Genomic DNA, 56750 nt, shown 5'->3' with positions numbered 1-56750 from the left:
CGTCGCCGAAAACGCCCGCTTCAGTTCGCCGGCGCGCCAGTGGGCGAACGCCCCGAAACCGGAGCCGGGGTCGGACGAGAACGCGTACACGTCGGTGGCCGCGATGCCGCGCAGGAAGCGCTGCGGCAGCTCCGAGAGCTTCGTGACGTCGTCGAGCACCGTCTGCACCACGGCCAGCCCGTCGTAGCCGCCGATGTAGAACTCCCCGGCGCCGGCCGGCGCGGATCTGTTCAGCGGGAAATCCCCGATCGGAGTGACGGTCAGGCGCGGGTCCAGCAGCGCCAGGTACTTGCGGCCGAATCCGCGGTCATGCCCGGGTTCGGCGGTGAGCACGGCCAGCGGCTCGGCGGCCGCGACGAACCAGATCGTGGCGACGCCGGCGCGCGGCCCCCGGGGCGATCCCATTTCCGGCCGTCACTTCCGGTCCGTGGGGCGCACCCCGAGCAGGACGTCTTCCCAGGAGGGCATGACGGTTTTGCGCCTGCGCCTGGGCGCCGCGTCCTCGTCGGGGTGGCGCAGGAAGTCATCGTCGTCGTCGCCGTCGCCGAGCCCCTCCGGCGCCCCGTGGTCGACGGGGCCGGGCGCTTCCTCGACCGGCGGCGCCGGGCGCAGGCCCGGGGCCTCGCCCTCGACCGACGCGAGGTTCCTGCGGGGCCGGGCGAAATCGGGGTCGACCAGCTCGGCGGCGATGGTGTTGCGGGCCACCGTGGACGATGTCGCGCCCTCCGCGTGGAACGCCCACTCCGCGGTGGTCGTGGAATGGCCGGCGGACCAGGTCACGCCGATGATCCACTGGCCGGCCGGGTCGCGCCACGCATCCCATTCGGACGTGGCCAGGTCCAGGCCCCGCGCCGCGAAGGCGGTGGCCAGGATCTCCCAGAGCGTCAGCTGCGCCGGACCGTCCGCGCGGCGCGGGCGGGACTGCTTGCCCAGCTCCGCGATCCGCGCGCGCTCGGCGAGCACCGGATGCGCGAAGGGCTCGATCCTGCGGGCCGGCATGCCCGTCAGCTCGATGAGCTCCGCGACCGACGCGCCCGCCCGCACCCGATCCTGGATTTCGCGGGGGCGCAGCACCATCCGCGGTTCGTCCGGCACGGATTCGAGGGGAGCGGGGCGGTCGGGGGAGCCGTCCGCGGCGTCCGCGCCGGTTCCCTTTTCCCCGTCGGCGTCTTCCCCGGCCGGGGCCCCTTCCTTCTCGGTCCCCTGCGCCGCGACTCCCTGCGCGGTGGCTCCTTGCTCTGCGACTCCTTGCGCGGTGGCGGACCGAACCGGGGCGGCGGCATCGTCGTCAAGCGGATCCCCGTCGGGGACGGGCACGGCGGCGACCAACTCGCGCAACTCGTCGGTGACCGGAAGGGCGAACCGCTCCCCGCCACCCTCCCCGGCATCCGCGGCGACGAGGATGATGGTCCCCGGCTCGCGGACGTCCGCGATGGGCTTCAATTCCCGCATTCGAAAACCTCCTGGGGATTACCGCCGTGTGCTTTCCCCCATGCTAAACGACGAAACCCCCGCTCGGCCGCCATTGCGATGGTGCGGCGTGTGCGGGGGCTCGCCCGAAACGGGGCGTCGCGCGGGTTACGCGGACGCGTGGCCGTTGTCCAGGATCCAGTCGATGGCACCGGTCAGCTTCACGACGTCCTCCGGATCGATGGCCGGGAACATGCCGATGCGCAGCTGGTTGCGGCCCAGCTTGCGGTACGGCTCGGTGTCCAGGATGCCGTTGGCGCGCAGGGTCTTGGCGATCTTCGCCGCGTCGACTTCATCGGAGAAATCGATGGTGCCGACGACCAGCGAACGGGTCGCCTCATCCGCCACGAACGGGGACGCCTCGGCGCGGCCGGCCGCCCACTCGTACAGGTGCGACGAGGACTCGGTGGTGCGCGCGACCATGCCGTCCAGGCCGCCGTTGGCGTTCATCCACTTCACCTGATCGGCGAGCATGAGCAGCGTGCCCACGGCCGGGGTGTTGTAGGTCTGGTTCTTCAGCGAGTTGTCCACCGCGGTCTGCAGGTTGAGGAACTCGGGGATGAAACGGTCCGAGGCGTTGATCTTGGCGATGCGCTCCAGGGCGGCCGGGGACATCGCGGCCAGCCACAGGCCGCCGTCCGAGGCGAAGCACTTCTGGGGCGAGAAGTAGTAGGCGTCGGCCTGGGAAATGTCGACGGGCAGGCCACCGGCGCCCGAGGTCGCGTCGATGGCGACGAGCTGGCCCTCGGAACCCTCCGGGCGGGTGACCGGGACCATCGCGCCGGTCGAGGTCTCGTTGTGGGCCCAACCGATCAGGTCGACGCCCTCCTCGCCCGCGACGACCTCGGGGGCCGAACCCGGCTCGGCTTCGATGACCTGCGGGGCATCGAGCCACGGGGCCAGCTTGGCCGCCTTGGCGAACTTGGAGGAGAACTCGCCGTAGGAAAGGTGCGCCGACTTCTTCTCGATCAGACCGAAGGTGGCGGCGTCCCAGAAGGCGGTCGCGCCGCCGAGGGACAGGATGATCTCGTAGCCGTCGGGCAGCGAGAAGAGCTCGGACAGGCCCTCGCGGACCTCGCCGACCACGTTCTTCACGGCCGGCTGGCGGTGCGACGTGCCCATGATGCCGGCGGCGCCGTCGACGACGGCCTGGATCTGGGACTGGCGGACCTTGGACGGGCCGCAACCGAAGCGGCCGTCGCCGGGGAGGAACTCGGCGGGCAGGGAGGGGAACTGATCGCTCATTGGGCGCAACCTTTCGGTGGGATATGGGCCACTTAGACTCTATAGCCCCGGCGGCGGGCGGGGCACGGGAGGGGGATCGCCCCCGAAACCCCCGGGGCGCGCGCAGTCGGCGAGGGGGCCTCCGGGTGTGGCGAAACGGTGTTCGCAAAGTTAGCAATTTGCAAAGAATGCAAAGTGTAAGTTGTGCAACATGGATGGCCGTTCCGGCGTGCGTTTCGGCTGTTCCGGGGCGGTAGAGGTGTTTTCATTCCTAAAGGGGGAGGCGGATGGCGGGAGGGGCGGGAAACTTCGGGACGTGGAAGCGGGTAGGTTGTCCATGAATGGGCGCCGCATATGGTGACCTGCTTAAACGGGGTGTTGCCCCGCGGTTTCGGAAGGGCTAAGCTGGCCGTTCGGCTGCCGCGGGCACGAAACTGCGGGGGTAAGGGTGTTGTCGCCCTCACATTCTTTGCTAGAGTGTGTCGCAATCCACTGCTGGCGGTTGAGTATGGCTCGGCCGGGCCCCGGTGTTAAGCGGGCGAAGAAGTTCAGAGGAAGTTCTTCGGCCGATCTGCACCGGGCACCATCCGCGCGACCCCACGGGGCCGCGCGGATAGTGTGGGCCGTGGCCGGCGAGACAACGCCGGATTGCCTGAACGACACATTTTCAGCGAAAGGGAAGTTGTGGCTACTGAGAACAACAAGGCCGTGCTCCACTACCCCGGTGGCGAGTTCGAGATGGACATCGTCAACGCGACCGAGGGCAACGACGGCATCGCGATCGGCAAGCTCCTCGCCGAGACCGGTCTGACCACCTTCGACCCGGGTTACACGGCCACGGGCTCGACCACCTCCGCGATCACCTACATCGACGGCGGCAACGGCATTCTCCGCCACCGCGGCTACCCCATTGAGCAGCTGGCCGAGCAGGCCACGTTCAACGAGGTCTCCTACATGCTGATCAACGGCGAGCTCCCCACCAAGGAGCAGCTGGAGAAGTTCAACTACGACATCCGCCACCACACGCTGCTGGACGAGGACTTCAAGAAGGCCTTCTCCATCTTCCCGCGCGATGCCCACCCGATGGCCACCCTCGCCTCGTCGGTCAACATCCTCTCCTCCTACTACCAGGATGAGCTCGACCCGTCCGACCCGGAGATGCGCGATCTCGCGACCGCCCGCCTGATGGCCAAGGTCCCGATGCTCGCCGCGTACGCCTACCGCGCCTCCCAGGGCCAGCCGTACCTCTACCCGGACAACTCGCTGAACGCGCGCGAGAACTTCATGCGCATGATGTTCGGCTTCCCGTCCGAGAAGTACGAGGTTGACCCGGTGCTGGTCGACGCCCTGGACAAGCTGCTGATCCTCCACGCCGACCACGAGCAGAACTGCTCCACCTCGACCGTGCGCATGGTCGCCTCCTCCGGCGCCAACATGTTCGTCTCCATCGCCGCGGGCATCAACGCCCTGTCCGGCCCGCTGCACGGCGGCGCCAACCAGGCCGTCCTGGAGATGCTCGAGGACATCAAGAACAACCACGACGGCGACGCGACCGACTTCATGAACCGCGTCAAGAACAAGGAGCCGGGCGTCCGCCTGATGGGCTTCGGTCACCGCGTGTACAAGTCCTACGACCCGCGCGCCGCCATCGCCAAGAAGACCGCGCACGAGGTCCTGGCCCACCTCGGCGGCGACGAGCTGCTGGACCTGGCCATGAAGCTCGAGGAGATCGCGCTCGCCGACGACTACTTCGTCCAGCGCAAGCTCTACCCGAACGTCGACTTCTACACCGGCCTGATCTACCGCGCCATGGGCTTCCCGACGGACTTCTTCACCGTCCTGTTCGCCATCGGCCGCCTGCCGGGCTGGATCGCCCACTTCAACGAGCAGGTCACCGACCCGGCCTCGAAGATCAACCGCCCCCGCCAGATCTACACCGGCGAGAACGAGCGCAACTTCATCCCGCGCGACGAGCGCTAGAAGCCACGGCTCACCGCGGCAACGCCCCGTCCGGCCCCATGGGTCGGGCGGGGCGCGGTCGTTTCGCGGCACGGCAAACGCCGCCGCCATCCGCCGCCCCGGCGGACGCACGTGCACTACACTCCTTTGGAAAGAAACCGAACCGACGCGGCGCGTCGGGTGCGCCGCGCCCGCCGAGCCGCCGATACGAGGAGACTCACCATGACGAAGCCCGAACTCGGCGCCAAGTCCGGCCCGGCCCCCACTGATCTGGTCATCAACGACATCACCGTCGGCGACGGCGCCGAGGCGACCCCGGGTGCCCGCGTCGAGGTCCACTACGTGGGCGTCGAATTCGAGACCGGCGACGAGTTCGACTCCTCGTGGAACCGCGGCCAGTCGATCGAGTTCCCGCTCGACGGTCTCATCGCCGGCTGGCAGGAGGGCATCCCCGGCATGAAGGTCGGCGGCCGCCGCGAGCTGATCTGCCCGCCGGAGAAGGCCTACGGCCCCGCCGGCGCCGGCCACTTCCTGTCGGGCAAGACCCTGGTCTTCGTCATCGACCTGCTCGACGTCAAGTAACGGCGCTCGGCCGGAAACGGCGGCGCGAAGAAGAGGGGCGCGGCAGGCGGATCGATCCGCCCGCCGCGCCCCTTGCGCGTGTCCGGCCACCGGCGTCACGAGCCCAGCGCGAACTCCCGGTAATGGGCGAAGCGCTGCTCGCGGCCGACGCGCTCGGGGGCGGTCTCCAGCGTCCACAGGGCGTGGGCGATCGCGCCCAGGACCCGGTCGACCAGCTCGTCATTGTCCTCCGGCTCGGCGATGATCTCGTCGATGACCCCGGCGGACAGCAGTGCTTCGGCGGCGACGCCCTGGGCCTCCATCATCTCGGGCGCGTGCTCGGTGTCGCGGTGGATGATCGCCGACGCGCCCTCGGGCGGCAGCGGCGACAGCCAGGCGTCGTGCATGGCCAGGGCCCGGTCGGCGGGCAGCATCGCGAGGGCGCCGCCGCCGCAGCCCTGGCCGAGGATCATGGACACGGTGGGCACGCGGACGTCGAGGAGCGCGGTGAGGGTGCGGGCGATCTCGCCGGCCATCGCGTTTTCCTCGGCTTCCTTGGTCAGTTCGGCGCCGGGCGTGTCGATCACCGTGACCAGGGGAATCCGCAGGCTCTCGGCCAGGCGGATGGCCCGCTGGGCGAAGCGCAGCGACCCCGGGCCCATCGGGTCCGGCCCCAGGGGCGGCTGCCGGTGGCGGTCCTGCACGACGATGATGACGGGGCGCCCGGCGATGCGGGCCAGCACGGCTCGCACCGCGTCGTCGTTCTCGCCGTCGCCGGTGCCCGACAGCGGCACGGAACGGTCCTCGAGCGCGGCGAGGATGTCCCCGCCACCCGGGCGCGACGGTTCGCGGGTGCGCAGGATCGACTCCCAGGCGCCGCGGCCGTCGGGCACGGCGTCCGCCGGCGGCGCCGGCTCGGCGGTCTCCACGTCCGGCATGAGCACGTCGACGGTCCGCCGCACCGAACCGCGCAGCCCCTCGGGCGAGATGACGCCGTCGATGATGCCGCGCTCGTACAGGTTTTCCGCGCTCTGCACGCCCTCCGGGATGCCGGTGCCCGTCGTCAGCTCGACCACCCGCGGGCCCAGGAAACCGAGGAGCGCGCCCGGCTCGGCGAACGTGAAGTGGCCGGAGGAGCCCCACGACGCCATGACGCCGCCGGTGGTGGGGTTGCGCAGGTACACGAGGAAGGGCAGGTGCGCGTCCTTGTGCCTGGCGACGGCGGTGGTGATGGACACCATCATCGCGAATGCCGGGGTGCCCTCCTGCATGCGCGTGCCGCCCGAGGTGGGCGACAGCAGCAGCGGCAGGCCCTCGGCCGTGGCGCGCTCGATGCCGCGGATGATCCGCCGAGCCGTCGCCGCGCCGATCGAACCGGCGAGGAACGAGAACTCGGAGCAGATCACCGCCACTCGGCGCCCGCCGACCTCTCCTTCGCCGGTGAGCACGGCCTCGTCGACCCCCGACTTCTCGCGGGCCCGGGCCAGGGTGGCGGCGTAGTCGTCGCCGATGTCCCCGTAGTCCGGGGGAGTGTCCCAGCTGCGGTAAGTGCCGCGGTCGATGACGGAATCGATGAGTTCGCGTGCGCTCGTGCGTGACATGCCCCCAGGTTATGGGAACGGAATGATTTCCGCCCCGCCCGTCCCATCCGTGCCGCCCACCCCTCCCGCGGGCGGCCCCGCCGTCCGGCCCCGCGGTCCGGGCCGCGGGACGGGCGGAAACCTGGATAATGGGGATTGACAGGGCCACGGTCGCGCGTCGAAGGCGCCCGGCGATCGGGCCGCCGCTGGAGACGGGCGCCGAAACGGAGAAAACACCCGGCGATGAAGACCATCCTCGACCTCGACACGGGCATCGACGATGCCCTGGCGCTGGCCTACGCGCTCGGCTCTCCGGAGCTGGAGCTCATCGGCGTCACCGGCACCTACGGCAACGTCCTGATGAAGGACGGCGTCGCCAACGACCTTGCCCTGCTGGACCTCTTCGGCCACCCGGACGTCCCGGTGTTCCGGGGCGAGCCGCACGCCTCGGCCAAGGACGGCTTCGAGGTGCTGGAGATCTCGGCGTTCATCCACGGCAAGAACGGCATCGGCGAGGTGGAGCTGCCCGAGTCGCGGCGGCCCGCCGACGAGCGCGGGGCGGTCGATTTCCTGGTCGATTCGGTCCGCGAGCACGGCGATGACCTGGTCATCGTCGCCACCGGCCCGATGACGAACCTCGCCGCCGCGATCGACCGGGACCCGGAGTTCGCGCGGAACGCCCGCATCGTCATCATGGGCGGCGCCCTGACCGTGCCGGGCAACGTCCGCCCGTGGGCCGAGGCGAACATCAACCAGGACCCGGAGGCCGCCGACAAGCTCTTCCGCTCCGGCGCCGACGTCACCATGATCGGCCTCGACGTGACGCTGCAGACGCTGCTCACCTACGAGGAGACGAAGCGGTGGCGCGACCTGGGCACCGACGCCGGCCGGGTGCTGGCGGACATGACGGACTACTACATCCGCGCCTACGACACCACCGCCCCGCACCTGGGCGGCTGCGGGCTGCACGATCCGCTGGCCGTCGGCGTCGCGGTCGACCCGTCGCTGGTCACCGTCATCGAGCACAACATGAAGGTCGACCTCGAGGGCGAGACCCGCGGGCGCACCATCGGCGACGAGGTCCGGCTCAACGACCCGGAGAAGAACGTGAAGGTGGCCGTCGGGGTGGACGTGGAGCGGTTCCTCTCCGAGTTCATGGCGCGCGTCGGGGCGGTGGCGGCCGATGACTGACGCGGGCCCGCTTTTCGACGCCCTGGCGTCCGCGCCGGGCGCCGTGGCCGTGATGGGCTCGGCGAACGCGGATCTGACCGTCCGCGTGGCCGAGCTGCCGAAGCCGGGGGAGACGATCGCCGGCGGCCCGCTGCAGGTGCTGCCGGGCGGCAAGTCCGCCAATCAGGCGGCGACGGTCGCGCGCCTGGGCGTCCGGGCGACGTTCGTCGGGGCGGTCGGCGCCGACCCGAACGGCGGCATGCTGCGCGATTCGCTGGTCGCCGCGGGAGTCGACGTCTCGCATCTGTCCGAATCGGAGGCGGCCACCGGCACCGCGATGATCCTGGTCGACGATGACGCCGAGAACTGCATCGTCATTTCCCCCGGCGCGAACGGGACCGTCGACGGCGGGTTCGTCGCGAAGCACGCCGACGCCATCCGCGGCGCGGACGTGCTGGGCCTGTGCCTGGAGGTCTGCGACGACGCGGTCGTCGAGGCCGCGCGCATCGCGTCGGAGGCCGGCGTGACCGTGGTGTTCAACCTCTCGCCCGTGCGCGACGTGCGGGCGGAGCTGCTGGACCTGGTCGACGTGCTCATCGTCAACGAGCATGAGCTGGCCGCGCTGGTCGGCTCCGCCGCGGCGGCGGAAGGCGCCGAGACGGGCGATTGGTCCGACGCGGCGACGGCGCTGGCCGCGAAGCACGGGATCCGCACCGCCGTGGTCACCCTCGGTGGCGCGGGATCTGTGGTCGTGGAAACCGGCGACCGGGAGGATCCGGGCGACGCCGCGACCGCCGCGGTCACCGCCACCCGCATCGACCCCCTGCGCGTCGACGTCGTGGACACCACCGGCTGCGGCGATTCCTACATGGGCAGCCTCATGGCCGGCCTGGCCTCGGGTCTGCCGGTGTGCGACGCCGCCCGCCTCGCGGCCGTGGTGTCGGCCTACGCGGCGGGCGGCGAGGGGGCCCAGGCCTCCTACGGCACCGCGGACCAGGTCCGGGCGTTCGCGGAGACCGGGCGGCGGGGCTAGCCCTTCAGGGCCTGCATCCAGGTGACCCGGGAGCCGGTGCGCAGCACGTTGCGCGGGTAGATCTTCGCCGCCACGAAGAGCATGACCACGCAGGCGGCGGCGAGGATCGCGCCCGAGCCCAGCAGCTGCCACCCGGAGAAGCCGCCCATCGCGTACTGCAGCGGCGCGGTGGTCACCGACGCCGGCGGGATCCACGAGGCGACCCGCATGAACGTGGAGTCCAGCGCCGACCAGCCGAAGGCCGGGACGTAGATGGCAACGAAGGACAGGATCAGCACCGGCATCTGCGCCGCGCCGAAGTCCTCCATGCGGCTGACCAGCGAGCCGGCCGTGGCGTACAGGGCGGCGAACAGGGTGTAGCCGAGGATGAAGAACGGCAGCAGCGTCGCCACCGCACTCCACGGGATGGAGAAGTTCTCGGCCAGCCCCGTGATGACGATGGTCACCGAAGCGGATGCGACGATCGCGGCCATCATCAGGGCGCCCGCGAGCCCGGCGCCGATGATCTTGCCCGCGAGCAGGTGCAGCGGGCGGATGGTCGCCAGCATGATCTCGACGACGCGCGAGGACTTCTCCTCGATCACGGAGCTGGCGACGGCGCCGCCGAACATCATGATGCCGGTGATCATCACGATCACGCCGACGCCCACGACCAGCAGCGCGGCGGCGTCGATGTCCTTCACGCTCTGCGCCTTCACCGAGCCCTGACCGGCCGCCTGGGCGACCGCGGCGGGGTCGCCGCCCTGCGCGGCGATGGCCTCGGCCTGCAGATGCTGGGCGAGCGCGGCATTGAGCGTCGTGGCGAGCGAGTCGGGGGCGCGGTCCTGCAGGAGCGCCCACTGGTTCGGACCGGCCGCTTGGCCGCCGTCGCCCGTGGCGGGCAGCAGGACCGCGTCGACGGAACCGTCGTCGAGCATGGACCGCGCCTCGTCCTCAGAGGCGGCCGCGCGGGTTTCGACGGGCTTCTGGCCGGGGACTTCCGGCGCCTGCGCGAGCGCATCGGCGAACGGGGCCTCGCCGACGACGGCGATGACGGTCGGCTCGGTGCCCTGCCCGTCGTCGCGGGTGAAGTACGCCGCGGCCAGCACGCCGCCGACGGCGAGGACGATGCCGAGGACCAGCGTGACCAGGGAACCCTTCTTCAGCAGGTTCTCGCGGAACTCGCGCTTGGCGACGAGCCCGATGGCCGTCGACGCGCGGTAGCCGCCGGAGCGGGTGGTGGGGGAGTCCTTGACTGGGGTGCTCATGACTGCACGACCTCCTGGTACAGCTCGGTCAGCGGAATGTGGACGGGCCCGAAGGAGCGCACCGGGCCATGGGAGCGGGCGAGATCGAGCAACTGCTGGTCGACGTCGGCCGGGGCGCCGTCGGCAAGCGTGACGACGGTCCGGCCGCCCGCCTCGACGCGCGAGGACGCGACGCCGGGGACGCCGTCGGCCCAGCCCTCCGGGGCGGACGGGACGTCGACGCCGATCAGCGACGGGCCGGTCGCGCGGAGTTCCGCGACCGTGCCCTCGGCGAGCATCCTGCCGTCGCGGATGATGCCGACTCGGTCGCACAGGCGCTCCACCAGATCGAGCTGGTGGGACGAGAACACGACCGGGATGCCCCGGTCGGCGCGCTCGCGCAGCACCCGCGACATCACCCGGACCGCGATGGGGTCGAGACCCGAGAAGGGCTCGTCGAGGACGAGGACCTCCGGGTCGTGGACCAGCGCGGCCGCCAGCTGCACGCGCTGCTGGTTGCCCAGCGACAGGGTGTCGACCTTGTCGCCGGCCCGTTCGGTGAGGTTCAGCGTCTCCAGGAGCTCGCCGGCGCGGTCCTTCGCGGTCGCGGCGTCCATGCCGTGGAGCCGCGCGAAGTAGACGAGCTGGTCGAGCACCTTCTCCTTCGGGTACAGGCCGCGTTCCTCCGGCATGTAGCCGATGGTGCGGCGCGAGGTGTCGTCCAGGGGCTCGTCGCCCAGGCGGACCTCGCCCCCGTCGGTGGTCAGCACGCCCAGCGCGATGCGCATGGTCGTGGTCTTGCCCGCGCCGTTCGCACCGACGAATCCGTAGATTTCGCCGGGCCGGACGGTGAGGCTCATGCCGTCGAGGACCTGCAATCGCCCATAGGATTTGCGCAGGCCGTCGATGATGAGGGGTCGTCCCTTCATGGCGGTGTTCCTTTCGGTCGGTCGGTTGTCGGGGTGCGTGTGCGGGTCGGCGGCGGCCATCAGTCGTCCGCCATGGTCCAGGCGATGACGATCGTCGGCAGCGAGAGGATGGCCAGGAAGCAGACGAGGAACGAGATGCCCGCGAAGTAAGGCACGTACCTGGCCCAATCCGGGGCGTCGTTCATCACCCACGTGCCCACGATGATGAGCGCGAGGGCCGTGAACAGCCCCAGCCACGTGAACGCCCGGTAGGCGAGGCTGCGCAGCCCCTCCACGCGCTCCCGCTCGTATTCGTCGAGGCACGACGCCGGGGCTCCGTCGATGTTGTCGGTGACGATGCCCAAAATCGTCCACGTCGGCAGCGCGATGAAGGTCACGACCATCCAGACGAGGCTCCACCAGGTGGCGATGGCGCCGGTCAGCGCGGCCGCGAGCAGCACGCCCGCGACGGCGAACAGAACCAGCATCACCAGTTGCGCCACCACCAGGCGCCGCCGCATGGCGCGGTTGCGCAGCTTCGGGAACCATCCCGCCATCTGCTCGCGGCGCTCGTGGAACTTCCGTTCCCGCCGCGCCTGCCAGCGATCCAGGATCCCGCCGGCCGAATGGCCGCCGGCTGTCGGGTTCGTGGGGTTCATCGCGTCTCCTGTTCCTGGGCGGGGGTTCCGCCGGTGGACGGTCGGTCTGGTCGGGGGGCCGGTTCCCCGGCCCGCGGATAGAGGGTGGCGGACATCGGCGCGAATTCCTCGCGCGAGAACACGGCCTCCACGGGCAGGCCGAAGACCCCGCAGATGCGGAACGCGAGGTCGAGGCTGGGGTAATGGTCCCCGCGCTCGAGCGCCCCGATGGTCTGCGGGTTGACGTCGACCGCCTCCGCCAGTTGCGCGCGGCTGAGCCCGCGTTCCGCGCGCAGCACCGCCATGCGATTGAAGATCGGCCTCTGTGGACCACGTTTCACCGGGCTCATGCAACCGAGTGTTGTGAAAACCCAACGGTTTGTCAATGGGGTCGGCGAGAATTCCCCGTTTGAAATTGAAAATGCCTTGTGACGAGTAACACACGTACCCTGGTAACCGTGATTACTCGGCCAACGATCCTCGGCATCCTCTTCGTCGCCAACGTCATCGCGCTGGCGCTCACCGTCTTCGTCAGCCCCTGGTGGGCCGTGCTCCTGGCGGTGTTCGTGTTCCTCGATCTCGTCGCCGTCTACGACGTGCTCATCCAGAAGAAACACACGCTGCTGCGGATCTACCCGATCCTCGGCCACGCGCGGTACATCCTGGAATCGATCCGGCCCGAGACGCAGCAGTACTTCATCGAGCGCAACTTCGACGGCACGCCCTTCGACCGCGACACGCGGTCCGTCATCTACGAGCGGGCCAAGGGCCTGGGGTCGAAGAAATCCTTCGGCACCGAGCGGAAGATCACCGAACCCGGCTACGAGTACATCCCGCATTCCATGGCGCCGTCGCGCTCCGTCAACGCCAACCCGCGGGTGCGCCTGGGCGGCGAGGAGACGACGCAGCCCTACGACGTGTCCATCTTCAACATCGCCGCGATGAGCTTCGGCGCCCTGTCGCCGAACGCGGTGCTGGCCATGAACAAGGGCGCGGCCATGGGCGGATTCGTCCACGACACCGGCGAGGGCTCCATCTCCCCGTACCACCTGGAGTACGGCGCGGACCTGTTCTGGGAGATCGGTTCGGGCTATTTCGGCTGCCGCACCGAGGACGGAGACTTCGACCCGGAGAAATTCCGCGAACGCGCCGCGCTGCCCGAGGTGAAGGCCACCTACCTGAAGATCAGCCAGGGCGCGAAGCCCGGCCTCGGCGGCATGCTCCCCGGCGACAAGGTCGACGAGGTCATCGCCGAGACCCGCGGTGTGCCGGTGGGCAAGGGCGTCACCAGCCCGCCTTTCCACCGGGTGTACTCCACCCCGCGCGAGCTGGTCCGTTTCATGGGCACCATGCGCGAGCTCAACGGCGGCAAGCCCGTCGGCTTCAAGATCTGCGCCGGCTCCCGCATCGAGTTCCTCGCCGTGTGCAAGGCGATGGTGGAGGAGAACATCACGCCGGACTTCATCGTCGTCGACGGCGCGGAGGGCGGGACCGGCGCCGCGCCGCTGGAGTACTCGGACCGCGTCGGCATGCCGCTGACCGACGGCCTGGTGCTCGTGCACAACGCTCTCGTCGGCGCCGGCCTGCGCGACCGGGTCAAGATCGGCGCGACGGGCAAGATCGTCACCGGCTTCGACATCATCAAGCGCATGTGCCAGGGCGCGGACTTCATGGCCTCGGCCCGCGGCATGATGATGGCCACCGGCTGCATCCAGTCGCAGCTCTGCCACACCAACCAGTGCCCCGTGGGCGTCGCCACGCAGGATCCGAAGCGCTGGAAGGCCATCGACGTCGAGGACAAGGCCAACCGCGTGCGCAACTTCCACGACGCCACCGTCCAGGAGGCCGTGGGCATGCTCGCCTCGATGGGCCTGGAGAGCTTCGACCAACTGTCGCCGTCGATGCTCTTCCGCCGCACCTCCGACGAGTACGCCGAGACCTACGCCGAGCTGTACAACTGGCTCGAGCCCGGCGAACTGCTGTCCGGAACCCGGTTCCACGCCTGGGCCGCGGACTGGGAGATCGCCGACCCGGAGCGGTTCTGGTACCCGGAGCTGCACGGGGGCACGAAGCCGGGGATCGAGGACGACGGCGAGGTGGGCACCGCGGAGCTCGCCGGAATCCGCCCCGGTGCCGCGGCGGAAGCGGGCGCCGACATCCGCTCCACCGGCGGCGCCGCGAACACCGCGCGGGTGGCCGAGGAGATGCAGGACGACGACGCCCGGTAGCCGGGCCCGGCGGCGCGGGAGTACAAAAGGGGCATGGCCAATGACGAATTCGACGGCACCATTCCCTCCCTGACGCTGAACGACGGAAACTCGATTCCCCAGATCGGCCTGGGCACGTGGCGGATGGACGACGACACCGCCCGCCGCTGCGTCCGCCACGCGATCGGCATCGGCTACCGGCACATCGACACCGCCTCGCTGTACGGCAACGAGGTCGGCGTCGGTCAGGGCATCGCCGACGCCATCGCCGCGGGCGACGTCGCGCGCGAGGACCTGTTCGTGACCACGAAGGTGTGGAACGACGCCCAGCGAGCCGCCGACACCCGCCGCTCGGCCGGCGACTCGCTGCGGCGCCTCGGCCTGGACCACGTCGACCTGCTGCTGGTCCACTGGCCGTGCCCGAAGCAGAACCTCTTCGCAGAGAGCTACGGCGAGATCATGGCACTCCGCGACGAAGGCCTGACCAGGTCCGCGGGCGTCGCCAACTTCTACTCCGAGGTCCTCGACGAACTGCCCGAGGCGCCGGCGGTCAACCAGATCGAACTGCATCCCGGCCTGCCCCAGGACGAGCAGGTCGCCGACGACGCGCGCCGGGGCGTCGTCACGCAGTCCTGGGCCCCGCTCGGCCGGGCCAAGCGCTTCGGGTCCGGGCCCATCGCCGACATCGCGGCCGAGCTCGGCCGCACTCCCGCCCAGGTGACCCTGCGGTGGCACCTGCAGCGCGGCCTGGTGGCGATCCCGAAGTCCGCGGACGAGGGCCGCATGGCGGAAAACCTCGGGGTGCTCGGATTCGAGCTGACCGACGCCCACATGTCGGCCATCGCCGGGCTGGCCGACCCGGAGTCGCGCATCGGCGGCGACCCCCGCTTCTTCGGCGACGAGTGAACGGCCGCCGCCGCGCGCCGGTAGGTTTGGACCCATGTCTGAGAACCCCGGGAACTCCGAGATCCGCGTCGAGTGCGATGGGCCGATCACCACGATCACCATCGACCGCGATCACAAGCGCAACTCCCTGAACGCACGAGTGTGTTCGGACATCGCCGACGCGGTGGACGCCGCGCCGGGCCGCGCGGAGTGCAGGGTCATCGTCATCCGCGGCGAGGGCCGCGCGTTCTGCGCCGGGGCCGATCTCGGCGGGCAGCACAGCGACGGCAACTTCCACGTCCAGCTCGCCCGCATGCTCCATGCGCTGCAGGAATGCCCGCGCATCATCATCGCCGACGTCCAGGGCGCGGCGGTCGGCGCCGGCATGCAGCTGTCGATGGCGGCGGACCTGCGCGTGGTGGGCGAGCGCGGCTGGTTCATGATCCCGCCGGTCAAGCTCGGCATCGCCGTCGACGCATGGACCATCCGCCGCACCCGCGTGCTCGTCGGCGGCGCCCGCGCGCGCACCATCCTCCTCGCCGCCGAGCAGATCGACCAGGCCGAGGCGAAGTCGTGCGGCCTGGCGTCCTACCTGGGCGATTCGAACGTCACCCGCGAGGTCGCCGAGCGCATCGCCTCCTTCGCGCCGATGAGCCTCGAGTACCACAAGATGGTGCTCAACGACGACGAGACGAACCTGCCCCCGAAGCCGGAGCAGCGCGAGCTGTACGAGGCCGTGTGGGCGTCGGAGGACGCCGCCGAAGCCGGCCGGGCCCGCGCCGAGAAGCGCGACCCGGTGTTCCGCGGGAAGTGAGGGGCGGTTCGCCGATGCGTCCGGAAAGCGGGGGAGCCGCGACCGCCTTCGCCACCGGCCCCGGCGGGCTGACGGCGGAGCAGGTCGGGCAGCGGCGCAGCGCCGGGCTGGTCAACCACCTGCCGCCGACGTCGGGCCGCACGGTCACGGACATCATCCGCGCGAACGTGTTCACGCGGATCAACGCGATCCTGGCGGTGCTGCTGGCGATCGTGCTGTGGACGGGGTCGTGGGTCAACGGCGCGTTCGGGCTGCTGATCATCGCCAACTCGATCGTGGGCGTGGTGCAGGAGCTGCGGGCGAAGCGGACGCTGGACAAGCTGTCCATCGTCGGCCGCGCCCGGCCGATGGTCATCCGCGACGGCGGGCCGGCGCGGGAGATGGACCGCGAGGAGATCGTCGTCGACGACCTGGTGGAGCTCGGCGCGGGCGACCAGATCATCGTCGACGGCGTGGCGCGGTCGGTCGACGGCCTCGACGTCGACGAGTCGCCCCTCACCGGCGAGTCGAAGCCGGTGCACAAGAGCGTCGGCGACCCCCTGTACTCGGGTTCGCACGTCGTGTCGGGCAGCGGCACGCAGCAGGCCACGAAGGTCGGCGCCGAGGCGTACGCCGCGCAGTTGGCCGCGGAGGCCAGCAAGTTCACGCTGACGGATTCGGAGCTGCTGCGGGGCATCAACAAGATCCTCCGCGTGATCACGTGGATCCTCATCCCGACGGGGGCGCTGGTCATCTGGACGCAGCTGTTCCGCTCGGGGCTGCCGTTCCGGGAGTCGCTGCTGGCGATGGTCGCGTCGCTGGTGCCGATGGTCCCCGAGGGCCTGGTGCTGATGACCACCATCGCCTTCGCCATCGGCATCGTCCGCCTGGGCCGACGCAAGGTGCTCACCAACGAGCTGCCGGCGATCGAGGGGCTCGCCCGCGTCGACGTCGTGTGCGTGGACAAGACGGGCACGCTGACGGAAAACCGCATGCACCTCCGCGAGATCCTCCCGCTTGACGACGACGCCGGCGTCGAGGAGGTCCGCCGGGTCCTGGCGGCTCTGGGGCACCTGGAGGAACGCCCTAACGCGACGTCGATGGCCATCAACGAGAGCCTGGCGGAAAGCGGCGTCGCCGACCCCGGGTGGGCGGCGACCGACAAGATCCCGTTCACGTCGGCGAGGAAGTGGTCGGGCGCCACGTTCGCCGCGGACGGGGCGGAAGCGGGGACGTGGGTGCTCGGCGCCCCCGACATCCTCGCGGCCGACGGTTCGCCCGCCCTGGATCGGGCGTCCGAGCTGATGGCAGGAGGGCTCCGCGTCCTGCTGCTGGCCCGCGCCGCGGTCGCTTCGGTGTCCGACGTCGTGGTGGGCCCCGGCGAGCCCGTCGAAAAGCACCCGGGAATGCTCGAGCCGGTCGCCCTGGTGGTGCTCGACCAGACGCTGCGCCCCGACGCCCGCGAGACGCTGGAGTACTTCGACCGCGAGAACGTGACGGTGAAGGTCATCTCCGGCGACAACGCCGCCTCCGTCGGCGCGGTGGGACGCACGCTGGGGCTGCCGGGCGCCGACCGGCCCGTCGACGCCCGCGAACTGCCCGATCCGAACGCGGGAGAAGAGGAGGCGGAGGCCTTCGCCGATGCGGTGGCGGAGGGCAACGTCTTCGGCCGCGTCACCGCGGACCAGAAGCGGTCCATGGTCCGGGCGCTGCAGTCGCGCGGGCACGTCGTGGCCATGACCGGCGACGGCGTCAACGACGTGCTGGCACTCAAGGACGCCAACATCGGCGTGGCCATGGGCGCGGGCGCGCCGGCGACCAGGTCCGTCGCCCAGCTGGTGCTGCTGGACAACCGCTTCGCCGTCATGCCGCACGTGGTGGCCGAGGGCCGCCGCGTCATCGGCAACATCGAGCGGGTGGCCAACCTCTTCCTGACCAAGACCATCTATTCGGTCTTCCTGGCGCTGGCGGTGGGCATCATCGGGTACGCGTACCCCTTCGAGCCCATCCACGTGACCGTCACCGGCTGGTTCACCATCGGCATCCCGGCCTTCGTGCTGTCGCTCGCACCCAACCACGAGCGCGCCAAACCGGGGTTCTCGTCGCGGGTGTTCCGCCTGGCCCTGCCGTCGGGGCTCATCGTCGGCGCGCTCACCTTCGCGTTCTGGCTGTGGGCCTACCCGGGCCCCGACGCCGAGCCGGCCGTCGAAGGCGCCGCCTCGACGGCCACGCTGGTGGTCCTGATCATCTCGGCTTTCTGGGTGCTCGCCGTCGTCGCAAGGCCCTACGAGCCGTGGAAGATCGCGTTGCTGGCCGTGGCGGGCGGCGCGTACCCCGTGATTTTCCTGGTCCGACCGATCGCCGCGGCGCTGCACCTGCATCCCGTGCCGACCGTGACCGGGTTCGCGGCGGTGCTCACCGGGATCGCCGGCGCGGTGCTCGTGGAGACCGTGTGGCAGGTCAACCGGAAACGGGCGAATCACCTTCGAGGACAAAACAGTTAATGGGAATTAACTGAAATGCGGTTCATTCGGGGGTAACTCCGTTAGTTGCCATTCGCGCAGGTGGGCCGGACCTTTGGGGGTGGCGTGAACTTCCTTAAATCCCGCTGTGAGTGTGACGTGTTTCGCAGGTCGGGGTGTTCCAGGTAACTTCATGGGCGCACATATCCAGGTGTGACGCGACGCACAACGCGTTCGCCGAGTGAGGTGTCACCCACGGCCGGCGCCGTTCAGGCCGGCGTGAACCGTGATTGTCCGTACATGATGAACCGGAAAGGCACACAGTGTCCGCAACCCCCAAGCCGGTAAACCGGCACAAGCCCACCGCAGCGGAGTACCGCTACGTTCAGGGCACCGAGGAGTTCCAGGAGCTCCGCACGACGTTCCGATCCTTCACGATCCCGCTGACCATCGCGGGCCTCGTCTGGTACGTCGGCTACGTGCTCCTGGCCACCTACATGCCCGACCTGTTCGGCACCGAGATGCCCATCGTCGGCAACCTCGGCATCCTGCTGGGTCTCCTGCAGTTCGTGACCACCTTCTTCATCACGTGGTGGTACATCGGCTTCGCCAACAAGAAGCTCGAGCCGAAGCAGGCCGCCATCCGCGAAGAGATGGAGTCCGGCGCCATCGCCGAGAAGCTCGGCACCGCCACCAAGGAGGTCAAGTAAGCGATGAACACCCTCAACCTCCTCGCGCAGGGTTCGGACCTCGGCGAGAGCAACCCGATCCTCAACATCATCGTCTTCGTCGCGTTCATCGTGATCACGATGGTCGTCGTCACCCGCGTCTCCAAGGGCGGCAACAAGAAGGACGCCTCGGACTTCTACACCGGCGGCGCCCAGTTCTCCGGCACCCAGAATGGTCTGGCCATCGCCGGCGACTACCTGTCCGCCGCGTCCTTCCTGGGCATCGTCGGCGCCATCGCCATGACCGGCTACGACGGCTTCCTGTACTCCATCGGCTTCTTCGTGGCCTGGCTCGTCGCGCTGCTGCTCGTCGCCGAGCCGCTGCGCAACGTCGGCAAGTTCACCATGGCCGACGTGCTGGCCTTCCGCCTGCGCCAGCAGCCGGTCCGCACCGCCGCCGCCGTCACCACGCTCGCGGTCACGCTGTTCTACCTCATCGCCCAGATGGCCGGCGCCGGCTCGCTCGTCGCCGTGCTGCTCAACCTGGACGGCAAGCTCGAGCAGTCCATCGTCGTCGCCATCGTCGGCATCGTCATGATCGCCTACGTCCTCATCGGCGGCATGAAGGGCACCACCTACGTCCAGATGATCAAGGCCGTCCTCCTGGTCGGCGGCGTCGCCATCATGACCGTGCTGGTGTTCTTCACCGCCAAGTCCGGCTTCGTCGGTCTGCTCGAGCAGGCCGTCGCCAAGCACGACGCGTCCGCCCTCGCGGCGGAGGCCGGGACCAAGGGCTCCCAGCTCCTCGAGCCGGGCATGAAGTACGGCAAGGACGCCATCACCAAGCTCGACTTCATCTCGCTGGGCCTGGCCCTGGTGCTCGGCACCGCCGGCCTGCCGCACGTGCTCATGCGCTTCTACACGGTGCCCACCGCCCGTGAGGCCCGCAAGTCCGTGACCTGGGCCATCGTGCTCATCGGTTCGTTCTACCTGATGACCCTCATCCTGGGCTTCGGCGCCGCCGCGCTGGTCGGCCCCGACGCCATCAACGCCGCCCCGGGCAAGGCCAACGCCGCGGCCCCGCTGCTGGCCCTCCAGCTCGGCGGCTCCATCTTCATGGCGCTGATCTCCGCCGTCGCCTTCGCCACCGTGCTCGCGGTCGTCGCCGGCCTGGCCATCACGGCCTCCGCGTCCGTCGGCCAGGACCTCTACCAGGCCGTTCTGAAGAAGGGCACCGCGACCGAGGAGCAGCAGGTCCGCGTCTCCCGCATCACCGTCGTCGTGCTCGGCATCGCGTCCATCGTCCTGGGCATCCTGGCCATGTCGCAGAACGTCGCCTTCCTGGTCGCGCTGGCCTTCGCCGTCGCCGCGTCCGCGAACCTGCCGACCATCCTGCTGTCGCTGTTCTGGAAGAAGTTCAACACCGCGGGCGCCGTCGCCTCGATGTACACCGGCGTGGGCTCGGCCCTGCTGCTCATCTTCTTCTCGCCGGCGGTGTCCGGCCTGAAGACCTCGATGGTCCCCAACGCCGACTGGGCCTGGTTCCCGCTGCAGAACCCGGGCCTGGTGTCCATCCCGCTGGCGTTCATCGCGGGCATCATCGCCACGTACGTGGGCAAGCCGGACAACCTGGACGACCTCCAGGCCGAGATGGAGGTCCGCTCCCTCACCGGCGTCGGCACCGAAGCCGCCGTCGACCACTAGGCGCGACACCCGCGGAGCACCCCGCGTGCGGAGGTCATCGCCCGCACCGGGTGAGCGTCCCCACGGTGGCGCCCCCGCTCCCGCACCCGACCCCGTCCCCCAACCCCGGATCGACTCCGGCGGCGAGGGGCGGGGTCCGCGCTTTTCCGGGGTTCCGCCGCCGTCGCCGGGTACGCCGTTGACCTGGCGTAAGCGGAAATCCCGGGGCGGGGATAGAGTGGTGGCCGACCATGCCCGCCGGCGTCGGGCACGTGACGAAACAGCAGGAGGCACCCATGAACGACTCGACCGCCAACCCGAACTCCGGGGCGACGCCGCTGCGCAGCCCGCTGCATGACCGGCATGTGGCGCTGGGCGCGGAGATGCGCGACGTCGGCGGGTACGAGCTGCCGTTCCGCTACGCCTCCGAGTTGGAGGAGCACAAGGCCGTGCGCGAGGCCGTGGGCCTGTTCGACCTCTCGCTGATGGGCGAGATCCGCGTCTCCGGCCCGGACGCCGCCCGCTTCCTGGCGCACACCCTCATCTCCGCCATCAAGCCGATCGCGCTGGGCAAGGCGAAGTACACGATGATCGTCCAGGAGGACGGCGGCATCATCGACGACCTGATCGTCTACCGCCTGGGCGTCAACGAGTTCATGCTCGTGAACAACGCCGGCAACATGCTCGAGGTCTACCGCACGCTGTGCGAGCGCGTCGGCGGCTACGACGTCGAGGTCGTCGACCGCAGCTCCGAGATCGCGCTGATCGCCGTGCAGGGCCCGAAGGCCGCGAAGCTGCTGCGCCGGGTGGTGCCCGCCGACTCCCATGGCACGCTCGACGCGCTGCGCTACTACTCCTGCACGTCGCTGGAGGTGGCGGGCGTGGAGATGATCGTCGCCCGCACCGGCTACACCGGCGAGGACGGCTTCGAGGTGTTCCCGCCCGCCGAGCGCGGCGCCGAGGTGTGGGACGCCCTGCTGGCCGCCGGCGCGGCGGTTGCCGATCCCGAGGACCCGGCCGACGACGGCGCCGATCTCGGCGTGCGCCCGTGTGGCCTGCTGTGCCGCGACATCCTGCGCCTGGAGGCGGGCATGCCCCTGTACGGCCGCGAGCTGACGCGGGACCGCACCCCGCTGGAGGCCGGCCTGAAGTCCGTGATGGGCCCGACGAAGGGCAACTTCATCGGGCGCAACGCCCTGGTCAATCAGCCTCAGCCGAAGGAGCTGCTGGTCGGCCTGCAGATCGAGGGCAAGGTCGCGCCGGAGCGCGGGGCCGTGCTTCGCGACGCCGACGGCAACGAGGCCGGCGTGATCACCTCGACCAAGGTGTCGCCGACGTTCGGCCATCCGATCGCGTTCGCCTACGTGCAGCGGTGGCTGTCCACCAAGGGCACGGAAATGAAGCTGGACATCGACGGCGAGGAGCGCACCGCCACCGTCGTGCCGATGCCGTTCTACAACCGCAAGCGCCGCAAGTAGCCCGGGCGGGCTGCGCCGGGCTGGTCGAGCTGCGCCGGGTCCGTTGAGCTGCGCCGGGTTACGCCGGGCGGGAGGGCTCCGGCGTCGTCCGCGGGGGAGCGGGGTTGCCCCGCCCGCGCCCGGCCGCGTCGTCTCCGCCGCCGGCGCCCCCGTCGTTGCCGTTCGACGGCTCGCTCGGCTCTTCCGTCGGCGTCGTGGGCTCGCCGGTCGGCTCGGTGGGGGAGGGTTCCTCGAGGATCACCGTCCACCGCGGAACCGGAGCGCCCGCGCAGATGAGGATCTGGCCGTTGACCGCGGGGCGCAGGGTCCCCTGCAGCCCCGGGCACGGCGCGCCCACGCGGGCCCGGCCGTCGGCGGTGCGGGTCGCCGACGTCGTGCTCGACGACGTCCACGTGGACGTCGAAGTGGTCTCGCCGCGGCTCGGGGGCATCGCGGATGTGGGTTCCTCCGAGGTGGTCGTCGGCCCGTCGGAAAGTGATTCCGTGGTGGCGGCGGCGGTGGTCTCCGCTTCGCTCGCCGACGTCGGCGTGCCCCGGTCCGCGGCGTTCGAGGCGGTGGCGGCGCCGGCGTCCGCCGACGGCGCCGGGGCACCGCCGACCCCGTCCTGAGGGGCGCAGGCGGCGGTCAGCAGAGCGGCGCCGCATGCCGCGGCGGCGATGATGGTGCGCTTCATGGCGTTGCCTCCCCGGGGTCCCTGATCCATTTCTCGCGTTCGAGTCCGGGGTGAGCCTACATGGTCGGGCCCGTGCGCGGGCATTTCACCGGAAATGCGCCCAGGGGAACGCCGTTTTCCGGCGTTACCCCTCAAGGAGGTCGCCCGCTGCGTTACAGGCGATCCCGGGGCGCTCCGAAAGCGCCGCTGGCCAGGTGGTTTCCATCCCAAACGGGGGCACCGCAAAAAGGGGCCGGAGCCGGCTCGCCGGGCGGTTGCGGCGACTTTACGCTGGGCGGCACAGGGCACTGGCGCCAACGGGGCGTCGCCCGCCCCTTTCTCAGGAGTGACAGTGACATGACCACCCCACCCCCGGGATACGGATCCCCGGCCCCATTCCCACCGCAGGCTCGGGCACGTGGGGGAGGTGGATCCAAGTTCCTGTGGGCGGGGCTCGCGGTGTTCCTCGCCGCGGTGCTCGTCGGCGGCGGGCTCGCCTGGTCCGGATGGAAACCGGGCGGCGACCGCAACGTGGCCGAAATGTCCTACATCTCCGCCGGTGATCCCGGCCCGTCGCCGTTCACCGACTCGGTGTCGGAAGTGGACCGGGACCAGATCGTCCCGGTCGCCCGCGAACAGCTCGCCGGCGGGGTCGAGGGCGGCGCTGATCAGCTCTACGGCGGCAGCGGCAACCGGGCCGTCTGCGACCAGGAGGGGCTGATCCGCAACCTGCGGAGCATGCCGGACCGGCGCTCCGCCTTCGCCGGGGCGCTGGGGCTGTCCGACGGCCAGGTCGACGACTACATCCGGTCGCTGAAGCCCGTCGTGCTGATGCACGACACCTGGGTGACCAACCACTCCTACGCCAACGGCCGGGCCCTGCCCTACCAGGCGGTTCTGCAGGCGGGGACCGCGGTGCTCGTCGACGCATACGGCGTGCCGCGCGTGAAGTGCGATTGCGGCAACCCGCTGGCGCAGCGCTGGGCCGGGTACGTGGTCCCGTCGTCGGTCGCCCCGTGGCCGGGGTACGACCCCTACCGGGTCATCTACGTCTACGCGCCGGAGTACCACTACACGACCATCAACGTGACCAACATCTACGAGGAGGGCGACTCGTACGACATCACGTTCAACGAAAACGAGATCGTCGTGCCCGAACGGCCCGAGCTCGCGACGACGCCCGCCGACATGGGCGTCAAGCCCAACGAGGAGCTGCTCGCCTCCGAAGGCGCCGAGCCCGCGCCCCGCGAGGAATGGGATCCCGCGGACGGCGAGAAGCCGACGCGCCCGGCCGAAGACGAGAACGGGGCCGGCGCGGGTGTTCCGGCGCAGGCGCAGGCCGACGACGAAGACGCCGGCGACCGCGACGCGAAGAAGGCCGACAAGAAGTCGGACAAGAAGGACGAGAAGAAGTCCGACAAGAAGGGCGCGGATGACGTAGCCGATGCGTCGGTGGCGCTGCCCGCGAAGTCGAGCCCGAGCTTCGACGCGGACACGTCCAGCTTCCTGGAGGGCAAGCCGGTGACCCTGGCCGTGCGCGGTCTGGACAAGGCCGGCGACACGGCGGCCGGCAAGTGCGACATCAAGCTGGAGATCGAGAATGCCGGCGGAAAGACCGTCAAGACGGATCAGAAGAAGGGCGTCGCCTGCAAGCAGTCCTTCGGCGTCTCCGGCCTGAAGAAGGGCTCGTACCGCGCGAAGGCGACGGTGACCTCCAAGAGCGGCAAGGGGTCGGCGACGGATTCGGTCAGCTTCAAGGTCGTGGATGAGCTCGATTCCACGAGTTCCTCCAGCTCGACCTCGTCGTCCTCGAAGCCGAAGTCCAGCACGAGCAGCCGCTCGTCGGCGGCGACCAGCAGCCGGCCGGCCGACACCACGCGGACGACGACCACCACGGAGCCGACGGTGCCGACCTCGACCCCGAGCGGCGATACCGGTGGTTCGGGTAACTCGGGCAACTCCGGCAATTCGGGCAACTCGGGCAACTCGGGTACGGGTGCCGGCACCGGGGCCGGCACGGGCGGGGCGGAAGCCCCGGCCGCGGGCGCGGCCGACCAGTCGGGCGCCGATTCGACCGGTTAGACGGCGGGCGTGAGCGGCGCCGCCGCCGATGAACGGCGGGCGGGCGCTTCTCGCCCCTGCCCCAAAACGCCACAAGACGCCGACCACGCCCCTTCCGCGGGGCGGTGGTCGGCGTCGCAAAGCAACGCGCGGAACGCTCGCAGCCTATGCGGGCGTTCCGTCGACTGACTAGGCCTGGCCGGCGGCGCGGCGGGCCTTTTCCTCTTCGGCTTCCTTCTTCAGCTTCTCCTCGAGTTCCTCGAGCTCCTCGTGGAACAGCTCCTTGCGGTCCTCGAGGGAAATGTTGCCGTCGAGCTCGGAGAAATTCGCGCCGTAGCGCTGGCCGAGGAACATCTCCACGGCGGCGCCGAGCTGCTTGGCGTCGTAGAAGTTCAGCAGGAGAATCTGCTTCTCGTTTTCGTCGACGAGGCGCAGGCGCAGGTTGCCGTCGATGTCGGTCAGGCGGGCGAAAACCTTCACTCCGTCGACGTCGGTGAATGCGGGCTTCCTGGAGGCGGGCATTGTGCAGTCCTTTCCGTGGGATCTTCCACTGTGGGCGGGAGCGCCGAAAAACCCTCGCGCAACCTGGACGGTTCTTGGGTGGGTCCCCGGTTCTTCCGAGGTGCACCCGATTTCCGAATGCACCATTTCCACCATCGACAGTAACCATGTTCGGCGGGGCTCCGCCGGGTGAGATTCCCGCCTCAGCGGGTGAACGGTGATCGCATGCGTCTGACCAGCGCGAAACGGGCAAAATTGCGCGGCGCGGGCGACCCCGTTCCCCCGTTCGGGTGGCGGGTGGCGCAGTCGCCTGGGCGTGCCGCGGTCCCGGGGTGCCCGCGGGGCGCGCGCGAAATCAATTTGCGGGGAATGTGCGGACAACGGGGAGTGCGGGCTTTGCGACGGGAAAACCCCTCCATCATTCGTGCGGGTGGAGGGGTTTCGTCGTGCCCCAGGCAGGAATCGAACCTGCGACACCGGCTTTAGGAGAGCCGTGCTCTATCCACTGAGCTACTGGGGCGATCGTCGGCTGCGGGCGCGGTTTCCGCGGGCTTCCCGCGGACTTTACGCGAGCCTCTCACCGAAACCTCGGCGTGCGTTCCGCGCGCGCCCCCGCTGCGACGCCACAACTTTACCCCACTGGCCGGGTGGGGCCGAAAGCCGTGATCATCGCTACATTTGTCCGGCATCGTCCCAGCGTGCGTGAATCACGGCTAACGCCGGTCCCCCCGTCGCGCGCGGGGGCCGGGCCGCGGCCCCCGGCCCCGACTACCATGGGATTCACGGCCCCGTCGACCACCGGCGGCGGCCGAATCGAGAATAGCGAGGTCCAGAAAGTGCTGAAGCCCACGTTCACCGACGTCAACGGCATCCAGTTCGTGTGCCAGGTGACCAACGATGCGGAATCCCCGCATCTCGTCGTCTCCGCCCTGCAGGACGATGGCACGCTGAAGCCGGTGATGGTCCTCAACAACTACGACGCCAAGTACCTGGGCAACGCCTGCGACGTGTACCTGAAACAGTCGTGGGCCAACCGCTACACGGCCGGCACGCTGTCGGCCCTGAGCCCCGAGGAGATGAACGGCGCGTTCGGCGCCGACGCCACCTCCGCGGGCGCGGCGCGCTAGCCCGTGGGAGACGCCGCATCGGCCGTTCTGGCCATCGACGTCATCGGCATGGGCGCCGGCAGCCCCGCGCATCTGACGCTGGAGGCCATCGAGGCGCTCCGCGGCGCGGACGTGGTGTTCGCGCTGGACAAGGGCGAGGCGAAGTCCGATCTGCTGGACGCCCGCCGCGCCATCCTCGCCGCCCACGCTCCGCACGTGGAGCTGGTCGCCGTCCCGGATCCCCCGCGCGACCGCGACCCGGCCGATTACGGCGGGGAGGTCCGCGATTGGCATCGGGCGCGGGCCGAGCTGCTTCACGACGCCATGGTGCGCTCCCTGACCGCCGATGACCGCGGTCCGCGGCGCGGCGCGTTTCTGGTGTGGGGCGATCCGTCGCTGTACGACTCGACGCTGCGCATCCTCGACCGCATCCGGGGGCTCGGGGCGACGCTCGACGTCCGGGTCATCCCGGGCATCACGGCGGTGCAGGCGCTCACCGCGGCGCACGCGACGACGCTCAACCGCATCGGCCGCCCGGTCCTGGTGACCACCGGCCGCCGGCTGGGCGAGCGCCCCGCCGGCACCGACGCCGTGGTCATGCTCGACGGGGGAGCGGCGTGGCTCGACCATGCCGCCGATGACGAGGAGATCCTGTGGGGCGCCTACCTGGGCACCCCGATGCAGGAGCTGCGCCGGGGCCGCGTCGGCGACATCGGCGCGGAGCTGGCCGACCTGAAGGCGGCCTTGCGCGCCGAGCGCGGGTGGATCATGGACATTTACCTGCTGCGCCCGGCGGGGACGACGGACGCGGGGGAGTGACGCCGGGGGGCGGGGGAGGGAGCAGCGCACCCTTCCCGTCCGCCCCGCCCCGCGTGAGCGGCGGAGCAGGCCTTCAACCGCCCCGGCGGATCAGTCCTCCACCCAGTCGAGGGTGCGCTCGACGGCCTTGCCCCATTCCGCGAACAGGGCGTCGCGCCGCTCGGCGTCCATGGCGGGCTCGAAGGTCACGTCCTCGCGCCACATCGCCCGGATTTCGTCGGTGGATTCCCAGAACCCCACGGTCAAGCCGGCCGCGTAGGCGGCGCCGAGCGCGGTGGTCTCGGTGATCACGGGCCGCGTCACCGGCACGTCGAGGATGTCCGCCTGGAACTGCATGAGCAGGTCGTTGGGCACCATGCCGCCGTCGACGCGCAGGGCGGTCAGCGTCACGCCGGAGTCCCGGTTCATGGCCTCGACGACCTCGCGCGTCTGGTAGGCGGTGGCCTCCAGTGCGGCGCGGGCGATGTGGCCCTTGTTGATGAACCTGGTCAGCCCCGCGATCACGCCCCGCGCGTCGGGCCGCCAATGCGGCGCCAGCAGCCCGGAGAACGCCGGCACGATGTAGCACCCGCCGTTGTCGTCGACCGTTTTCGCGAGCTTTTCGACGGACGGCGCATCCGGGATCAGGCCGAGGTTGTCGCGGAGCCACTGGATGAGAGACCCCGTCACAGCGATGGACCCCTCGAGCGCGTAGACGGGCAGTTCGTCGCCGATCCGGTAGGCGACCGTCGTGATCAGCCCGTGGTCGGAGCGCTGCGCGACCGTGCCCGTGTTGAGCAGCAAAAAGTTGCCCGTGCCGTACGTGTTCTTCGCCTCGCCGGGTTCCAGGCAGGCCTGGCCGAACGTGGCGGCCTGCTGGTCGCCGAGGATGCCGCCGATGGCCACGCCGTGCAGCGGCCCGTTCCACCGCACCTTGCCCAGGTACTGCGACGAGCTCGCGATGGCCGGCAGCATCTCCATGGGGATGCCCATGGCCTCGCACAGGCCCTGGTCCCACTCGAGGGTCTCCAGGTTCATGAGCATCGTCCGCGACGCGTTGGTGACGTCGGTGACGTGCAGCGCCCGGCCCTCGCGGCGGGTGAGGTTCCACGTCAGCCACGTGTCGACGGTGCCGAACAGCAGGTCGCCGGCCTCCGCCCGCCGGCGGGCGCCCTCCACGTTGTCCAGGATCCAGGCGATCTTCGGCCCGGAGAAATACGTCGAGACCGGAAGGCCTGTGATGCGGCGGACCCTCTCCTCGCCGACCTCGTCGCGAAGCTTCCTGCACATCTCCTCGGTGCGGGTGTCCTGCCAGACGATGGCGTTGTGGATGGCGCGGCCGGTGTGCCGGTCCCACACGATGGTGGTCTCGCGCTGGTTGGTGATGCCGACGGCGGCGACGTCGGCGGCCGTCCACTCCTCGTCCGCCATGACGTCCGCGATGACGCGGCGGGTGTTGCGCCAGATCTCCTCCGGATCATGCTCGACCCACCCCGGCCGCGGCATGATCTGCCGGTGCTCCATCTGGCTGGTGCCGCGGCGCCGGCCCTCCCTGTCGAACAGGATGCACCGCGTCGACGTCGTGCCCTGGTCGATTGCCGCGACGACGGCTCCGCCGCCCGGCTGGAACAGCGCGCGGGCCTGCGCGTCGAACTCGGTTTTGAACTGCCCGGGGATTCTCACGCCCATGAGTCTACGGGCCGGGCGCCGCGCATCAGGTGCCAATCCCCGTGCCGGGTTCGGCGTGCCCGTACGGGACGGACGGCGAGATGTTCTCGTCGATGAGCACCGCCGTCCCCGCCGGCGGGAACGCCCGCTGCATGCAGGCCGTCCGCGGGCACGTCGCGCAGCCGGGGCCGATGGGCACCGCCCGGTCCGGATTGAGCTCCAGGCCCCGCGAATACACCAGCCGGTGGGCGTCGTCGAGATCGCAGCCCAGGCCGATGGAGTACTCGGTGGGGTCGACGCCGAAACCCCCGCGCGGGTGCGCGACGGTGCGGGCTATCCACAGGTAGGCGCGGCCGTCGGGCATGCTCGACACCTGCCGCACGATCGTCTGCGGCTGATCGAACGCGCGGTGCAGGACCCACAGCGGGCACGACCCGCCGTGGCGCGAAAAGTGGAACGCCGTGGCCGACTGGCGCTTGGAGATGTTGCCGGCGCGGTCGGACCGCAGCAGGAACAGCGGCACCCCCGACATCCCGGGCCGCTGCAGCGTGGACAGGCGCTGGGCGATGGTTTCGAAGCCGGCGCCGAACCGGATCTTGAGCTGGTCGATGTCGTACGCGAGTTTCTCGGCCTCCCGGATGAAGGGCGCGTACGGCAGGACGACCGCCGCCGCGAAGTACTGGGCCAGCCCGAAGGTGGCCAGCTCCATGGAGTCGGCGGTCGGCAGCGCGCCCGGGTCCAGCTGCCCGCGCAGCAGCTCCCCGAGGCGCAGGAACGCCAGCTGCATGGCCATCTCGAACGTCGCCTGGGTGCGGGTCAGATCGCCCCGCAGGCGCAGGTTCCGGGCGGTGGCGTCGTACACGCGGCGCGGCAGCAGGTGCCCGTCGCCCGAGTCGTCGGCGACGGGCGTCCGGGTGACCGCGATGCCGTGCTCGGATTCGAGGATGCGCCGGAGCGCGTCGGCCCGTTCGCCGCGGGGCACGGGCAGGCGCTCGGACAGCGCCTCGGCTTCCCGGTCGACGGCGTCGAAGTAGTTGGCGTTGGCGTGGAAGAAGTCCCTGACCAGCTCATGCGGGGGAGCGGAGGGTTCCTGCGCCGCCGGGGGCCGCCCGGCTCCGGGGCCGCCGACCGCGCCGACGCGAGCCGGGACATGGTCAGCATGTCCTGCGCGAGATCGGGGAACCGCGTGGCGAAGTCCGACAGCTCCCCGAGCGCCGGCGTGCGCCCCAGGGCGTCGGACAGCGACTGCTGCAGGGCGGTGGCGGTGCGGGAGGCGCGTTCGCCGGAGAAGTACTCGGCCGGCACGTCGAACACGGACGTCAGGCGCATCAGCGTCGTCACCGTCAGCGGCCGGTGATCGTTCTCCAGCTGATTGAGGTAGCTCGTCGAAAAGCCGAGCTTCCGTGCCATCTCGACCTGCGTCAGCGCGCGCTCCTTTCGCATCGCGCGGATGCGCGCACCCGCGAAAACCCGTGACATGCATCCTCCTTCCCTGGCACCGCGCGATGCTGAAATGCCTTCTCACCAGGCAATTACGCAAGTTTCGCAATTTCGCTCTCCTGTGGAAACAAAAATACGCGATGGGAAACTCTATCGGTGTCGAATGTCACTGCTTAGGTTCGGCTGTGACGCAGATCTCCCCGGATGGGTGGGGGATCGACCAGACCTAGGAGCATCACCAGCACCATGGAGAACCACATCGTCCGCACCCGCCGTTCCGCCGAGGAGTTCCCGCGCGGCGAACACCTCGCGTGGAAGATCGCCGAGGTCGCGGTGGATCCGGTGGCGGTCCCCGGCGACGTCGAAGAGATGATCGTCAACCGCATCATCGACAACGCGGCCGTCGCCGCGGCGTCGGTCCTGCGCCGCCCGGTGTCCACCGCCCGCGCGCAGGCCCTGGCCCACCCGGCGGAGCCCGGCGCGACCGTCTTCGGGGTCGGCGACACGGTCTCGCCCGAGTGGGCCGCCTGGGCGAACGGGGTCGCCGTGCGCGAACTCGACTTCCACGACACCTTCCTCGCCGCCGAGTACTCGCACCCGGGCGACAACATCCCGTCGATCCTCGCCGTCGCCCAGCACAAGGGCCTCGGCGGCGCCGACCTGATCCGCGGCATCGCTACCGGCTACGAGATCCAGGTCGACCTGGTGCGCGGCATCTGCCTCCACGAGCACAAGATCGACCACGTCGCCCACCTCGGCCCGTCGGCCGCCGCGGGCATCGGCACCCTGCTGGGCCTCGACGCCGAAACGATCTACCAGGCCGTCGGCCAGGCGCTGCACACGACCACCGCGACGCGCCAGTCGCGGAAGGGCGAGATCAGCTCCTGGAAGGCGTTCGCCCCGGCCTTCGCGGGCAAGATGGCCGTCGAGGCCGTGGACCGCGCGATGCGCGGCGAGGGCGCCCCGTCCCCGATCTGGGAGGGCGAGGACGGCGTCATCGCCTGGCTGCTCGGCGGCCCGGAGAAGGAGTACACGGTGCCGCTGCCCGCCGCGGGCGAGGAGAAGCGCGCCATCCTGGACACCTACACCAAGGAGCATTCCGCGGAGTACCAGTCGCAGGCGCCCATCGACCTCGCCCGGCGCATGCGCGACCGGATCGGCGATCCGTCGCAAGTGGAGTCCATCGTGCTCCACACGTCGCACCACACCCACGTGGTCATCGGCACCGGCTCGAACGACCCGCAGAAGTTCGATCCGAAGGCCTCGCGCGAGACCCTCGACCACTCGGTCATGTACATCTTCGCCGTCGCGCTGGAGGACGGCGGCTGGCACCACGAGGACAGCTACGCCCCGGAGCGCGCCGCCCGCCCGTCGACCGTCGAGCTGTGGAACAAGATCTCCACCGTCGAGGATCCCGAGTGGACCCGCCGCTACCACTCGCAGGACCCGAACGAGAAGGCCTTCGGCTGCCGCGCGGAGGTCACGCTGAAGGACGGCACGGTCATCGCCGACGAGCTGGCCATCGCCGACGCCCATCCGCTCGGCGACCGCCCCTTCGCCCGCGAGCAGTACGAGAACAAGTTCCGCGTCCTCGCCGAGGGCATCGTCGACGACGCGGAGCAGGACCGCTTCCTGGAGGCCGCCCGCAACGCGGCCGACCTGGCGCCGGGCGAGCTCGGCCGGCTCGGCTTCGTGCTTTCCGACGACGTGCTCGCCCGCGCCCCGCAGATTCCCGGGGGCATCTTCTGATGGCCGCCGACGCAACTTCTGCCGCAACCTCCGGCGCCGGTTCGCCGTTCAGTCCCGCGGCGAGCCCGGCAGATCGCCGCCGGGCGTTCCGCGACGGGCTGGCCTCCGGGCGCATCCAGCGTTTCGTCGGGGCGATGAACCCGCTGACGGCGCGCCTCATCGAGGACATCGGCTTCGAGGGCGTCTACGTCTCCGGGGCGGTCGTCGCCGCCGACATGGCGCTGCCGGACATCGGGCTGACCACGCTGACCGAGGTGGCCCACCGCGGCCGCCAGGTCGCCCGGGTCACCGGGCTGCCGGTGCTCATCGACGCCGACACCGGGTTCGGCGAGCCCATGTCCGCGGCGCGCACGGTCGTCGAGATGGAGGATGCCGGCATCGCGGGCCTCCACCTGGAGGACCAGGTCAACCCGAAGCGCTGCGGCCATCTCGACGGAAAGGTCGTCGTGCCGGCCGACGAGATGGTGCGGCGCATCGGGGCGGCCGCGGCCGCGCGCAGGGACCCGGACTTCGTCATCTGCGCCCGCACCGACGCCCGCGGAGTGGAGGGCCTCGACTCCGCGATCGATCGTGCCCGCGCCTACGCCGACGCGGGCGCCGACCTCATCTTCACCGAGGCCCTCGCCGACGAGTCCGAGTTCGAGGCGTTCCGCGAAGCCGTCGACGTGCCCCTGCTGGCCAACATGACGGAGTTCGGGAAGTCCGAGCTCATCGACGCCGGAACCCTCGAGCGCATCGGGTACGAGGCCGTCATCTACCCGGTGACCACTCTCCGCGTCGCCATGGGCGCGGTGGAGGAGGCCCTTCGGGACCTCGCCGCCGACGGCACCCAGGCCACCTGGCTCGACCGGATGCAGCACCGCAGCCGGCTCTACGAGCTCAACGGCTACGCCGATTTCAATTCCTTCGATTCCACCCTCTTCACGTACGGAGCCTCCAATGACTGATCACACCCCCGACGTCCGCAAGGGCCTCAACGGCGTCATCGCCGACTACACCGCCGTCTCGAAGGTCATGCCCGAGACCAACTCCCTGACCTACCGCGGCTACGCGGTCCAGGATCTCGTCGCCAACTGCAGTTTCGAGGAGGTCTTCTACCTCCTGTGGAACGGCGAGCTGCCCACCGCCGAGCAGCTGCGCGAGTTCAACGAGAAGGGCCGCTCCTACCGCAGCCTCGATCCGGGCCTGATCGCCCTCATCCACTCGCTGCCGCGGGACTGCCACCCGATGGACGTCATGCGCACCGCCGTGTCCTACATGGGCACCAAGGACCAAGATCACTTCACGCCGGACGCCGAGCACATCACCGAGGTCGGCCACCGCCTGCTGGCCCAGCTGCCGATGGTCCTGGCCATGGACATCCGCCGCCGCGAGGGCAAGGACATCGTCGCCCCCGACCCGTCGAAGTCCGTCGCCGAGAACCTCCTGTCGATGGTCTTCGGCAACGGCTCCGACTCCCCGGCGTCGAACGTCGACGACGTCCGCGATTTCGAGAAGTCGCTGATCCTCTACGCCGAGCACTCCTTCAACGCGTCGACGTTCACCGGCCGCGTGATCACCTCGACCCGCTCCGACGTGTACTCGGCCATCACCGGCGCCATCGGCGCGCTGAAGGGGCCGCTCCACGGCGGCGCCAACGAGTTCGTCATGCACACGATGCTCGAGATCGACGACCCGGACAAGGCCGCGCAGTGGGTCAACGATGCACTGGACAACAAGGACCTGATCATGGGCTTCGGGCACCGCGTGTACAAGAAGGGCGATTCCCGCGTGCCGTCGATGGAGGCCTCCTTCCGGGCCCTGGCCGAGCGCCACGACGGCGCGAAGTGGGTGGCCATGTACGAGAACATGCGCGACGCCATGGACGAGCGGACGGGCATCAAGCCCAACCTCGATTTCCCCGCCGGCCCGGCCTACCACCTGCTCGGTTTCCCGGTGGACTTCTTCACCCCGCTGTTCGTCATCGCCCGCGTCGCCGGGTGGACGGCGCACATCGTGGAGCAGTACCGCGACAACTCGCTGATCCGCCCGCTGAGCGCCTACAACGGCCCGGAGCAGCGCGAGATCGGAAGCCCGTCGGCGGCGTAGAGCCGACGTTCCCGGCCCCGCGCCGGCGGCCCTCCGCGGCCGCCGGCGCGGCGACCATCAGACGAAAAGGAGATTGTGGACAGTGAATCAGGGTACGGGCGCGCCTCCGGCGCATCGCCCCATCCGAAAGATGTTGGTGGCCAATCGCGGTGAAATCGCCGTCCGTGCGTTTCGGGCGGCCGCGGAGATGGGCATCGGCACGGTGGCGGTGTATCCGTGGGAGGACCGCAATGCGGTGCACCGCGCGAAGGCCGACGAATCGCACCAGATCGGCGAGGAGGGCCATGCCGTCCGCGCTTACCTGGACGTCGGGGCCATCGTGGAGGCGGCCCGCGGCGCGGGCGCCGACGCCGTGTACCCCGGTTACGGTTTCCTCAGCGAGAACGCCGATTTCGCCAGGGCGTGCGCCGGGGCCGGGCTGACGTTCATCGGCCCGGACCCGGAGGTCCTCGATCTCACGGGGGACAAGGCGGCGGCCGTCGCGGCGGCCGGGGCGGCGGGCTTGCCGACGCTCGCGTCGTCCGAGCCCACCGACGACCTCGATGCGCTCGCGGACGCCGCGCGGGGGATGACGTTCCCGCTGTTCGTCAAGGCCGTCGCCGGCGGCGGCGGGCGCGGCATGCGGTTCGTGGGCGGTCCGGATGAACTGGCCTCCGCCGCGGCCGCGGCCTCCCGCGAGGCGCTGGCGGCGTTCGGCGACGGCACCGTGTACCTGGAGGAGGCTGTCATCGAGCCGCGCCACATCGAGGTGCAGATTCTCGGCGATGCCACCGGCGAGGTCATCCACCTGTACGAGCGCGATTGTTCCGTGCAGCGCCGGCACCAGAAGGTCGTGGAGATCGCCCCGGCCCCGGACCTCGACCCCGATTTGCGCGACCGCATCTGCGCGGACGCCGTCGCGTTCGCGCGCGACATCGGCTACCGCGGGGCCGGCACCGTCGAATTCCTCGTCGATGCCTCGGGGCGCCACGTGTTCATCGAGATGAACCCGCGCATCCAGGTCGAGCACACCGTCACCGAGGAGATCACCGACGTCGACCTCGTCGCCGCGCAGCTGCGCATCGCGGCGGGGGAGACCCTCGCGGACCTCGGTCTCGCGCAGGACGGGATCCGGATCCGCGGCGCCGCCCTGCAGTGCCGCATCACCACGGAGGACCCGGCCAACGATTTCCGCCCGGACACCGGCCGCATCACAGTCTACCGGTCGCCCGGCGGCGCGGGCGTGCGCCTGGATTCCGCGGCGCAGCTCGGCGGAGAGGTGTCCCCGCACTTCGATTCGATGCTGGTGAAGCTCACCTGCCGCGGCAAAGATTTGCCCGCCGCGGTGGCCCGGGCGCGCCGGGCGCTCGCCGAGTTCCGCATCCGCGGCGTCGCCACGAACCTCGGTTTCCTGCGGGCGCTGCTGGAGGAACCCGATTTCCTCAGCGGGCGGGTCAGCACCTCCTTCATCGCCGACCACCCGGCCCTGCTCGCGGGCCGGCCGTCGGCCGACCGGGCGTCGAAGCTGCTCAACTACCTCGTCGACGTCACCGTCAACCAGCCCAACGGTCCGCGCCCGGACGCCGTGCGGCCCTCCACGAAACTCCCCGCCGTAGATTTGTCGCAGCCCCCGCCGCCGGGGTCGCGCCGGCTGCTCCGCGAACTGGGGCCCGAGGGGTTCGCCCGCCGGCTCAGGCGGAGCGATGCCGTCGCGGTCACGGACACCACCTACCGCGATGCGCACCAATCGTTGCTCGCGACACGTCTGCGCACGTCGGGTCTGGAGCGGGCCGCCGCGCATTCGGCGCGCCTGCTGCCGGGGATCTGGTCGGCCGAGGTGTGGGGCGGCGCCACCTACGACGTCGCGCTGCGCTTCCTGCACGAGGACCCGTGGGAGCGGCTCGACCGCATCCGCGCGGCCATGCCGGACACGTGCCTGCAGATGCTCATCCGCGGCCGCAACACCGTCGGCTACGCGCCGTACCCGGCCCCGGTGGTCGACGCCTTCGTCGCCGAAGCCGCCGAATCGGGCATCGACGTGTTCCGCGTCTTCGACGCCCTCAACGACGTCGAGCGGATGCGCCCCGCGATCGATGCGGTGCGGGCCACCGGCACGTCGGTCGCCGAGGTCGCGCTCGCGTACACCGGGGACCTGTCCGACCCGGCCGAGGACCTCTACACGTTGGACTACTATCTCCGCCTCGCGGAGAAGGCGGTCGACGCGGGCGCCCACGTGCTGGCCATCAAGGACATGGCCGGTCTGCTGCGGCCGTCGGCGGCCGTCACCCTCGTGCGTTCGCTGCGCTCGGAGTTCGACCTGCCGGTCCACGTCCACACCCACGACACCGCCGGTGGGCAGCTGGCCACCTATCTGGCGGCCATCGAAGCCGGAGCGGACGCCGTCGACGTGGCCGCGTCGCCGCTGGCGGGCACCACCAGCCAGCCTTCCATGGCGGCGTTGGTGGCGGCGCTGGCGCACACGGGCCGCGACACCGGCATCGACCTGGCCGCCGTGCAGTCCATGGAGCCGTACTGGGAGGCGGTGCGCGCCATCTACGCGCCGTTCGAATCCGGCATCCCCGGACCCACCGGCCGCGTTTACGACCACGAGATCCCCGGCGGGCAGCTGTCCAACTTGCGCACCCAATCCGGCGCACTCGGCCTCGCGGACAGGTTCGAGCAAGTGGAGGACGCCTACGCGGGCGTGAACCGGATCCTCGGCCGCCCGCCGAAGGTGACGCCGTCGTCGAAGGTCGTCGGCGACCTGGCCCTCCAGCTCGTCGCGGCGGGCGTCGGAGCCGAGGAGTTCGCGGACGACCCCGGCATCATCGACCTGCCGGATTCCGTCCTCGGGTTCCTCCGCGGCGATCTCGGCGTGCCGCCCGGGGGATGGCCGGAGCCGCTGCGCGGCCGCATCCTCGACGGCCGCACCGTGCCGCCGGAGCCGGCGATCGACGTGGATCCGGGCGATGAGCGGATCTTGGCGGCGGGCGCCGGCGCCGGGGGAGAGGGCCGCGCCGAATTGCGCGGCACACTCGACCGGATCCTTTTCCCCGGACCGGCGAAGGAATTCCGGGAGCACCGGGACGCCTACGGGGACGTGTCGGTGCTCACCGCCACGCAGTTCTTCTACGGGCTCCGGGAAGGAGAGGAAACCGTCGTCCACCTGGATGGCGGCGTGGACCTCATCGTCCGGCTGGAATCGTTGTCCGGCCCGGACGGGAAAGGCCTGCGCACCGCGATGTGCACGGTCAACGGCCAGCTGCGGCCCGTCACGGTCCGGGACCGCTCCGTGGAGACGGCAACTCCCCAGCGCGAGCGCGCGGATGAGTCGAATCCGGGCCACGTCGCGGCGCCGTTCGCGGGTGTCGTCACCGTCACCGCCGAACCGGGCACCCGGGTGTCCAAGGGCGACCAGGTCGGCGGCATCGAGGCGATGAAGATGGAGGGCGCGATCTCCGCGCCCTGCGACGGCGTCGTCGAGCGGGTGGCCCTCACCGGCCCGACGCGCGTCGAGGGCGGCGACCTCCTGCTCGTGGTGGCCCCGGCGGAGTAGCGCCTGCCGCTCGTCCGCTCGTCGACCCGGCGGGGCGGTGTCTGCCGCTCGTCCGCTCGTCGACCCGGTCGGGTGGCGCCTACCGCTCGTCGACCCGGCTGGGCGGTGCCTACCGCTCGTCGACGGGGCGCGTCTGGCCCTGGTGCCCGGGGAACGGGCGCGGCGCCATGGGTTTACGCCCCAGGTACCCCTCGATCCAGCGGCCCACGACGTGCTTGGCGGCGTCCGCCGCGTCGGCGACGGTCACCGGCTCCAGCGTCGGGTCATCCACCTCGACGACGCGGTCCGGGTCGCCCGCGACGTGGATGACCACCTCGGCGCCGTCGTCGCCGACGAGCGTCACCGCGACTTCCGCCAGCAACTCGATGTTCGTCTGCTCGGCGACGGCCCAGCGGTAGACGCGGTCGTTCTCCCAGTCCGCGCGGGCGTCCTCGAAGTACTCGGGGTAGACGCCGCGGCCATGCGCGATGGTGAGCGCCGGCGCGTCGTCGACGCGGCCGTCCTGGCGCAGCGGGCGGAGATGGAAACGGCCGGCATTGAGTTCCATGGGTTCCATGGGGGCATTCCTCTCATGCGGCGGTGCGTTCAGGGAGGGCGCACCGCGAATCGAACCGCCCGAAAGAGGCGATGTCACTGCCCTCCAGGGTAGTGGAATCGGTTGACGGAATCGGCTGCCGCGGCAACGGCCCGGCGGGCGCGGCGCCGAAAAAAGCGGTCCCCGCCGCACCGGATGGTGCGGCGGGGACCGCCGTGGTTCGTTTCCGGCCGCGGGGCCGGAGGAGTGGAACCTACTTCAGCTCCATCAGGACGTCGCCCTTGCCGACGCCCGCGCCCGCCTCGGCCGCCAGGCCGGTGACGGTGCCCGACTTGTGGGCCTTGACCGGGTTCTCCATCTTCATGGCCTCGAGCACGACCACGGTGTCGCCCTCGTTGACCTCCTGGCCTTCCTCGACCTCGACCTTGATGACGGTGCCCTGCATCGGCGCCACCACGGCGTCACCGGAGGCGGCCTTCTTCGAACCGCCGGAGCGGCGCTTCTTGGCCTTCTTGCGGGCGCCGCCGGCGCCGCCGCCCAGGGCCAGATCGCCCGGCAGAGCGACCTCGACGCGGCGGCCGTCGATCTCGACGGTGACCTTCTGCGACGGCACGGCCTCGTCCTCGTCGACCTCGGAGTCGCCGGCGTACGGCTCGATGGGGTTGTCCCACTCCTCCTCGATCCACTTGGTGTAGACGTCGAACTTCTCGCCGTCGCCGACGAACGCCGGGTTCTCGACGATGTGGCGGTGGAACGGGATGACCGTCGCCAGGCCCTCGACGTTGTACTCGGCCAGGGCGCGCGCGGAGCGGCGGAGGGCCTCGTCGCGGTCCTTGCCCCACACGATCAGCTTGGCCAGCATCGAGTCGAACTGGCCGCCGATGACGTCGCCCTCGCGGATGCCGGTGTCCATGCGGACGCCCGGGCCCGACGGCTCCTCGTACTTGGTGATGGTGCCCGGGGCCGGCATGAAGTTGGTGCCGGCGTCCTCACCGTTGATGCGGAACTCGAAGGCGTGGCCGTGGAGCTCCGGGTCCTCCTTGAGGGTGAGCTCGCGGCCCTCGGCGATGTTGAACTGCTCGCGGACCAGGTCCAGGCCGGTGACCTCCTCGGTGACCGGGTGCTCGACCTGGAGGCGGGTGTTGACCTCGAGGAAGGAGATCAGGCCGTCGGAACCGACCAGGTACTCGACGGTGCCGGCGCCGTAGTAGCCGGCCTCCTTGCAGATCGCCTTGGCGGACTCGCGAAGGCGCTGGTCCTGCTCCTCGGTGAGGAACGGGGCCGGGGCCTCCTCGACCAGCTTCTGGAAGCGGCGCTGGAGGGAGCAGTCGCGGGTGGAGGCGACGATGACGTTGCCGTGCTTGTCGGCCAGGACCTGGCACTCCACGTGGCGGGCCTTGTCCAGGTAGCGCTCCACGAAGCACTCGCCGCGGCCGAAGGCGGCGACGGCCTCGCGGGTGGCGGACTCGAAGAGGTCCTTGACCTCCGACATCTCGTAGGCGACCTTCATGCCGCGGCCGCCGCCGCCGAAGGCGGCCTTGATGGCGATCGGCAGACCGTACTCCTCGGCGAAGGCGACGACCTCGTCGGCGTCCTTGACCGGCTCCTTGGTGCCCGGGGCCATCGGCGCGTCGGCCTTCAGCGCGATGTGGCGCGCGGTGACCTTGTCGCCGAGGGAGCGGATGGACTCCGGCGAGGGGCCGATCCAGATCAGGCCGGCGTTCTCGACGGCCTCGGCGAAGTCGCCGTTCTCGGACAGGAAGCCGTAGCCCGGGTGGATGGCGTTGGCGCCGGACTTCTTGGCGGCGTCGAGGATCTTGTCGAAGACGAGGTAAGACTCCGCGGACGTCTGGCCGCCCAGCGCGAACGCCTCGTCGGCCATCGTCACGAAGGGCGCGTTGGCGTCCGGCTCCGCGTAAACGGCGACCGACGGGATGCCGGCGTCCTTGGCTGCGCGGATGACGCGAACGGCGATCTCGCCGCGGTTGGCGACGAGAACCTTCGTGATCTTCTCGGTGGTCTGCTCGGACACGAAACCCTCCTGTTTTCGTGGGCGCCGGACGGCTCGTCCGACCGGCGTTGGTGCGACAGTCATCGGGGTTCGACGGTTGCGCGCGTCACATGCTTCATGCGCATGTACGGGCTAACACCGTCCAACCCAATACGCCCATTCTGTCACAGGTGGCGGCGGCGGCCTTTGTCGGCCCACCCCACGATGGGGACGCCCCGTGAACTTGAACGACGTTCGACCCGCGCCCCGATTTCGCCCCGATGCTTCCCCCGGGCAAACATCGCATTTCATCGCACGGCCCGAAGCCGCGGGAACCCCCGGAGCGACGCCCTTCCCCGGGGTGCCGAGTCTGGGATGCGCCCGGTTTCGGGGGGATCGCGGCGGGGGTGAATGAGGTTCGGGAACGGAAGCGGCGAACCCGCCCCGATGGCGTCGTCAAGCAAACGAGACGACCCGCGCGTCCGCCCCGTGGCCCACGCCCGCGGCGCCTACGCTTCCGGCGCCTCGCCCGGCTCCATGCCGCGGGCGATGGGCATGCGGATCATGTTGCCCCACTCGACCCACGAACCGTCGTAGTTGCGCACGTTCCCGTGGCCCAGCAGATGATGGAGCACGAACCACGTGTGGGCGGAACGCTCGCCGATGCGGCAGTACACGATCGTCTCGTCGTCCGCGCCGACGCCGGAATAGATGGCCTCCAGCTCCTCGCGCGAGCGGAACCGCGAATTCGGGTGCACCGACTGGTTCCACGGCACGTTGACCGCGGTGGGGATGTGGCCGCCGCGCAGCACTCCCTCCTGCGGGTAATCGACCATGTGCGTGCGGTTGCCGGAGTACTCCTCGGGCGTGCGCACGTCGATGAGGTTGCCCCGGCCCATCATCTCCCGCGCATCGGCGGCATAGGCGCGCAGCGTGGCGTCGTCGCGCTCGACCACCGGGTAATCGGTGCGCGGGTACTCCGGCACCTCGAAGCTGGTGTCGCGCTCCTCGGTCATCCACGCGTCGCGGCCGCCGTTGAGCAGGCGCACGTCCGGGTGGCCGAACAGCTCGAACACCCACAGCGTGTACGCGGCCCACCAGTTGGACTTGTCGCCGTAGACGACCACGGTGTCGTCGCGCGAAATGCCCTTCGAGCGCATGAGTTCCGCGAAAGCCTCGGCGTCGACGTAATCGCGCATCGTCGCGTCGTTGAGGTCGGAATGCCAGTCGATGCGGACCGCGCCCGGGATGTGCCCGATGTCGTACAGCAGCATGTCCTCGTCGGATTCGACGACGCGCAGACCGGGCGAACCCAGGCGGGCGGCCAGCCAATTGCTGGACACCAGGCGCTCGGGGTGCGCGTACTGCTGGAACTGAGGGTGCGGGTCGAACGGGACCGCCATCATTGCTCCTTCGTGAGGGTGCCGCGCCGGCGCGGTCGGCGCATTACGGTGATCACCACCTTACGGCCATCGCCCCGGCCGCCCCCGCACCCGCCCACATGTGCGGCGTGAACTGGCCTTTCCGCACCGGAGGGGGCCGGGGGTGACGGCGGCCGCCATTGGCCCGATGACTTCGCCGCCGAGGTTTTAAAATTATCGCGGAACGTGCACCCACCCCGCGTGTTCCGGGGCCCCGACCAGTACGGGGATTCGGTGCCGGCGACCCCGGCCCCATGCTTTGAAGGAGCAAAAATGCACAAGAAGATCGTCGTCTTCGAGGTCGAGGGCGGATCCGACAAATACTTCGACGGCCATCGCCGCGACACCATGCCCATCGTCGAATCGATCCGGGCCCGGGGCTGGGGCGCCGACGTCGTCTACTACCGCCCGGAGTGGGCCGAGGCGCTGTACTCGCACGTGTCGGCCAACTACGACGGCTACATTTCCCGCGTCAACCCGGGCAACATCCCCGGCGGGGAGAAGGGCTACTTCGAACTGCTGACGCGGCTTTCCGACGACGCCGGCCTGGTCGGCATGTCGACCCCCGAGGAAATGATGGCCTACGGCGCCAAGGACGCGCTGGTGAAGCTCAACGGCACGGACCTGGTGCCCACCGACACCGCGGCCTACTACGACGTGGAGTCGTTCCACGGGACCTTCCCCGCGTCCCTGTCCTACGGCGAGCGGGTGCTCAAGCAGAACCGCGGCTCCACGGGGTCGGGCATCTGGCGCGTGCAGCTGGAGGACAAGGAGCTCGCCGCGACCGTCGAGCCCGGCACCGCCCTGCCGCTCGACACGAAGCTCAAGTGCACCGAGGCCGTGGACAACCACACGGAGATCCGCGAGCTCGGCGAGTTCATGGATTTCTGCGACCAGTACATCGTCGGCGACAACGGCATGCTGGTGGACATGCGTTTCATGCCCCGCATCGTCGAGGGCGAGGTCCGCGTGCTCATGGTCGGCCCGCACCCGGTGTTCGTGGTGCACAAGAAGCCGGCGGCCGGCGGCGACAACTTCTCCGCGACCCTCTTCTCCGGCGCGACGTACACCTACGACAAGCCGGAGGACTGGCGGGAACTCGTGGACCTGTTCGCCGAGGCCCGCCCCGTCATCGCCGAAAAGCTCGGCGGCGACAACATCCCGCTGATCTGGACGGCGGACTTCATGCTCGACGACGCCGAGGACGGCGGCGACGCCTACGTCCTGGGCGAGATCAACTGCTCGTGCGTCGGCTTCACGTCGGAGCTGGACATGGGCATCCAGGAGCTCGTCGCCGACGAGGCCATCAAGCGCGTCACCGAGAGGTTCGGCGCCGAGCAGGCCTCCGCGTAGTTCCCCGCCGGGTACGCGGGGGAGCGGGCCACCGGCGGGTCAGGCGGCCCCCGACGGCCGGTTCCAGAACGCCGAGACGTCCAGGCCCCAACCGGCCAGCGTCCGGCGGATCAGCGGCAGCGACAGCCCCAGCACACTCGACGGGTCGCCGTCGATCCCGTCGATGAACCAGCCGCCGAGTGCTTCGAGGGTGAACGCGCCGGCGCAGCCGAGTGGTTCGCCGGACTCCGCGTAGGCCGCGATGTCCGCGTCCGACGGTTCGCCGAAGCGAACGACGGTCGACACCGCCTCCGTCGCGGAGCGGACGCTCCCGTCGGGCAGCACCGCGGTGATGGAATGACCCGTCACCAGCTCGGCGTCGCGGCCCCGCTGCGCACGCCACCGCCGCACCGTTTCGTCCACGGTGTGCGGCTTGCCGGACAATTCCCCGCCCATCAGCAGCATCGAATCGCACGCGATGACCACCGTCGCACCCGCGCCGGGGGCGGGGGACAGGTCGCCGGCCACCGCGGCCGCCTTCGCCTCCGCGAGCGCCTTGACGACGGTGCCCGCGTCCGCCCCGCGAGCGGCCAACTCGTCGAGGATCGCGTCCTCGTCGACCTCCGGCGGCGACACCTCCGGTTCGACGCCCGCCGAACGCAGGACCATCAGGCGGGACGGGGAACTGGAGGCCAAGACGATGCGGTGGGCGTGTTCCGTGCTCATGGCAGACAACGGTAGCGGGTCGAAACGGCGAAACCGCCGCCTCCCCGGTGAAGGGGAGACGGCGGCGTCGTCGCAAAGCGGGCGCGCGGGGCGCCCCGCGGCCCAGTGGAAGTGGCGCCGGGGGAAGTGGCGCCGGGGGAAGTGGCCCAGCGGAAGCGGCCCGGTGGAGCGGCCCAGCGGAAGCGGCCCCCGGGGAAGCTGCCTAGTAGAACTGGACGTTCTGGAAGCTGCCCGGGTTGAAGCTCAGCGGCTGCTGCAGGCGCTCGTCCAGGTTGCCCCACTGATTGCGGGGGCCCTTCGGGCCGGCGTCGGCGGCGCCGTTGGCCATGCCGGCGAACAGCACGGCCAGCGTCGCGACCTGCGCATCGGTCGGATTGCCCTTGAGGACCTTGAGGAACGGGGCCTTGGCGGCCTCCTGCCCCTCGGCGTTGTCGGCGGTGGTGTCGGTGGCGTTATCGGTCACAGCGGAATGTTCCCATGCTTCTTGGCGGGCACGTTGACGACCTTGCGGTCGAGCAGGCGCAGGCCCTCGATGATCTGGCCGCGGGTCTCCGACGGCGGGATGACGGCGTCGATGAAGCCGCGCTCGGCGGCCATGTACGGGTTGACCAGGGTCTCCTCGTACTCGGCCTCGTACTCCTTCTGCACCGCGGCGACGTCCTTGCCCTCCGCGGCGGCGGCCTTCAGCTCCTTGCGGTAGATGAAGCCCACGGCGCCCGACGCGCCCATGACGGCGATCTGGGCCGTCGGCCACGCCAGGTTGATGTCGGCGCCCATGTCCTTGGAGCCCATGACGCAGTACGCTCCGCCGTACGCCTTGCGGGTGATGACCGTGATCTTGCCGACGGTCGCCTCGGCGTAGGCGTACAGCAGCTTCGCGCCGCGGCGGATGATGCCGTCGAACTCCTGCGACGTGCCCGGCAGGAAGCCCGGGACGTCGACCAGCATGATGATCGGGATGTTGAAGGCGTCGCAGGTGCGCACGAAGCGCGCGGCCTTCTCCGACGCCTTGATGTCCAGGCAGCCGGCGAACTGGATCGGCTGGTTGGCCACGAAGCCGACCGAGCGGCCCTCGACGCGGCCGAAGCCGATGACGACGTTCTGCGCGTAGTCCTCCTGGATCTCCAGGAAGTCGCCGTCGTCCACCAGGCGGGTGATGACGTCCTTGATGTCGTACGGCTGGTTCGGGGAATCCGGGATCAGCGTGTCGAGCTCGAGGTCCGTCTCGTTGATGTTGTCGGCGATGGAGCCCTCGAACGGCTCGGCCTCCATGCGCGGCGGCTCGGCGCGGTTGTTCGACGGCAGGTAGCCGACCAGCTCCTGGACGAAGGACAGGGCGTCCTCGTCGTCGGAGGCGGTGTAGTGCGAGGTGCCCGAGGTGGCCATGTGGGTGCCGGCGCCGCCGAGCTCCTCCTGGGTGACCTCCTCGCCCGTGACCGTCTTGATGACGTCCGGGCCGGTGATGAACATCTTCGAGGTGCCGTCGACCATGACGATGAAGTCGGTCAGGGCCGGGGAGTACACGTGGCCGCCGGCGCAGGCGCCCATGATCAGCGAGATCTGCGGGATGACGCCCGAGGCCTGGGTGTTGCGGAAGAAGATCTGGGAGTACAGGCCCAGGGAGACGACGCCCTCCTGGATGCGGGCGCCGGCGCCCTCGTTGATGCCGATGATCGGCACGCCGGTCTTGATGGCCAGGTCCATGATCTTGACGATCTTCTCGCCGTAGACCTCGCCGAGCGCGCCACCGAAGATCGCGCCGTCCTGGGAGAACACGCAGACCTTGCGGCCGTCGATGGTTCCGTAGCCGGTGACCACGCCATCGGTGACCGGACGCCGTGAGTCCAGGCCGAAGTTCTTGGAGCGGTGGCGGGCCAGGGCGTCGATCTCGACGAAGGAACCGTCGTCGAGGAGGAACTCGATGCGCTCGCGGGCGGTGAGCTTGCCGTTGTCGTGGACGCGATCGATGGACGCCTGGCCCATGGGGGCCTGGGTCTCGGCGAGGCGCGCGCGCAGATCGGCGAGCTTGCCAGCGGTGGTGGACTTGTCCGGCTCGTTGCCGGTGGAGGTGTTTGCGGCAGTCGTCATGTTCACGAGTCTACGTTCAGGGAACTTCGGTACGGGAAATGGGGGCAACCGGCGTTCGCTTTGGGGAGTATCGGGGGGCGTCGCGGGGGTGGCCGGAAAACGCTCCGGCCACCGCCCCGCGGGCGGCCGCTACAGCGGCATGTTGCCGTGCTTGCGGGCGGGCCAGGAGACCTTCTTGTCGCGGAGCAGGCGCAGGTTGCGGGCGATGCGGGTGCGGGTCTCCGACGGGAGGATGACCTCGTCGATGAGCCCGCGCTCGGCGGCGAGGTACGGGTTGAGCATGTGGTCCTCGTAGGCCTGCTCGTACTCCTTGACCAGCTCCGACGCGTCGCCGTCGCGCTCGAGCGCGGCCTTGATCTCGCGGCGGTGCAGGAAGCCCACGGCGCCGGCGGCGCCCATGACGGCGATCTGCGCGGTCGGCCACGCCAGGTTCAGGTCGGCGCCCAGGCCCTTGGAGCCCATGACGCAGTACGCGCCGCCGTAGGCCTTGCGCATGGTCACGGTGATCTTCGGGACGGAGGCCTCGGCGTAGGCGTACAGCAGCTTCGCGCCGCGGCGCAGGATGCCCTGGTACTCCTGGTCCGAGCCGGGCAGGAAGCCCGGGACGTCGACGAGCAGGACCAGCGGGATGTTGAAGGCGTCGCAGGTGCGCACGAAGCGCGCGGCCTTCTCGGAGGCGTCGATGTCCAGGCAGCCGGCGAACTGCAGCGGCTGGTTGGCCACGAAGCCGACCACGCGGCCCTCGATGCGGCCGAACGCGATGACGACGTTGTCGGCGCGGCCCTCCTGGATCTCCATGAAGTCGCCGTCGTCGGCGATGGCGCCGATGACGTCGCGGACGTCGTACGGCTGGGACGGGTTGTCGGGGATGATCGAGTCGAGGGCGAGGTCGTCCTCGTTGACCTCGTGGTCGAAGTCGTCCTCGATAATCTCCGGGATGACCCGGTTGTTGTCCGGCAGGTGGTCGAGGAGGTCGCGGACCCAGTCGAGGGCGTCCTCGTCGTCGGTGGCGGTGTAGTGGGTGTTGCCCGCCAGCTCCATGTGGGTGGTCGCGCCGCCCAGCTCTTCCTGGCTGATCTCTTCGCCGGTGACGGTCTTGATGACGTCGGGGCCGGTGACGAACATGCGCGAGGAGTTCTCCACCATGACCACGAAGTCGGTCAGGGCGGGGGAGTAGGCGTTGCCGCCGGCGCAGGCGCCGAAGATGACGGAGATCTGGGGGACGACGCCGGAGGCCTTGACGTTGTAGTGGAAGGTCTGGGCGATGTAGTCGAGGGACACGGCGCCGTCCTGGATGCGGGCGCCGGCGCCCTCGTACAGGCCGACGATCGGGCGGCCGGTCTTGATGGCCAGCTGCTGCAGCTTGACCATCTTCTCGCCGTAGACCTCGCCGAGGGCGCCGCCGAAGACGGTGCCGTCCTGCGAGAAGACGCAGACCTCGCGGCCGTCGACGGTGCCCCAGCCGGTGACGATGCCGTCGGTGGCGGGGCGCTTGGCGTCCATGCCGAAGTCCTTGGTGCGGTGGCGGGCCAGCGCGTCGGTCTCGACGAAGGAGCCCTCGTCGAGGAGGTGCGCGATGCGGTCGCGCGCGGTCATCCGGCCCTTGTCGCGGACCTTCTGGTGCGCGGCGGGGCCGACGGGCATGGTGGCCTCGGCGCGGCGGCGGAGCAGGTCCTCGTTCTTCGCCGCGGTGGTCTGCGGCGGGCGGTCGTCGCCGAACTCGGCGGCGGACGCGGCGGCGGTGTCCTGATCGGCGGGGAGCAAACGTGAGGAGAAGGTCATGTTTGAGGAAGATAGCGTTTGGGAGCGAAAAGGTGAAGCCAACGTTGTGTGACAAATGTCACTTGCCAAAACCGTAACTTGCTGGATGGGGAACAGCGTTTTCCATACGTCCAGGTCACGGGAAAATAACGGGATCATAACGGCCGCGGTCGAACGCCGGAATTTTTCGCGTTCGGGTTGATCCGCACCCCCGGCTAGACTGCGTTGCCATGAGCCATGACCCCCGATCCCCGTTGGATTCCGCCGCGTTGCGCGCCGCCCTGCCGCGGTGGCGCCGGGTGCTGGCCGTGGAGTCGACGGGTTCCACGAACGTCGACGTCACGCGCATGGTGGCGGAGGGCGCGCCGGACCGCGTGGCCCTGGTCGCCTCCGAGCAGACCGCGGGCCGCGGCCGCCTGTCCCGTTCGTGGACGGCCCCCGCGGGCGCGTCCATCGCGGCGTCGGCCCTGTTCCGGCCCGAGGGCGTGCGGCCGGAGGACCTCGGCCTGCTGCCGCTGGTCGCGGGCTTGGCCGTGGTGGACATGGTCCGCGATGTCGCGGGGCTGCCGGTCGCGGGCGAGGGGGAGGGGCTTGACGACGACGCCGCGGCGCGCCCCGAGGTCGGCCTGAAGTGGCCCAACGATGTCCTGCTCGGCGGCCGCAAGCTTTGCGGCATCCTCGTCGAGGCCGCGTCGATCGCCCCGCCTGCGCTGGTGGTGGGCATCGGTGTCAACGTGGATCTGCGCGAGGACGAGCTGCCCGTGCCGCATGCGACGTCGCTGGCCCTGGCGGGGGCATCCAATCTGGACCGCACGAAGCTGGCGGCGGGCCTGCTCGACGCCCTCGACCGCCGCGAACGGCAGTGGCGCTTCAACCGGGAGGCCATGATGGCCGATTACCGCGCCACCTGCCTGACCCTGGGCACCCGCGTGCGAGTGGAGCTGCCGGGCGGCGGCGACGTGGTCGGCGAGGCCGTGGGCATCCTCGACGACGGTGAGCTGGTCGTGCGCGACGGCGACGGCGTGGAACGCACCGTCACCGCCGGCGACGTGCGGCACCTCCGCTCCGCCGACGGCGGGTACGCCGGGGAGGCCGCGAAGTAGGCATGGCGTTTCCCTGGGATGAGATGGACGACGACGAAGACGTCCTGGTGGACACCAACCCGGTGTTCGGCCGGCTGACCTGGCCGTTGCTGGAACTCGCGGCGATCACGGGCGTGATCTGGCTGCTCATCGGGTTCATCGACTCGCCCCGCATCGCGCCGGGCGATCTCGCGGGCCTGCGCGACTTCCTCTTGATGATGTGGCCGATCCTGGTCGCGTGGCGCGTCGTCAAGCCCGCCCTGGAGTGGCTGGGCGAGCGGTTCGTGCTGACGGACCGGCGGATCATCCTGCGGCGGGGGCTGCTGCGGCCGCGCGTGGTGACCGTCGATCTGCGCACCGTGCACGGCGTCGACCGGCGCGGCAACGTCCTGCAGCTGCGGGTGTCGCCGTTCGGGCCGCCGATGGCGATCCGGGACGTCCCCGCCACCCGCAAGGTGGCGAAGATGGTCCACCGCATGACCTGACGGCGCTCATCCGTTCGCGGCGGATTCCCCGGCCAATCTGTATCGCTGATTCGGCGATTGCAGTGGTTCGGTGGGCTCCAGCACGCCCTCGCGTTGCAACTGGGTGATCATGGGATTCAACTGGCCTTCGCTGAGTCCCGTCAGGTCCCGGATTTCCGCCCTGGATCGGGGCGATGGTGATTTCGCCAGGGCCGAGACGATCAACTCCCTCTTGGCTTCCGAGGAAATCCGGGTCCGTTGGGCGGAGGGTTCTCCGGGGTACCGTGGCGTGCCCGATGGCACCGGATCCGGTGCGTCGGGCCGGACGTATACGGTCGAGCCCCGCTCTCCCCGCGTCTTGGCGAGTCCGAATCTGACCAGTTCCTGCAGTTGGCGCCTCGCCTCGACGGAGTCCATCGTCGGGAACTCCGCGCGGAACCCGCCGTTCGTGATTTCCCTTCCGTTATGGAGGGCGACGATCGCAACGCGTTGCCCGATGGTCAAGTGGGGGAGCTGGGGAATCGAATGCAACCATTCGAGTTCGTCCGCGGACAGCAACGAAGTGGACGAAAGATCCGCGTCGAATGAAATGACCCGATCGCGGAAGCGGGGCGCGGACAAGTGCGCTTCCTGGAGCGCGCGGCGGATGGCCGGTATGCCCGTGGCGCTCGCTTCCACCACTCGATTCCCGTCGGCGGTCGTGATCGATCTGCACATTTCGTACAGGACCGGGTTTCGCGCGCTCGGGGGCGTCGTGCCAAGCTGCCGTTCCGTCAAACCCCACAGGCCGCCCGGGTTCGTCACGAGCACGTTCCCCGGCCGCCGGACGACGTTCACGTACTTGGTGAGCGAGGCCGGAGATAGATCCCGGTGGACCAGAGCGTTGGCGACCACCTCGCGCAGCGCCACCAAAGGCAGTTCCGGGACGTTTCGGCCATGGCCCGTCGTCGCATCGAAAACGACCGTCGAGCCGATGTTCTCCACGATCCATTCCACGGTCGACTCGAGTAGGTCAGGTATGGGGCCCGCGAATTCCCGTTGATTGCGCAGCCGCACCCCCGGCGTTTCGTCGGGCCCCGGGAGGGCCCGTGCCTTCACCGACAGCGTGGGAAAAAACTGTTGCGGATGGATCCCCAGTGCGTACAGCGCCGCCATGGTCGGATTCCCGCTCTCGGGGTCGATGACGTTCGTCCTGACCAAGAGCTCGTGGCGGTCCATGCCCCTTAGGCGGGGCGCCCGGGATCGCTGTTGGCTCAGGTACTCCTCCAGCAATCTCGGATCCAGGTCGGAGTCGACGTCGGCGCCGGCCACCGGTTTCCTGTCGAACCGGGGAGGTTCCATCTGCGCGAGAATGACCCGGACTTCTGGTTCGCTGAGTTCGTAGTCGCCGTCTGCCGAGCGAATGAATGCGGGCCCGTTCTTTCCCACCCTGAACGGCCGCAAGGATGGGTCCTGGGGTGGAACGATGCACGCGACGACGTTCCGGTGCTCGACCTCATGGACTTCCACCGCCCCAAGCTGCAACGGCGGATGCAAACGGTGCCGAGCCTTGGATCCCAATTGCTCCATGAGGGCCTTAGGGTCGGCGACGCCCGGCACGTCGATTCCGCCTTCGTTCTCTGATACTCCGAGGAGGATCAGACCGCCTTCGGGCATGTTCGCGAACGCGCTGAGGGTTTCGTCCAGCGAGCCCGGGAATCCGCCGTCGGCGCTTTTCGCTTCGATGTTCCAGGTGTCCCCGCCAATTGCGCGGAGGTACTCGATCTGAGCGGGAACATCGATGCTGTTCATGCTTGCAGCATACTTCCTTCTTGCATGGAAGCTCTGATGGATGCGGGGAGTATCAGAGCTTCCATCAGAGATGGGGGTGCGGCGGAGCCCGCCGCACCTCCGCCGCCTCCGTCCCCTACCGCTTCCGGTAGAGCTGCTTGACCTGGTACTCCGGCTCGGAGGTGACCAGGATGCCCAGGTGGCGGAAGATGCCCTCGTCCACGGAACCGAGGATGGTCGTGGTGTGGGCGTCGCAGCCGCGCAGGTTCGCCAGCTCGTCGAGCGCGCGGCGGGCGTTGTCGTCGCCGTCGGCCGAGACGGACAGCGCGATGAGCACCTCGTCGGTGTGGAGGCGCGGGTTGCGGCTGCCCAGGTGGCGGGTCTTCAGCGTCTGGATCGGCGCGATCGACGACGGCGCGAGCAGGTCCACGCGCGGGTCGATGCCGGCCAGGTGTTTCAGGGCGTTGAGCAGCATCGCGGCGGAGCAGCCCAGCAGCGGGGAGGTCTTGCCCACGATGATCTCGCCGTCGGCCAGCTGGATCGACGACGCGGGGGCGCCGGTGGCCGCCGCCAGCTCCAGGGCCGGCTCGACGACCGGCCGGGAGCGGCGGTTGAGGCCCAGCTTGCCCATGATGATGGCGATCCGGTCCGAGACGATCGGGTCCGCCTCGTCGCGGCGCTCGTCGACCAGCGCCTTGTAGTAGCGGCGGACCACCTCCTGCTCGGCGGCGTGGCGGCACACGTCGTCGTCGGAGATGGCGAAGCCTGCCATGTTCACGCCCATGTCCGTCGGTGACTCGTAGGGCGAGCGGCCCGAAATGAGCTCCAGCAGGTGCTTGAGCAGCGGGAAGACCTCGACGTCGCGGTTGTAGTTGACCGCCTGCTCGCCGTGGGCGGACAGGTGGAACGGGTCGATCATGTTGACGTCGTCGAGGTCGGCGGTGGCGGCCTCGTACGCCATGTTCACCGGGTGACCGAGCGGCAGGTTCCAGATGGGGAACGTCTCGAACTTCGCGTAGCCGGAGGGGGTGCCCCGCACGTGCTCGTGGTAGATCTGCGACAGGCAGGTGGCCAACTTCCCGGAGCCGGGGCCCGGGGCGGTGACCACGACGACGTCGCGGGTGGTTTCGGCGTATTCGTTGCGGCCGAAGCCGTCCTCGCCGACGATCTTCTCGGCGTCGGCCGGGTACCCGGGGATGATGTAGTGCAGCGACACCTTCATGCCCAGGCGCTCGAGGCGGGTGCGGAACGCCGCGGCGGCCGCGTTGCCTTCCTCGTATTGGGTGAGCACCACGTGCTCGGTGAGGAACCCCCGCTCGCGGAAGACGTCGACCAGCCGCAGCAGATCCTCCTCGTAGGGGATGCCCAGGTCGGCGCGGACCTTGTTGCGCTGCAGGTCCCGGGCGTTGATGCACACCAGGATCTCCATGTCGTCCTTGATGCGCTCGAGCATGGCGATCTTGTTGTCCGGCGTGAAGCCGGGCAGGACGCGGGAGGCGTGCATGTCGTCGAAGAGCTTGCCGCCCATTTCCAGGTACAGGCGGCCGCCCACGGATTCGCGGCGCCTGCGGATGTGCTCGGATTGGAGGTTGATGTACTGGTCGCGATCGAATCCCACGGCATGAACCTGCATGGGCACCAATCCTAGCCGCCCCGGGAACGGTCGCCGGGGCGGGCGCCGTCGAGGGGCGGTGCCGGGGCGCCGCCTATGATGGATGCGTGACCGCACCGGAGAACAGCCAGAACGAATCCGCCGACCGTCCCGTGCCCGCCAATCCGGCGCACGCGCCGGGCATGCCCGTCGTCGCCGTCATCGGCGATGGCCAGCTGGCCCGCATGATGCAGACCGCCGCCATCGAGATCGGCCAGTCCGTGCGCCTGCTGGCGGGGTCCCGCGATTCCTCGGCCGCCCAGATCTGCCGCGACGTGGAGCTGGGGGATTACCGGGAGCTGGAGGACCTGCGCCGGGCCGCGCGCGTTCGCGCCGACGGCACGATCCGCCCGGTCGACGCCGTGACCTTCGACCACGAGCACGTGCCCACCGAGCACCTCCGCGCGCTGCAGGCCGACGGCATCTCCGTCCAGCCCGGCCCGGATGCGCTGGTGCATGCGCAGGACAAGCTGGTCATGCGCCGGAAGCTGCGGGAGATCGGCGCCCCGGTGCCGCCGTTCGCCGCCATCGAGTCGGTCGACGATGCCCGCGGCTTCTCGGAGGCCGTCGGCGGCGAGGTCTGCCTGAAGGCCCGCCGCGGCGGTTACGACGGCCACGGCGTGTGGTTCCCGGACGCCGATGAGCTGCCCGGTCTCGTCGAAAAGCTGCTGGCGGACGGGGTCCCGCTGATGGCGGAGAAGAAGGTCGACCTCTCCCGCGAGCTGTCCGCGATGTGCGCCCGCACGCCGTCCGGCGAGGTCGCGGCCTGGCCGGTCGTGGAATCGGTGCAGCGCGACGGCATCTGCGTGGAGGCCATCGCCCCCGCTCCGGGGCTTGGCGACGGCCTGGCGTCGCGCGCCCGCGACCTTTCCGTGCGCATCGCCGAAGAACTCGGTGTGACGGGAGTGCTGGCGGTGGAGCTGTTCGAGACGCGGGATGCCGCGGGGCAGCCGGAGATCTACGTCAACGAGCTGGCCATGCGCCCGCACAACACCGGCCACTGGACGCAGGACGGGGCGGCGACCGGCCAGTTCGAGCAGCACATGCGCGCCGTGCTTGACTACCCGCTCGGCGACGTCGCCCCGACCGCGGCGGTGACCGTGATGGCCAACGCCCTCGGCGCCGATGAGGACCCGGACATGCCCATGCGCGAGCGCTTCGCCGCGGTGTGGCGCCGCTTCCCGCACGCGAAGATCCACTGGTACGGCAAGGGATACCGCGCCGGCCGCAAGCTCGGGCACGTCAACGTCCCGGGCCGGGATGGTTCGCCCGAGGGCGTCGCGGCGACGCGGCGCGAGGCGGACCTGGCGGCGGGCTACATCGTCACCGCGGTGTGGGCCGACGGGTACGTGGAGAAGTAGAGCCGGCGCCGGACGGAGCCGGCACTGAACGGAACCGGCACGAAACAGAACCGGCACGAAGCACACGAAGCAGAGGATGGGAAACATGACCGCGAAGTTGAATGGCGTCGACGGGCCGCTGGTCGGCCTGATCATGGGCAGCGACTCCGACTGGCCGACCATGCAGCCGGCCGCCGAGGCGCTGGCCGAATTCGGCGTGCCCTTCGAAGTGGGCGTCGTGTCCGCCCACCGCACCCCGGAGCGGATGCTCGATTACGCGAAGTCGGCGGCCGGGCGCGGCCTGAAGGTCATCATCGCCGGCGCCGGCGGGGCCGCCCACCTGCCGGGGATGGTGGCGTCGGCGACGCCGCTGCCGGTCATCGGCGTGCCGCGCGCGCTGGAGAACCTCGAGGGCATGGATTCGCTGCTGTCCATCGTGCAGATGCCCGGCGGCGTGCCCGTGGCCACCGTCGGCGTGGGCGGTGCGAAGAACGCCGGCCTGCTGGCCGTGCGCATCCTCTCCGCCGGCCACCCCGAGCTCGTCGAGGCGATGGAGAAGTACCAGGCCGACATGCGCGACGCCGTGCTGCGGAAGGACAAGAACCTCCGCGACAGCCTCATGGGGGAGTAGGGGCCGGCACCGGACCCGGGCCCGTGCCCCCGGGCGCCGCGCCCCGGGCGCCGACCGCTCACGCTCCGCCTACCGACCGCAGCCTCGCGTGGACAACCACGCGAGCGCCGCGGTTTTCGCGTCTTCGGGGGACTGCCCCGTCACCTCGTCGGGTTCGACGGGGTCGTCCATGTGGACGGCGCCCGTGCGGTCCCGGTCCTTGGCCACGGTGAGCATGAGCTTCGCGCCGCCCGGGAATTCATGGGTCATGTTCGCGGAGGCGTAGCCGGCGGTCGGGGCGCCGAAGGACCGCGAGCCGTCCAGGCCGCGGAACGTCAGCATCGTGGCCTCTCCGGAGCTGGCGGTGCCGCCGTCGACGAGCACCGCCACGGGGATCTCCGCCTTCGGGCCGGCGTCGACGGTGATGTTGGAGCCGCCGCCCTGGATCGAACCGCCCGTCAGCGTCACCGCCGTGGAGTAGCCGCGGCCGTCGAACCACAGCAATTCACCGTCGGGGAGCAGCGCCGACAGTCCCGCGACCATCGGCCCCATGTCGCCGCCGTTGTTGCCGCGCAGGTCCACGATGGCGCCGCAGGCACCGGCCTTCACCTCGCGGGCAATGCCGGAGGCGAGGGCATCGGCGTAGCGCTGGGACTCCGGGCCGCCGCCGTCGCCGCCATGCGTGGGGACGGTGGCCGTGAGCACGCGCGCCCCATCGCCGTCGCCATTGCCGCCGTCACCGGTGCCGCCCTCGCCCTGCGCCGGCTCGGACGTCACGGTCGGTTCCGCGTCCGCGGAACCCGAGCCCCCGGTGCCGTTGCCGCCGTCGGGGCGGAGCACCTTGGAGTGCTTGCCGCCCGCCGCGTTGATCGCCAGGTCGAGCGCCGGCCACGTGTCCGAATAGTCCTTGAGATCGGCGGAGTCGAGCATCCGCTCGGCCTCGGCCCGCGCCTCGGCGAACTCCGGTGAATCGCCGTGGATGCCCTGGCCCTCCATGAGGTCCAGGGCGGCCGACGCGTACCGTTCGGGCGACGGCGGAACCAGGAAGATGGGTTTGCCGGTGAGCATCGCGCCCATCGTCGGGCCGAGCACCCACACGAGTGCGAACCCGGCCACGACGAGGACGGCGGCGATGCCTCCGAGCCATGCGAGGATTTTCGTGCGCTTCTTCATGCCCCCCATCCGAGCACGGCGGAGGTCCCGGCGCATCCGACCACGGTCTGATGTTCGGGCCGGGCGCCGCCGCGGCTACGCCATGGTGCGCCACTTCCGCCAGATCGCCACGTCGACGATGACGAAGACCAGCAGCGCGAAACTGAGCGCCACCGACGGCTCCCCGACGGCGATGCGGTAGACCGCCCAACCTCCGACGACGAGGGTCCAGAAAAACATGAACCCCGCCACCGCCTCCACCCGCATCCTGCGGGCCTTGGCGTCGTGGTGGGGCTGGTGCATTCCGGTCATGTGAAGTCAGTCTAGGCGGTGCACGCGGTGCGGCGGGCCGTCGTCAAGCGGAAACCCTCACGCCTTCACGCCGCCGGCCGTCAAGCCGGAGACGATCCACTTCTGGAAGATCAGCACCATGATCACCAGCGGAATGGTCACCAGGGCGCCGGCGGCCATGGTCGCCGCGTACGGGTACTCGAACGCCGATGGGCCGGTGAACCGGGCGATGGCGACGGTGACGGGCTCCGTGGCCGTGTTCGACAGCTGGCGGGCGAGCATGAACTCGTTCCACGTGGCCACGAACGCCAGGATCGCCGTGGTGAACAGCGCCGGCGTGGCCAGCGGCAGGATGACCATGCGGAACGCCTGGCCGCGGGTGGCGCCGTCGACGCGGGCGGCTTCCTCCAGCTCCCAGGGCAGGTCGCGGAAAAAGCTGGTCAGCGTGTACACCGTCAGCGGCAGGACGAACGAGATGTTCGGGATGATCAGCGCCTGGTAGGTGCCGATCCACTTCAGCTCGCCGAAGAGCTGGAACAACGGCGTGACCAGCGCGATGCCGGGGAACATCGACGCCGCGAGGATGATGCCGGTGACGAAGCCCTTGCCGGCGAAATCCACCCGCGCCAGCGCGTATGCGGTGAAGACGCCGACCGCCAGCGCGATCAGCGTCGTCGCCGCGCCAATCACCAGCGAGTTGACGATGGCGCCCAGGAAGTCGTTGCCCTTGTCGGTGGCCAGGGCATCCTCGAAGTTCTGCAGCGTCACGTGCGTGAACCACGGGGTGGTGTCGAACGTGTGCGCCTTGTCCCGCAGCGCGGTGACCAGCATCCAGTAGAAGGGCGCCAGACCCCACACCAGGATCAGGATGACGGCCAGGTAGTTCCCCGCCCACGAGCGCATTCGCTTGGCGACGGTCATTGCTTCGCCTCCGTGCTCTCGCTCTTCTTGGATTTCTTCATTCCGCGCGAGCCCGAGACGTCGGCGCCGAGGA

At 70.1% G+C, this 56750-nt stretch carries 49 protein-coding genes and 1 tRNA gene (2 of these 50 cut by a window edge); 23 read left to right on the top strand and 27 right to left on the bottom strand.

Features of this window, described 5'->3' with window-relative positions; genetic code table 11:
* From CHAN_RS11400 to serC, 3 genes are all read right to left on the bottom strand, one after another.
* Positions 1-405 carry the 5' portion of a DUF6928 family protein gene (locus CHAN_RS11400; protein WP_290289871.1) on the bottom strand. The gene continues 564 nt to the left of window position 1, outside the view, so 405 of the gene's 969 nt are visible here — the first part of the coding sequence; it begins with the start codon at positions 403-405; the stop codon falls past the left edge of the window.
* Between the two features lie 9 nt (positions 406-414).
* Positions 415-1452, bottom strand: coding sequence for a septation protein SepH (sepH, locus tag CHAN_RS11395; protein WP_290289870.1), 1038 nt, complete (start codon positions 1450-1452; stop codon positions 415-417).
* Between the two features lie 126 nt (positions 1453-1578).
* Positions 1579-2715 carry a phosphoserine transaminase gene (serC, locus tag CHAN_RS11390; RefSeq protein ID WP_290289868.1) on the bottom strand — a complete coding sequence of 379 codons (1137 nt, stop codon included), beginning with the start codon at positions 2713-2715 and terminating at the stop codon, positions 1579-1581.
* Positions 2716-3378: 663 nt separating this feature from the next.
* On the opposite strand from serC, the gene CHAN_RS11385 reads away from it, so the two are divergent.
* Together CHAN_RS11385 and CHAN_RS11380 are read left to right on the top strand one after the other, a co-directional pair.
* Positions 3379-4674: a citrate synthase gene (locus CHAN_RS11385; RefSeq protein ID WP_082144324.1), complete on the top strand. Its 1296-nt coding sequence runs from the start codon at positions 3379-3381 to the stop codon at positions 4672-4674.
* A 201-nt stretch (positions 4675-4875) separates the two neighbouring features.
* A complete protein-coding gene (locus CHAN_RS11380; protein ID WP_048740775.1) occupies positions 4876-5235 on the top strand; it encodes an FKBP-type peptidyl-prolyl cis-trans isomerase in 360 nt (119 codons plus the stop codon).
* 95 nt (positions 5236-5330) lie between these two features.
* Here CHAN_RS11380 and CHAN_RS11375 read toward each other — a convergent pair whose 3' ends face one another.
* Positions 5331-6815: a carboxyl transferase domain-containing protein gene (locus CHAN_RS11375; RefSeq protein WP_290289862.1), complete on the bottom strand. Its 1485-nt coding sequence runs from the start codon at positions 6813-6815 to the stop codon at positions 5331-5333.
* Between the two features lie 222 nt (positions 6816-7037).
* On the opposite strand from CHAN_RS11375, the gene CHAN_RS11370 reads away from it, so the two are divergent.
* Together CHAN_RS11370 and CHAN_RS11365 are read left to right on the top strand one after the other, a co-directional pair.
* On the top strand, positions 7038-7985 hold the full coding sequence (locus CHAN_RS11370) for a nucleoside hydrolase (RefSeq protein WP_048740782.1): 948 nt from the start codon (positions 7038-7040) through the stop codon (positions 7983-7985).
* A complete protein-coding gene (locus CHAN_RS11365; RefSeq protein WP_290289860.1) occupies positions 7978-8997 on the top strand; it encodes a ribokinase in 1020 nt (339 codons plus the stop codon). The genes CHAN_RS11370 and CHAN_RS11365 overlap by 8 nt, the downstream gene beginning before the upstream one ends.
* On the opposite strand, the gene CHAN_RS11360 is transcribed toward CHAN_RS11365, so the two are convergent.
* From CHAN_RS11360 to CHAN_RS11345, 4 genes are read right to left on the bottom strand one after another with little or no spacing between them, the layout of a single operon-like run.
* Complete coding sequence (locus CHAN_RS11360) at positions 8994-10244, bottom strand: ABC transporter permease (RefSeq protein ID WP_290289859.1); 1251 nt, start codon at positions 10242-10244, stop codon at positions 8994-8996. The two genes, CHAN_RS11365 and CHAN_RS11360, sit on opposite strands and share 4 nt — an antisense overlap.
* On the bottom strand, positions 10241-11152 hold the full coding sequence (locus CHAN_RS11355) for an ABC transporter ATP-binding protein (RefSeq protein WP_290289857.1): 912 nt from the start codon (positions 11150-11152) through the stop codon (positions 10241-10243). The genes CHAN_RS11360 and CHAN_RS11355 overlap by 4 nt, the downstream gene beginning before the upstream one ends.
* Before the next feature lie 59 nt (positions 11153-11211).
* Positions 11212-11790, bottom strand: coding sequence for a hypothetical protein (locus CHAN_RS11350; protein WP_048740791.1), 579 nt, complete (start codon positions 11788-11790; stop codon positions 11212-11214).
* Positions 11787-12119, bottom strand: a complete 333-nt coding sequence (locus CHAN_RS11345; RefSeq protein ID WP_290289853.1) for a helix-turn-helix transcriptional regulator — start codon at positions 12117-12119, stop codon at positions 11787-11789. The genes CHAN_RS11350 and CHAN_RS11345 overlap by 4 nt, the downstream gene beginning before the upstream one ends.
* 108 nt (positions 12120-12227) lie before the next feature.
* On the opposite strand from CHAN_RS11345, the gene CHAN_RS11340 reads away from it, so the two are divergent.
* From CHAN_RS11340 to gcvT, 7 genes are all read left to right on the top strand, one after another.
* Positions 12228-13997 (top strand): FMN-binding glutamate synthase family protein, encoded by a 1770-nt coding sequence (locus CHAN_RS11340; protein WP_290289851.1) that lies wholly within the window; start codon positions 12228-12230, stop codon positions 13995-13997.
* A 33-nt stretch (positions 13998-14030) separates the two neighbouring features.
* Positions 14031-14882, top strand: coding sequence for an aldo/keto reductase (locus CHAN_RS11335; RefSeq protein WP_290289848.1), 852 nt, complete (start codon positions 14031-14033; stop codon positions 14880-14882).
* A 34-nt stretch (positions 14883-14916) separates the two neighbouring features.
* Positions 14917-15675 (top strand): enoyl-CoA hydratase, encoded by a 759-nt coding sequence (locus CHAN_RS11330; protein ID WP_290289847.1) that lies wholly within the window; start codon positions 14917-14919, stop codon positions 15673-15675.
* A 14-nt stretch (positions 15676-15689) separates the two neighbouring features.
* Positions 15690-18158 carry an HAD-IC family P-type ATPase gene (locus CHAN_RS11325; protein WP_290289845.1) on the top strand — a complete coding sequence of 823 codons (2469 nt, stop codon included), beginning with the start codon at positions 15690-15692 and terminating at the stop codon, positions 18156-18158.
* 281 nt (positions 18159-18439) lie between these two features.
* On the top strand, positions 18440-18826 hold the full coding sequence (locus CHAN_RS11320; protein ID WP_048740802.1) for a DUF485 domain-containing protein: 387 nt from the start codon (positions 18440-18442) through the stop codon (positions 18824-18826).
* A 3-nt stretch (positions 18827-18829) separates the two neighbouring features.
* Positions 18830-20488, top strand: a complete 1659-nt coding sequence (locus CHAN_RS11315) for a monocarboxylic acid transporter (RefSeq protein WP_290289843.1) — start codon at positions 18830-18832, stop codon at positions 20486-20488.
* A gap of 275 nt (positions 20489-20763) precedes the next feature.
* Positions 20764-21945: a glycine cleavage system aminomethyltransferase GcvT gene (gcvT, locus tag CHAN_RS11310; RefSeq protein ID WP_290289840.1), complete on the top strand. Its 1182-nt coding sequence runs from the start codon at positions 20764-20766 to the stop codon at positions 21943-21945.
* A gap of 58 nt (positions 21946-22003) precedes the next feature.
* Here the strand turns inward: gcvT and CHAN_RS11305 are convergent, their stop codons facing one another.
* Entirely contained in the window at positions 22004-22618 is a 615-nt protein-coding gene (locus CHAN_RS11305) for a hypothetical protein (protein ID WP_048740811.1), read from the bottom strand.
* A 336-nt stretch (positions 22619-22954) separates the two neighbouring features.
* On the opposite strand from CHAN_RS11305, the gene CHAN_RS11300 reads away from it, so the two are divergent.
* On the top strand, positions 22955-24679 hold the full coding sequence (locus CHAN_RS11300) for a DUF6777 domain-containing protein (RefSeq protein ID WP_290289838.1): 1725 nt from the start codon (positions 22955-22957) through the stop codon (positions 24677-24679).
* 168 nt (positions 24680-24847) lie between these two features.
* Here the strand turns inward: CHAN_RS11300 and CHAN_RS11295 are convergent, their stop codons facing one another.
* Entirely contained in the window at positions 24848-25180 is a 333-nt protein-coding gene (locus CHAN_RS11295; protein ID WP_048740815.1) for a hypothetical protein, read from the bottom strand.
* A gap of 426 nt (positions 25181-25606) precedes the next feature.
* Positions 25607-25679, bottom strand: a tRNA-Arg gene (locus CHAN_RS11290).
* A gap of 316 nt (positions 25680-25995) precedes the next feature.
* Here CHAN_RS11290 and CHAN_RS11285 point away from each other — a divergent pair.
* The gene (locus CHAN_RS11285; protein WP_065421479.1) at positions 25996-26286 is read left to right on the top strand and encodes a cg0963 family protein; all 291 of its coding nucleotides are present in this window, start codon (positions 25996-25998) and stop codon (positions 26284-26286) included.
* A 3-nt stretch (positions 26287-26289) separates the two neighbouring features.
* Positions 26290-27084, top strand: a complete 795-nt coding sequence (gene cobF, locus CHAN_RS11280; RefSeq protein ID WP_290289835.1) for a precorrin-6A synthase (deacetylating) — start codon at positions 26290-26292, stop codon at positions 27082-27084.
* A gap of 90 nt (positions 27085-27174) precedes the next feature.
* Here cobF and glpK read toward each other — a convergent pair whose 3' ends face one another.
* From glpK to CHAN_RS11265, 3 genes are all read right to left on the bottom strand, one after another.
* Complete coding sequence (gene glpK, locus CHAN_RS11275; protein WP_290293498.1) at positions 27175-28695, bottom strand: glycerol kinase GlpK; 1521 nt, start codon at positions 28693-28695, stop codon at positions 27175-27177.
* An 82-nt stretch (positions 28696-28777) separates the two neighbouring features.
* Positions 28778-29608 carry a helix-turn-helix domain-containing protein gene (locus CHAN_RS11270; RefSeq protein ID WP_494337353.1) on the bottom strand — a complete coding sequence of 277 codons (831 nt, stop codon included), beginning with the start codon at positions 29606-29608 and terminating at the stop codon, positions 28778-28780.
* Positions 29548-30210 carry a helix-turn-helix domain-containing protein gene (locus CHAN_RS11265; protein ID WP_290289833.1) on the bottom strand — a complete coding sequence of 221 codons (663 nt, stop codon included), beginning with the start codon at positions 30208-30210 and terminating at the stop codon, positions 29548-29550. The genes CHAN_RS11270 and CHAN_RS11265 overlap by 61 nt, the downstream gene beginning before the upstream one ends.
* 207 nt (positions 30211-30417) lie before the next feature.
* Between CHAN_RS11265 and prpD the strand changes: the two genes are divergently transcribed.
* The 4 genes from prpD to CHAN_RS11245 all read left to right on the top strand — a co-directional run bounded on the left by prpD (position 30418) and on the right by CHAN_RS11245 (position 37543).
* A complete protein-coding gene (gene prpD, locus CHAN_RS11260) occupies positions 30418-31920 on the top strand; it encodes a 2-methylcitrate dehydratase PrpD (RefSeq protein ID WP_290289831.1) in 1503 nt (500 codons plus the stop codon).
* Entirely contained in the window at positions 31920-32867 is a 948-nt protein-coding gene (prpB, locus tag CHAN_RS11255) for a methylisocitrate lyase (RefSeq protein ID WP_290289829.1), read from the top strand. Before prpD ends, prpB begins: the two co-directional genes overlap by 1 nt.
* On the top strand, positions 32860-34008 hold the full coding sequence (locus tag CHAN_RS11250; RefSeq protein ID WP_048741013.1) for a bifunctional 2-methylcitrate synthase/citrate synthase: 1149 nt from the start codon (positions 32860-32862) through the stop codon (positions 34006-34008). Before prpB ends, CHAN_RS11250 begins: the two co-directional genes overlap by 8 nt.
* A gap of 130 nt (positions 34009-34138) precedes the next feature.
* Positions 34139-37543, top strand: coding sequence for a pyruvate carboxylase (locus CHAN_RS11245; RefSeq protein WP_377748488.1), 3405 nt, complete (start codon positions 34139-34141; stop codon positions 37541-37543).
* A 109-nt stretch (positions 37544-37652) separates the two neighbouring features.
* Here the strand turns inward: CHAN_RS11245 and CHAN_RS11240 are convergent, their stop codons facing one another.
* From CHAN_RS11240 to CHAN_RS11230, 3 genes are all read right to left on the bottom strand, one after another.
* Positions 37653-38099 (bottom strand): hypothetical protein, encoded by a 447-nt coding sequence (locus CHAN_RS11240; protein WP_048741020.1) that lies wholly within the window; start codon positions 38097-38099, stop codon positions 37653-37655.
* A gap of 232 nt (positions 38100-38331) precedes the next feature.
* Positions 38332-40110 carry an acetyl/propionyl/methylcrotonyl-CoA carboxylase subunit alpha gene (locus CHAN_RS11235; RefSeq protein WP_048741022.1) on the bottom strand — a complete coding sequence of 593 codons (1779 nt, stop codon included), beginning with the start codon at positions 40108-40110 and terminating at the stop codon, positions 38332-38334.
* 467 nt (positions 40111-40577) lie between these two features.
* Positions 40578-41471 (bottom strand): sulfurtransferase, encoded by an 894-nt coding sequence (locus CHAN_RS11230; protein WP_290293492.1) that lies wholly within the window; start codon positions 41469-41471, stop codon positions 40578-40580.
* A 291-nt stretch (positions 41472-41762) separates the two neighbouring features.
* On the opposite strand from CHAN_RS11230, the gene CHAN_RS11225 reads away from it, so the two are divergent.
* Positions 41763-42842, top strand: coding sequence for a Cj0069 family protein (locus CHAN_RS11225; protein WP_290289820.1), 1080 nt, complete (start codon positions 41763-41765; stop codon positions 42840-42842).
* Positions 42843-42881: 39 nt separating this feature from the next.
* Here the strand turns inward: CHAN_RS11225 and CHAN_RS11220 are convergent, their stop codons facing one another.
* From CHAN_RS11220 to CHAN_RS11205, 4 genes are all read right to left on the bottom strand, one after another.
* Positions 42882-43547: a Maf family protein gene (locus CHAN_RS11220; protein ID WP_290289817.1), complete on the bottom strand. Its 666-nt coding sequence runs from the start codon at positions 43545-43547 to the stop codon at positions 42882-42884.
* A 202-nt stretch (positions 43548-43749) separates the two neighbouring features.
* Entirely contained in the window at positions 43750-44010 is a 261-nt protein-coding gene (locus CHAN_RS11215) for an acyl-CoA carboxylase subunit epsilon (RefSeq protein WP_048741028.1), read from the bottom strand.
* Positions 44007-45635, bottom strand: coding sequence for an acyl-CoA carboxylase subunit beta (locus CHAN_RS11210; protein ID WP_290289813.1), 1629 nt, complete (start codon positions 45633-45635; stop codon positions 44007-44009). Before CHAN_RS11210 ends, CHAN_RS11215 begins: the two co-directional genes overlap by 4 nt.
* A 129-nt stretch (positions 45636-45764) precedes the next feature.
* Positions 45765-47417 carry an acyl-CoA carboxylase subunit beta gene (locus CHAN_RS11205; protein ID WP_082144332.1) on the bottom strand — a complete coding sequence of 551 codons (1653 nt, stop codon included), beginning with the start codon at positions 47415-47417 and terminating at the stop codon, positions 45765-45767.
* A gap of 209 nt (positions 47418-47626) precedes the next feature.
* Here CHAN_RS11205 and CHAN_RS11200 point away from each other — a divergent pair, with 209 nt between their 5' ends.
* Positions 47627-48499, top strand: a complete 873-nt coding sequence (locus CHAN_RS11200; RefSeq protein WP_290289809.1) for a biotin--[acetyl-CoA-carboxylase] ligase — start codon at positions 47627-47629, stop codon at positions 48497-48499.
* Between the two features lie 2 nt (positions 48500-48501).
* Positions 48502-48963, top strand: a complete 462-nt coding sequence (locus CHAN_RS11195) for a PH domain-containing protein (protein WP_290289807.1) — start codon at positions 48502-48504, stop codon at positions 48961-48963.
* 6 nt (positions 48964-48969) lie between these two features.
* Here CHAN_RS11195 and CHAN_RS11190 read toward each other — a convergent pair whose 3' ends face one another.
* Both CHAN_RS11190 and CHAN_RS11185 read right to left on the bottom strand, forming a co-directional pair.
* Entirely contained in the window at positions 48970-50733 is a 1764-nt protein-coding gene (locus CHAN_RS11190) for an RNA/DNA-binding domain-containing protein (RefSeq protein WP_290289805.1), read from the bottom strand.
* A gap of 115 nt (positions 50734-50848) precedes the next feature.
* Positions 50849-52345: a DUF1846 domain-containing protein gene (locus CHAN_RS11185; protein ID WP_048741049.1), complete on the bottom strand. Its 1497-nt coding sequence runs from the start codon at positions 52343-52345 to the stop codon at positions 50849-50851.
* A 161-nt stretch (positions 52346-52506) separates the two neighbouring features.
* Here CHAN_RS11185 and CHAN_RS11180 point away from each other — a divergent pair, with 161 nt between their 5' ends.
* Together CHAN_RS11180 and purE are read left to right on the top strand one after the other, a co-directional pair.
* A complete protein-coding gene (locus CHAN_RS11180) occupies positions 52507-53724 on the top strand; it encodes a 5-(carboxyamino)imidazole ribonucleotide synthase (RefSeq protein ID WP_377748487.1) in 1218 nt (405 codons plus the stop codon).
* Between the two features lie 85 nt (positions 53725-53809).
* Positions 53810-54334: a 5-(carboxyamino)imidazole ribonucleotide mutase gene (purE, locus tag CHAN_RS11175; RefSeq protein ID WP_048741930.1), complete on the top strand. Its 525-nt coding sequence runs from the start codon at positions 53810-53812 to the stop codon at positions 54332-54334.
* A 69-nt stretch (positions 54335-54403) separates the two neighbouring features.
* Here the strand turns inward: purE and CHAN_RS11170 are convergent, their stop codons facing one another.
* The 4 genes from CHAN_RS11170 to CHAN_RS11155 form a co-directional block, all read right to left on the bottom strand.
* Positions 54404-55486: a S41 family peptidase gene (locus CHAN_RS11170; protein ID WP_290289796.1), complete on the bottom strand. Its 1083-nt coding sequence runs from the start codon at positions 55484-55486 to the stop codon at positions 54404-54406.
* 75 nt (positions 55487-55561) lie between these two features.
* Complete coding sequence (locus tag CHAN_RS11165; RefSeq protein WP_290289794.1) at positions 55562-55777, bottom strand: hypothetical protein; 216 nt, start codon at positions 55775-55777, stop codon at positions 55562-55564.
* A 57-nt stretch (positions 55778-55834) separates the two neighbouring features.
* Positions 55835-56677: a carbohydrate ABC transporter permease gene (locus tag CHAN_RS11160; protein ID WP_048741055.1), complete on the bottom strand. Its 843-nt coding sequence runs from the start codon at positions 56675-56677 to the stop codon at positions 55835-55837.
* On the bottom strand, positions 56674-56750 hold the final stretch of the coding sequence (locus CHAN_RS11155; RefSeq protein WP_377748486.1) for a carbohydrate ABC transporter permease. It continues 931 nt past the right edge of the window; only the last 77 of its 1008 coding nucleotides appear in the window; its start codon lies beyond the right edge, outside the window; the stop codon is at positions 56674-56676. Before CHAN_RS11155 ends, CHAN_RS11160 begins: the two co-directional genes overlap by 4 nt.

The organism is Corynebacterium hansenii (assembly GCF_030408795.1).
GTDB lineage: Bacteria > Actinomycetota > Actinomycetes > Mycobacteriales > Mycobacteriaceae > Corynebacterium > Corynebacterium hansenii.
The sequence above is the reverse complement of the archived record's forward strand: the minus strand, read 5'-3'. Positions and strand labels throughout refer to the sequence as shown.

What these genes read in the sequence shown, in the direction of transcription:
- sepH (WP_290289870.1), bottom strand. Translation starts at nt 1,452, where the DNA reads ATGCGGGAATTGAAGCCCATCGCGGACGTCCGCGAGCCGGGGACCATC.
- serC (WP_290289868.1), bottom strand. Translation starts at nt 2,715, where the DNA reads ATGAGCGATCAGTTCCCCTCCCTGCCCGCCGAGTTCCTCCCCGGCGAC.
- CHAN_RS11380 (WP_048740775.1), top strand. Translation starts at nt 4,876, where the DNA reads ATGACGAAGCCCGAACTCGGCGCCAAGTCCGGCCCGGCCCCCACTGAT.
- CHAN_RS11375 (WP_290289862.1), bottom strand. Translation starts at nt 6,815, where the DNA reads ATGTCACGCACGAGCGCACGCGAACTCATCGATTCCGTCATCGACCGC.
- CHAN_RS11370 (WP_048740782.1), top strand. Translation starts at nt 7,038, where the DNA reads ATGAAGACCATCCTCGACCTCGACACGGGCATCGACGATGCCCTGGCG.
- CHAN_RS11365 (WP_290289860.1), top strand. Translation starts at nt 7,978, where the DNA reads ATGACTGACGCGGGCCCGCTTTTCGACGCCCTGGCGTCCGCGCCGGGC.
- CHAN_RS11360 (WP_290289859.1), bottom strand. Translation starts at nt 10,244, where the DNA reads ATGAGCACCCCAGTCAAGGACTCCCCCACCACCCGCTCCGGCGGCTAC.
- CHAN_RS11355 (WP_290289857.1), bottom strand. Translation starts at nt 11,152, where the DNA reads ATGAAGGGACGACCCCTCATCATCGACGGCCTGCGCAAATCCTATGGG.
- CHAN_RS11350 (WP_048740791.1), bottom strand. Translation starts at nt 11,790, where the DNA reads ATGAACCCCACGAACCCGACAGCCGGCGGCCATTCGGCCGGCGGGATC.
- CHAN_RS11345 (WP_290289853.1), bottom strand. Translation starts at nt 12,119, where the DNA reads ATGAGCCCGGTGAAACGTGGTCCACAGAGGCCGATCTTCAATCGCATG.
- CHAN_RS11335 (WP_290289848.1), top strand. Translation starts at nt 14,031, where the DNA reads ATGGCCAATGACGAATTCGACGGCACCATTCCCTCCCTGACGCTGAAC.
- CHAN_RS11330 (WP_290289847.1), top strand. Translation starts at nt 14,917, where the DNA reads ATGTCTGAGAACCCCGGGAACTCCGAGATCCGCGTCGAGTGCGATGGG.
- CHAN_RS11325 (WP_290289845.1), top strand. Translation starts at nt 15,690, where the DNA reads ATGCGTCCGGAAAGCGGGGGAGCCGCGACCGCCTTCGCCACCGGCCCC.
- CHAN_RS11315 (WP_290289843.1), top strand. Translation starts at nt 18,830, where the DNA reads ATGAACACCCTCAACCTCCTCGCGCAGGGTTCGGACCTCGGCGAGAGC.
- gcvT (WP_290289840.1), top strand. Translation starts at nt 20,764, where the DNA reads ATGAACGACTCGACCGCCAACCCGAACTCCGGGGCGACGCCGCTGCGC.
- CHAN_RS11305 (WP_048740811.1), bottom strand. Translation starts at nt 22,618, where the DNA reads ATGAAGCGCACCATCATCGCCGCCGCGGCATGCGGCGCCGCTCTGCTG.
- CHAN_RS11300 (WP_290289838.1), top strand. Translation starts at nt 22,955, where the DNA reads ATGACCACCCCACCCCCGGGATACGGATCCCCGGCCCCATTCCCACCG.
- CHAN_RS11295 (WP_048740815.1), bottom strand. Translation starts at nt 25,180, where the DNA reads ATGCCCGCCTCCAGGAAGCCCGCATTCACCGACGTCGACGGAGTGAAG.
- CHAN_RS11265 (WP_290289833.1), bottom strand. Translation starts at nt 30,210, where the DNA reads ATGTCACGGGTTTTCGCGGGTGCGCGCATCCGCGCGATGCGAAAGGAG.
- prpD (WP_290289831.1), top strand. Translation starts at nt 30,418, where the DNA reads ATGGAGAACCACATCGTCCGCACCCGCCGTTCCGCCGAGGAGTTCCCG.
- prpB (WP_290289829.1), top strand. Translation starts at nt 31,920, where the DNA reads ATGGCCGCCGACGCAACTTCTGCCGCAACCTCCGGCGCCGGTTCGCCG.
- CHAN_RS11250 (WP_048741013.1), top strand. Translation starts at nt 32,860, where the DNA reads ATGACTGATCACACCCCCGACGTCCGCAAGGGCCTCAACGGCGTCATC.
- CHAN_RS11245 (WP_377748488.1), top strand. Translation starts at nt 34,139, where the DNA reads ATGTTGGTGGCCAATCGCGGTGAAATCGCCGTCCGTGCGTTTCGGGCG.
- CHAN_RS11240 (WP_048741020.1), bottom strand. Translation starts at nt 38,099, where the DNA reads ATGGAACCCATGGAACTCAATGCCGGCCGTTTCCATCTCCGCCCGCTG.
- CHAN_RS11230 (WP_290293492.1), bottom strand. Translation starts at nt 41,471, where the DNA reads ATGGCGGTCCCGTTCGACCCGCACCCTCAGTTCCAGCAGTACGCGCAC.
- CHAN_RS11225 (WP_290289820.1), top strand. Translation starts at nt 41,763, where the DNA reads ATGCACAAGAAGATCGTCGTCTTCGAGGTCGAGGGCGGATCCGACAAA.
- CHAN_RS11220 (WP_290289817.1), bottom strand. Translation starts at nt 43,547, where the DNA reads ATGAGCACGGAACACGCCCACCGCATCGTCTTGGCCTCCAGTTCCCCG.
- CHAN_RS11210 (WP_290289813.1), bottom strand. Translation starts at nt 45,635, where the DNA reads ATGACGACTGCCGCAAACACCTCCACCGGCAACGAGCCGGACAAGTCC.
- CHAN_RS11205 (WP_082144332.1), bottom strand. Translation starts at nt 47,417, where the DNA reads ATGACCTTCTCCTCACGTTTGCTCCCCGCCGATCAGGACACCGCCGCC.
- CHAN_RS11200 (WP_290289809.1), top strand. Translation starts at nt 47,627, where the DNA reads ATGAGCCATGACCCCCGATCCCCGTTGGATTCCGCCGCGTTGCGCGCC.
- CHAN_RS11195 (WP_290289807.1), top strand. Translation starts at nt 48,502, where the DNA reads ATGGCGTTTCCCTGGGATGAGATGGACGACGACGAAGACGTCCTGGTG.
- CHAN_RS11190 (WP_290289805.1), bottom strand. Translation starts at nt 50,733, where the DNA reads ATGAACAGCATCGATGTTCCCGCTCAGATCGAGTACCTCCGCGCAATT.
- CHAN_RS11185 (WP_048741049.1), bottom strand. Translation starts at nt 52,345, where the DNA reads ATGCAGGTTCATGCCGTGGGATTCGATCGCGACCAGTACATCAACCTC.
- CHAN_RS11180 (WP_377748487.1), top strand. Translation starts at nt 52,507, where the DNA reads ATGCCCGTCGTCGCCGTCATCGGCGATGGCCAGCTGGCCCGCATGATG.
- purE (WP_048741930.1), top strand. Translation starts at nt 53,810, where the DNA reads ATGACCGCGAAGTTGAATGGCGTCGACGGGCCGCTGGTCGGCCTGATC.
- CHAN_RS11170 (WP_290289796.1), bottom strand. Translation starts at nt 55,486, where the DNA reads ATGAAGAAGCGCACGAAAATCCTCGCATGGCTCGGAGGCATCGCCGCC.
- CHAN_RS11165 (WP_290289794.1), bottom strand. Translation starts at nt 55,777, where the DNA reads ATGACCGGAATGCACCAGCCCCACCACGACGCCAAGGCCCGCAGGATG.
- CHAN_RS11160 (WP_048741055.1), bottom strand. Translation starts at nt 56,677, where the DNA reads ATGACCGTCGCCAAGCGAATGCGCTCGTGGGCGGGGAACTACCTGGCC.